At 60.2% G+C, this 57,671-nt stretch carries 49 protein-coding genes and 3 tRNA genes; 30 read left to right on the forward strand and 22 right to left on the reverse strand.

Going from position 1 to position 57,671, the window contains the following annotated elements:
• Positions 1-9 precede the first annotated feature (9 nt).
• From N688_RS21115 to N688_RS21150, 9 genes are all read left to right on the forward strand, one after another.
• Positions 10-693 carry an FHA domain-containing protein gene (locus tag N688_RS21115; RefSeq protein WP_081839103.1) on the forward strand — a complete coding sequence of 228 codons (684 nt, stop codon included), beginning with the start codon at positions 10-12 and terminating at the stop codon, positions 691-693.
• Between the two features lie 143 nt (positions 694-836).
• On the forward strand, positions 837-971 hold the full coding sequence (gene rpmH, locus N688_RS22550; protein WP_069805928.1) for a 50S ribosomal protein L34: 135 nt from the start codon (positions 837-839) through the stop codon (positions 969-971).
• A 134-nt stretch (positions 972-1,105) separates the two neighbouring features.
• Positions 1,106-1,492, forward strand: a complete 387-nt coding sequence (gene rnpA, locus N688_RS22555; RefSeq protein ID WP_162179606.1) for a ribonuclease P protein component — start codon at positions 1,106-1,108, stop codon at positions 1,490-1,492.
• Between the two features lie 13 nt (positions 1,493-1,505).
• Positions 1,506-1,733 carry a membrane protein insertion efficiency factor YidD gene (yidD, locus tag N688_RS21125; RefSeq protein WP_052891129.1) on the forward strand — a complete coding sequence of 76 codons (228 nt, stop codon included), beginning with the start codon at positions 1,506-1,508 and terminating at the stop codon, positions 1,731-1,733.
• A 29-nt stretch (positions 1,734-1,762) separates the two neighbouring features.
• Positions 1,763-2,773: a YidC/Oxa1 family membrane protein insertase gene (locus N688_RS21130; protein WP_052891130.1), complete on the forward strand. Its 1,011-nt coding sequence runs from the start codon at positions 1,763-1,765 to the stop codon at positions 2,771-2,773.
• A gap of 324 nt (positions 2,774-3,097) precedes the next feature.
• Positions 3,098-4,138: an RNA-binding cell elongation regulator Jag/EloR gene (jag, locus tag N688_RS21135; protein ID WP_052891131.1), complete on the forward strand. Its 1,041-nt coding sequence runs from the start codon at positions 3,098-3,100 to the stop codon at positions 4,136-4,138.
• Positions 4,139-4,354: 216 nt separating this feature from the next.
• Positions 4,355-5,275: a PfkB family carbohydrate kinase gene (locus tag N688_RS21140; RefSeq protein ID WP_052891132.1), complete on the forward strand. Its 921-nt coding sequence runs from the start codon at positions 4,355-4,357 to the stop codon at positions 5,273-5,275.
• Between the two features lie 92 nt (positions 5,276-5,367).
• Positions 5,368-6,843 (forward strand): replication-associated recombination protein A, encoded by a 1,476-nt coding sequence (locus N688_RS21145; RefSeq protein ID WP_081839105.1) that lies wholly within the window; start codon positions 5,368-5,370, stop codon positions 6,841-6,843.
• Positions 6,844-7,052: 209 nt separating this feature from the next.
• A complete protein-coding gene (locus N688_RS21150; RefSeq protein WP_156025597.1) occupies positions 7,053-7,922 on the forward strand; it encodes a hypothetical protein in 870 nt (289 codons plus the stop codon).
• A 262-nt stretch (positions 7,923-8,184) separates the two neighbouring features.
• Here the strand turns inward: N688_RS21150 and N688_RS21155 are convergent, their stop codons facing one another.
• From N688_RS21155 to N688_RS21185, 7 genes are all read right to left on the reverse strand, one after another.
• Positions 8,185-8,571, reverse strand: a complete 387-nt coding sequence (locus N688_RS21155) for a hypothetical protein (RefSeq protein WP_052891134.1) — start codon at positions 8,569-8,571, stop codon at positions 8,185-8,187.
• A 195-nt stretch (positions 8,572-8,766) separates the two neighbouring features.
• On the reverse strand, positions 8,767-9,756 hold the full coding sequence (locus N688_RS21160) for a hypothetical protein (protein WP_052891135.1): 990 nt from the start codon (positions 9,754-9,756) through the stop codon (positions 8,767-8,769).
• Between the two features lie 4 nt (positions 9,757-9,760).
• The gene (locus N688_RS21165) at positions 9,761-10,054 is read right to left on the reverse strand and encodes a 4Fe-4S dicluster domain-containing protein (protein ID WP_052891136.1); all 294 of its coding nucleotides are present in this window, start codon (positions 10,052-10,054) and stop codon (positions 9,761-9,763) included.
• Positions 10,055-11,878 carry an NAD(P)/FAD-dependent oxidoreductase gene (locus N688_RS21170; RefSeq protein ID WP_052891137.1) on the reverse strand — a complete coding sequence of 608 codons (1,824 nt, stop codon included), beginning with the start codon at positions 11,876-11,878 and terminating at the stop codon, positions 10,055-10,057.
• A 340-nt stretch (positions 11,879-12,218) separates the two neighbouring features.
• Positions 12,219-12,554 carry a hypothetical protein gene (locus N688_RS21175; protein WP_052891138.1) on the reverse strand — a complete coding sequence of 112 codons (336 nt, stop codon included), beginning with the start codon at positions 12,552-12,554 and terminating at the stop codon, positions 12,219-12,221.
• A gap of 232 nt (positions 12,555-12,786) precedes the next feature.
• The gene (locus N688_RS21180; RefSeq protein WP_052891139.1) at positions 12,787-13,050 is read right to left on the reverse strand and encodes a hypothetical protein; all 264 of its coding nucleotides are present in this window, start codon (positions 13,048-13,050) and stop codon (positions 12,787-12,789) included.
• Positions 13,051-13,090: 40 nt separating this feature from the next.
• Positions 13,091-13,354, reverse strand: a complete 264-nt coding sequence (locus N688_RS21185) for a hypothetical protein (protein WP_052891140.1) — start codon at positions 13,352-13,354, stop codon at positions 13,091-13,093.
• A 139-nt stretch (positions 13,355-13,493) separates the two neighbouring features.
• Here N688_RS21185 and N688_RS21190 point away from each other — a divergent pair, with 139 nt between their 5' ends.
• The 7 genes from N688_RS21190 to N688_RS21215 all read left to right on the forward strand — a co-directional run bounded on the left by N688_RS21190 (position 13,494) and on the right by N688_RS21215 (position 16,625).
• Positions 13,494-13,724, forward strand: coding sequence for a helix-turn-helix domain-containing protein (locus tag N688_RS21190; RefSeq protein WP_052891141.1), 231 nt, complete (start codon positions 13,494-13,496; stop codon positions 13,722-13,724).
• Between the two features lie 157 nt (positions 13,725-13,881).
• Positions 13,882-13,954: transfer RNA gene (locus N688_RS21195), tRNA-Phe, on the forward strand.
• 552 nt (positions 13,955-14,506) lie between these two features.
• On the forward strand, positions 14,507-15,610 hold the full coding sequence (locus N688_RS23685) for a DNA methyltransferase (RefSeq protein ID WP_156025601.1): 1,104 nt from the start codon (positions 14,507-14,509) through the stop codon (positions 15,608-15,610).
• Entirely contained in the window at positions 15,607-15,672 is a 66-nt protein-coding gene (locus tag N688_RS24085; RefSeq protein ID WP_420341025.1) for a hypothetical protein, read from the forward strand. Before N688_RS23685 ends, N688_RS24085 begins: the two co-directional genes overlap by 4 nt.
• Before the next feature lie 112 nt (positions 15,673-15,784).
• Positions 15,785-16,021 carry a carboxymuconolactone decarboxylase family protein gene (locus N688_RS21205; RefSeq protein WP_052891143.1) on the forward strand — a complete coding sequence of 79 codons (237 nt, stop codon included), beginning with the start codon at positions 15,785-15,787 and terminating at the stop codon, positions 16,019-16,021.
• Complete coding sequence (locus N688_RS21210; protein WP_052891144.1) at positions 16,022-16,408, forward strand: carboxymuconolactone decarboxylase family protein; 387 nt, start codon at positions 16,022-16,024, stop codon at positions 16,406-16,408.
• The gene (locus N688_RS21215; protein ID WP_052891145.1) at positions 16,371-16,625 is read left to right on the forward strand and encodes a hypothetical protein; all 255 of its coding nucleotides are present in this window, start codon (positions 16,371-16,373) and stop codon (positions 16,623-16,625) included. Before N688_RS21210 ends, N688_RS21215 begins: the two co-directional genes overlap by 38 nt.
• A gap of 186 nt (positions 16,626-16,811) precedes the next feature.
• Here N688_RS21215 and N688_RS21220 read toward each other — a convergent pair whose 3' ends face one another.
• Positions 16,812-17,069, reverse strand: a complete 258-nt coding sequence (locus N688_RS21220; RefSeq protein WP_052891146.1) for a YtxH domain-containing protein — start codon at positions 17,067-17,069, stop codon at positions 16,812-16,814.
• A gap of 342 nt (positions 17,070-17,411) precedes the next feature.
• Complete coding sequence (locus N688_RS21225) at positions 17,412-17,807, reverse strand: response regulator (RefSeq protein WP_156025605.1); 396 nt, start codon at positions 17,805-17,807, stop codon at positions 17,412-17,414.
• An 809-nt stretch (positions 17,808-18,616) separates the two neighbouring features.
• Between N688_RS21225 and N688_RS21230 the strand changes: the two genes are divergently transcribed.
• From N688_RS21230 to N688_RS21245, 3 genes are all read left to right on the forward strand, one after another.
• Positions 18,617-18,688 (forward strand) — tRNA-Lys (locus N688_RS21230).
• 352 nt (positions 18,689-19,040) lie between these two features.
• Positions 19,041-20,648, forward strand: a complete 1,608-nt coding sequence (fdrA, locus tag N688_RS21240; protein WP_052891149.1) for an acyl-CoA synthetase FdrA — start codon at positions 19,041-19,043, stop codon at positions 20,646-20,648.
• Positions 20,635-22,062, forward strand: a complete 1,428-nt coding sequence (locus N688_RS21245) for a YlbE family protein (protein ID WP_052891150.1) — start codon at positions 20,635-20,637, stop codon at positions 22,060-22,062. The genes fdrA and N688_RS21245 overlap by 14 nt, the downstream gene beginning before the upstream one ends.
• Positions 22,063-22,288: 226 nt before the next feature.
• Here N688_RS21245 and N688_RS21250 read toward each other — a convergent pair whose 3' ends face one another.
• From N688_RS21250 to N688_RS21280, 7 genes are all read right to left on the reverse strand, one after another.
• A complete protein-coding gene (locus tag N688_RS21250; protein WP_052891151.1) occupies positions 22,289-23,806 on the reverse strand; it encodes an alkaline phosphatase family protein in 1,518 nt (505 codons plus the stop codon).
• A gap of 572 nt (positions 23,807-24,378) precedes the next feature.
• Complete coding sequence (locus tag N688_RS21255; protein WP_052891152.1) at positions 24,379-25,716, reverse strand: ABC transporter permease; 1,338 nt, start codon at positions 25,714-25,716, stop codon at positions 24,379-24,381.
• The gene (locus tag N688_RS21260; RefSeq protein ID WP_052891153.1) at positions 25,713-26,510 is read right to left on the reverse strand and encodes an ABC transporter ATP-binding protein; all 798 of its coding nucleotides are present in this window, start codon (positions 26,508-26,510) and stop codon (positions 25,713-25,715) included. The genes N688_RS21255 and N688_RS21260 overlap by 4 nt, the downstream gene beginning before the upstream one ends.
• A complete protein-coding gene (locus N688_RS21265) occupies positions 26,511-27,935 on the reverse strand; it encodes an efflux RND transporter periplasmic adaptor subunit (RefSeq protein WP_052891154.1) in 1,425 nt (474 codons plus the stop codon).
• Between the two features lie 63 nt (positions 27,936-27,998).
• A complete protein-coding gene (locus N688_RS21270; RefSeq protein WP_052891155.1) occupies positions 27,999-28,787 on the reverse strand; it encodes a DUF5666 domain-containing protein in 789 nt (262 codons plus the stop codon).
• 182 nt (positions 28,788-28,969) lie between these two features.
• Complete coding sequence (locus tag N688_RS21275) at positions 28,970-30,343, reverse strand: sensor histidine kinase (RefSeq protein WP_052891156.1); 1,374 nt, start codon at positions 30,341-30,343, stop codon at positions 28,970-28,972.
• The gene (locus N688_RS21280; RefSeq protein WP_052891157.1) at positions 30,340-31,038 is read right to left on the reverse strand and encodes a response regulator transcription factor; all 699 of its coding nucleotides are present in this window, start codon (positions 31,036-31,038) and stop codon (positions 30,340-30,342) included. Before N688_RS21280 ends, N688_RS21275 begins: the two co-directional genes overlap by 4 nt.
• 602 nt (positions 31,039-31,640) lie before the next feature.
• Between N688_RS21280 and N688_RS21285 the strand changes: the two genes are divergently transcribed.
• The 4 genes from N688_RS21285 (at position 31,641) to N688_RS21305 (ending at position 39,324) form a co-directional block, all read left to right on the forward strand.
• Positions 31,641-31,713 (forward strand) — tRNA-Thr (locus N688_RS21285).
• 675 nt (positions 31,714-32,388) lie between these two features.
• Complete coding sequence (locus N688_RS21295; protein WP_052891159.1) at positions 32,389-33,534, forward strand: acyl-CoA dehydrogenase family protein; 1,146 nt, start codon at positions 32,389-32,391, stop codon at positions 33,532-33,534.
• Positions 33,535-34,032: 498 nt separating this feature from the next.
• Entirely contained in the window at positions 34,033-35,688 is a 1,656-nt protein-coding gene (locus N688_RS21300; RefSeq protein ID WP_052891160.1) for a ribonuclease J, read from the forward strand.
• 636 nt (positions 35,689-36,324) lie between these two features.
• Positions 36,325-39,324 (forward strand): DNA translocase FtsK, encoded by a 3,000-nt coding sequence (locus N688_RS21305; RefSeq protein ID WP_052891161.1) that lies wholly within the window; start codon positions 36,325-36,327, stop codon positions 39,322-39,324.
• A gap of 66 nt (positions 39,325-39,390) precedes the next feature.
• Here the strand turns inward: N688_RS21305 and trmD are convergent, their stop codons facing one another.
• Positions 39,391-40,119: a tRNA (guanosine(37)-N1)-methyltransferase TrmD gene (trmD, locus tag N688_RS21310; protein WP_052891162.1), complete on the reverse strand. Its 729-nt coding sequence runs from the start codon at positions 40,117-40,119 to the stop codon at positions 39,391-39,393.
• A 146-nt stretch (positions 40,120-40,265) separates the two neighbouring features.
• Between trmD and N688_RS21315 the strand changes: the two genes are divergently transcribed.
• The 7 genes from N688_RS21315 (at position 40,266) to N688_RS21345 (ending at position 47,937) form a co-directional block, all read left to right on the forward strand.
• The gene (locus tag N688_RS21315) at positions 40,266-41,918 is read left to right on the forward strand and encodes a sensor histidine kinase (protein ID WP_081839108.1); all 1,653 of its coding nucleotides are present in this window, start codon (positions 40,266-40,268) and stop codon (positions 41,916-41,918) included.
• Between the two features lie 2 nt (positions 41,919-41,920).
• Positions 41,921-42,640 (forward strand): response regulator transcription factor, encoded by a 720-nt coding sequence (locus N688_RS21320; protein ID WP_052891164.1) that lies wholly within the window; start codon positions 41,921-41,923, stop codon positions 42,638-42,640.
• Positions 42,641-42,646: 6 nt separating this feature from the next.
• Positions 42,647-44,656 (forward strand): M6 family metallopeptidase, encoded by a 2,010-nt coding sequence (locus N688_RS21325; RefSeq protein WP_052891165.1) that lies wholly within the window; start codon positions 42,647-42,649, stop codon positions 44,654-44,656.
• A 422-nt stretch (positions 44,657-45,078) separates the two neighbouring features.
• Complete coding sequence (locus N688_RS21330) at positions 45,079-46,068, forward strand: uroporphyrinogen decarboxylase family protein (protein WP_162179607.1); 990 nt, start codon at positions 45,079-45,081, stop codon at positions 46,066-46,068.
• A 220-nt stretch (positions 46,069-46,288) separates the two neighbouring features.
• Positions 46,289-46,918 (forward strand): NUDIX hydrolase, encoded by a 630-nt coding sequence (locus tag N688_RS21335; protein WP_052891167.1) that lies wholly within the window; start codon positions 46,289-46,291, stop codon positions 46,916-46,918.
• A 4-nt stretch (positions 46,919-46,922) separates the two neighbouring features.
• Complete coding sequence (locus N688_RS21340; protein WP_052891168.1) at positions 46,923-47,294, forward strand: hypothetical protein; 372 nt, start codon at positions 46,923-46,925, stop codon at positions 47,292-47,294.
• Positions 47,284-47,937: an MEDS domain-containing protein gene (locus N688_RS21345; RefSeq protein WP_052891169.1), complete on the forward strand. Its 654-nt coding sequence runs from the start codon at positions 47,284-47,286 to the stop codon at positions 47,935-47,937. Before N688_RS21340 ends, N688_RS21345 begins: the two co-directional genes overlap by 11 nt.
• Before the next feature lie 258 nt (positions 47,938-48,195).
• Here the strand turns inward: N688_RS21345 and N688_RS21350 are convergent, their stop codons facing one another.
• The 5 genes from N688_RS21350 to ilvA all read right to left on the reverse strand — a co-directional run bounded on the left by N688_RS21350 (position 48,196) and on the right by ilvA (position 57,362).
• Complete coding sequence (locus N688_RS21350) at positions 48,196-49,179, reverse strand: AIM24 family protein (protein WP_052891170.1); 984 nt, start codon at positions 49,177-49,179, stop codon at positions 48,196-48,198.
• A 1,106-nt stretch (positions 49,180-50,285) separates the two neighbouring features.
• Positions 50,286-50,666: a hypothetical protein gene (locus N688_RS21360; protein ID WP_052891172.1), complete on the reverse strand. Its 381-nt coding sequence runs from the start codon at positions 50,664-50,666 to the stop codon at positions 50,286-50,288.
• A gap of 79 nt (positions 50,667-50,745) precedes the next feature.
• Positions 50,746-52,134 (reverse strand): bifunctional phosphopantothenoylcysteine decarboxylase/phosphopantothenate--cysteine ligase CoaBC, encoded by a 1,389-nt coding sequence (gene coaBC, locus N688_RS21365; RefSeq protein WP_081839111.1) that lies wholly within the window; start codon positions 52,132-52,134, stop codon positions 50,746-50,748.
• Between the two features lie 287 nt (positions 52,135-52,421).
• The gene (locus N688_RS21370; RefSeq protein WP_052891174.1) at positions 52,422-55,586 is read right to left on the reverse strand and encodes an FHA domain-containing protein; all 3,165 of its coding nucleotides are present in this window, start codon (positions 55,584-55,586) and stop codon (positions 52,422-52,424) included.
• Between the two features lie 450 nt (positions 55,587-56,036).
• On the reverse strand, positions 56,037-57,362 hold the full coding sequence (gene ilvA / locus N688_RS21375) for a threonine ammonia-lyase (protein ID WP_202901986.1): 1,326 nt from the start codon (positions 57,360-57,362) through the stop codon (positions 56,037-56,039).
• Between the last annotated feature and the right edge of the window lie 309 nt (positions 57,363-57,671).

A 57,671-nucleotide genomic window follows, 5' to 3' on the forward strand; every position in this document is an offset into this window, starting at 1 on the left:
AGTAGAATTATGCCAGTATATTGTTCCTTGGGTCATGAGAACCCGGATGGTTCGGCGTTTTGCGACGAATGCGGGGAGCCGTTGAGTGCGGCAGCCCCAGCGGCGGCGCCGGCGGCTCCAGCCCCAGCAGCGCCCGCCGTTGCTCCGAGTGGAGCCGCCCAGCCAGGCATGCAAACCTGCCCCTCATGTGGCGCGCAGAATCCCCAGGGCGAGGCTTTCTGTTCCAATTGCGGTGTGAGCCTGCTGGGAGCGCCGGCGGCGGTGAGCGCACCGGGCGTGGCTCCAGCCGCTCCTGTGGCAACGCCAGCGCCAGCGCCAGCGACCCCCGCCCCCGCCCCCGCCCCTGCTCCCGCAGCGGCAGGCTCTACCCTGCACGCCCGACTGATCGTTGAGGCGGACAACCAGGAGTTCGATATTAGCGGGAAGGATAACATCCTGATTGGCCGCGAGGACGCGGTCAGCAACATCTTTCCCGACATCGACCTCACCCCTCATGGGGGCGAAGAGGGCGGGGTCTCGCGCATGCATGCACGCATCTTCATCCAGAACGGCCAGTACATGATCGAGGATGAGAATAGCACCAACTACACCTTCCTGAATCGGCAGCGCCTGGCCCCCAAGACGCCAACGCCGCTGCACGATAACGACGAGATCAAACTGGGCCGCGTGCTGCTGCGCTTTAAAACCTCATAAGCCAGGGGGAAAAGAGTACAAGCGGGGAGGCGGCAGCTGCCAGCAGAGCGCAGCTAGTCAGGCCTCCCCCTCTCATTGACAGCTAGGATCGCTACCCGCTATAATCTACAAGACATCCTTTAGTGGAGGAGAACGAGGGGTTTATGAAACGCACCTGGCAACCGAAGCGTATCCCCCGCAAGAGGGAACACGGCTTTTTAAAACGCATGGCGACGCGCGCCGGTCGGCGAGTGCTTAAGGCCCGCCGCCTGAAGGGCCGCTGGCGCTTGACAGTCTAGCGCCCCCGCAGGCGGGCCTCACCCCGCCCGACGGCGTCGGCTCGCCGCCTGCGGTAGCTCCTTTTCTGGGGTGTCTCTCAAGGCGCGCTCTCTCACCTGTTGGTGAAGACGATAGATCAAACGTTAGCAAGACGGTGGCATTAAGACGCGAACTGCGCCTGCGCAAAAGCCGCGATTTTCAGCGGATCAGGCAGCAGGGAAGGAGTGTTGCCTCCAGGTTGTTAGTCCTCGCCTGGACACCGACGGAGAGCGATCTGGTTCGCGTCGGCTTTGTGGTAAGTCGACGCCTCTTCAAGCTGGCCACGCAGCGCAATCGCCTCAAGCGCTTGCTCAGTGAGGCCATTCGACCTTGCCTGCCCCGGCTGCGCGGCGTGGACCTTGTCTTGATTCCCAGGCGCGAAGCGCTTGAGGCTGATCTTCAGACGTTGAAGGCCGAGCTGCAGGTTTTGTTACGCCGAGCGCGATTGCTGCTGGCCAATAAGGCGCCTGGGCGGCAGCGCCCGGCAAGGGAGTGTCCATAAAGGTCGATTAGCCGTGAAGTACGTCGCTCTGTTTTTGATTCGTGTCTACCAGCGCACCTTTTCCGTCATCCTGCCCCCCTCGTGCCGCTTCGTTCCTTCATGCTCACAGTACGGGTACGAGGCAATCCAGCGCTTCGGGCTGATTCGTGGGGGCTGGCTGACGATGAAACGCCTGGCACGCTGTCACCCGTTCTATCATGGAGATCTCTATGACCCAGTTCCTGAGCGCCTGGGCCAGTAGGCAAGATCGAGGAAGGCAGGAGAAATCCCGTGGGGATCAGTGATTTTATCAACGTTGTCTTTACGCAGCCCATCTTCAACGTTTTGATGCTGCTGTACCACCTCTTTGGCGATTTCGGCCTGTCGATCATCGTCCTAACGCTCATCATCCGTCTGATTCTCTTCCCTCTGACACTCCAGCAGCTGAAATCAGCCAAGGCGATGCAGGAGCTGCAGCCAGAGATCAGCCGCATCCGCGAGCGTTTCCGCGACGATCCACGCGCCCAGCTCGAGGCCACGCAGGAGCTATACAAACGCTACAATATCAATCCTTACTCGGGCTGCTTGCCATTGCTCCTACAGCTGCCAGTGCTCTACGGGCTTTACTTTGCCTTCCGGGCGGTCATCGACGATGCTTCGTTGAAGGGCAATCAGGGGTTGGAGCGGCTCAATGGCTTTATCTATCCCTTCTTACCGAAGTTTAGCCATTTCCCCAACATCAACCTCGACTGGTTCACCTTCCTCAATCCAGCCTGGCATCTGTCGCTGGCCCTACCTGATCCAACCCATATTCTGCCTATCCTGGCAGCTCTGGCAACCTTTGTCCAGCTCTATCTGACTCAGTCCCGCAACAACAATCGCTCTCTGGCTGCCACGACTTCCTCCGGCACCACTACCCCTGATGCTCTGGCCGCTCAGCAGCAGACGATGAAGATCATGACCTGGATCATGCCGCTTTTCACTCTCTTCATCGCCTGGAGCTTCCCCGCCGGCCTGGCTCTCTACTGGACTGTCGGCTCCATTATTATGGCGGTCCAGTACTACCTGGTCACAGGCCCAGTCAGTCCTTTCTCCCCCTCCCGTAAAGAGGAGGAGAAGCAGAATGAGCAACTGATGCAAACCCGTGTTCTTGAAGAGACAGTTGAGTCACAGGAGGGGCAAGCGGCATTCTCAGAGGAGCGCCCCTGGCGCAATGGTACGAGCGCTTCGCGCCGCCATCTGCGCAGCGCTTCAGCCCGTCGACGCGGCGTTGTACGAAGGAGGAATCCCACTCCCAGCTAGAAGGGGCCAGCGTCGGTCAGAGTGCCTTGAGCTGGGCCGAGCTGGGCCACGGCGAATGAGATGATGCCTTGGGTTCGCCGACCTACCCTAGCGATGATAGTAGCAGAGTAGACGAGCAGGCCTTGCCAGCCAGTCCTCCGCTGGCTGCAGCGATCGCCGCCAAGGTCCGGTTCGGTTCGGTTCGGTCCGGTTCGGTTCGGTTGGTCTGCCTTACCCAGGCCAAACCACTGCCCTCAGCTGGCAACCAACTGACCGATTCTCTCACGCTCTCGCTTCTCGTTCTGCCCTGCATTGTGTGATACCTTCAAGGGAGGCAAGTAAGCAGTGGAAAGCATTGAGGCCAGTGGTAAAAGCGTTGAAGAAGCTGTCCAGCAGGCTCTGCTCCGTTTGGGCAAGCGCCGAGATGAGGTCGAGGTGACGGTCCTTCAAGAGCCTTCACGCGGCACTTTTGGGCTGGGCAGTCGTGAGGCACGGGTCCGGGTGACGGTTCGCCCCAGCCGTGGTGCGGTGATTACCCCTGAGATGGCTGATGCCATTCTAAGCCAGGTCGAAGCAGAAGAAGAAGAGGAGGAGGAGGAGGAGGAGGACTTCTTCACCAACGCCTCTCATGGAGTCTATGATAGTCAGGAGGAGTTCGTCGATTTCTCTGAGGATGAGAACGAGGAAGAGGAAGAGGAAGAGGAGGAGGAGCAGTACAGTGAGGAGCCTCTGGCCTTTCCCCAAGAAGCACAGCCGACGGCTCGCCCGCAGCCGTTGCCTGGGGAGCAGTTTACCTCTGTGGCTCCCTCGTCTGTCAGCTCCGCTCCCGCTGGCCTCCCCTCTGCTTCGGTCCCCGTCGTTCCCTCCCCCGCCGAATCCCCCACTGGCTCACCTGCCACTCAGGAGCCAGTGCAGCCTACACGCGAGGATATCGAGCTGACTGTCGATGTGCTCCAGCATATCTTACGCTATATGAATATCCGCGCTTCGGTCCAGGTACGCTCGACTGACCCGCTCACCCTCAATATCCAGGGCATTCATGAAAATCTTGGCCTGCTGATCGGTCGCCGCGGCGAAACACTCTCTGCCCTCCAGCTTCTGGTGAACCTCATCGTCAGCCACCGCACGAAACGCCGCATGCGCATCATCGTCGACGCCGAGAACTACCGCCAACGCCGTGAGGAAAATCTACGCTCGCTGGCCCTGCGCGTGGCGCAGCAAGTTCGCAACTATCGCCGCTCGATCGCTCTGGAGGCGATGCCACCCCATGAGCGGCGCATCGTGCACCTGGCTCTGGCCGATAGTCAAGATATCAGTACAGAGAGCATCGGCGAGGGCGATGCTCGCCGCGTGGTGATCTCGCTGAAGCGCCCCGGGCGCTCCTAGGCCACGTCCATCCTCGGCTGGCCAGCCAGTCTGGCTGGCTCTGCCCCCCTCCTGCAGGAGGGGGCTAGCGGCTCACCGACAGGCCGCCTGCTCGTCTTCTGCATGAGGAGGCGCGGCGATCAGCAGTATAGCTTGTCCCAGGTGCAGGCGAGCAGATAGAGGAGATCAAACTGCGCTGGGCAGCGCTGCGCATGCCAGAGGGGAGGTGTTCTTTTTATGCCTGCGACCGTCCTTCAGCCCGCTCGCGCTGAGCCTCCTGCCTTCCTGAGTATTGGCCATATTACGCGTGACGTGCTTCCCGATGGCTCGTTGGCTCTCGGTGGTACTGTGACCTTCGCGACGTTGACTGTTGAGCGTCTCGGCCTGCCCGCTGCACTGGTGACCTGCGCCGCTGCGGATCTCTGCCAGCAGCTTCCTTCGCTGCTGCCCGGTATCGGCCTGGCTGCCCGCCTTGCGGCGACGACGACGACCTTTGAAAATCGCTATCAGGATGGTTTCCGTATCCAGTATTTGCGCGCACGCAGCGAGCCTTTGGAGCTTGAGGACGTTCCTCTCTCCTGGCGCGCAACACCAATCGTGTTGTTGGCTCCCCTGGCTCAGGAGCTGACACCTGAGATGGTGGCTCTTTTTCCACGCGGCGAGGGGCGCATCCTGGCGGCAACCCCCCAGGGCTGGCTGCGACGCTGGGATAGCGATGGCAGAGTCTGGCCCACTCCCTGGAAGGCCGCCGAGCAGGTCCTGCCCCATCTGGATGCTCTGATTCTGAGTCATGATGATTTGCTGCCCTTTGCCAACGGCAGCCGGACGGAGGCCGCGGCAATCCTGCGCCGCTGGAGTCAGCTGGTACCTCTGCTGGTGGCAACGGCGGGCCGCGAGGGGGCCACGCTCTTCCGCAATGGGCTGGCCCAGCATTTTCCAGCCTATCCTGCACGCGAGGTCGATCCAACGGGGGCCGGCGATGTCTTCGCGGCAGCTTTTCTAGTGCAGCTGGCTCGCTCCGGCGATCCTGCCGCCGCGGTCGATTTTGCCAATTGCGTGGCCTCGTTCTCGGTGGAGGCCGTGGGGACAAGCGGTATCCCTGGTCCGACTCAGATCGAGGAGCGTCTGGCCCAGCGCCGACGCTCAGATGCCGGCTGATTCTGCTGTACATTGGCACTTCGCGCGTGGTAGAATAAAGGGATCGTTTACCATTTGGGAGGATATCGCGAGCGCCGACAAGGCCAAGCGCTATGATGGAGCAAGCATCGCTCTTTCCAGATTCAGCACCTGCTCAGAAGGGCACGCCCTTGCCCGCCACTGCTGACACCGGCGAAAACGAGACGACTGAGCCGCTGGCCTCTCGCCTGCGCCCCCGAACGCTTGATGAGTTTGTGGGACAGGAACATCTGCTTGGAGAGGGGCGCCTGCTACGGCGCTGCCTGGAGGAGGACCGCGTCCCGTCGCTGATCCTGTGGGGACCACCCGGTAGCGGTAAGACGACGCTGGCCAGCCTGATCGCCCGACAGACCCGCGCACACTTTGTGACCCTCAGCGCCGTTGCTGCAGGAGTGGCCGATCTGCGCCGCGTCACCGAGGAGGCGCGCCGGCTACGCCGGCTGCGAGGACAGCGCACTATTCTCTTCATTGACGAGATTCATCGCTTGAATAAAGCCCAGCAGGACGCCGTTTTGCCCTCCGTCGAGCAAGGTCTGCTGACGTTGATCGGAGCAACAACCGAGAATCCTTCCTTCGAGGTCAATGCCGCCCTGCTCTCACGCTGCCGTGTCTTTACCTTGAAGCCGCTCAGCGACGAGGCCATCCTTCAGCTTTTGAGAAGAGCTTTACAGGACGAGGAACGGGGCCTGGGTCGATCTCATCTGGAGGTCGATGATGAGGCTCTGCAGCAGATCACGCGCTTCGCCAGTGGCGACGCACGCACGGCGCTCAATGTCTTGGAGCTGGCCGCCGCCGGAGCAACAGAAGGACGGATCAGCGTGGCCACGGTCTCCGAGGCTCAGCAACGACGGGCCTTGCTCTACGATAAAAGCGGCGATCAACACTACGATACCATCTCGGCCCTGCATAAGGCCATCCGTGGCTCTGACCCCGATGCCAGCCTCTACTGGCTGGCACGAATGCTGGAGGCAGGCGAGGACCCGCTCTTTATCGCTCGCCGCCTGATCCGCATCGCCACGGAAGATGTGGGCCTGGCCGATCCCTCGGCCCTCCCTCTGTGCGTGGCAGCTCAGCAGGCGGTCCAGTTCGTGGGCCTGCCCGAGGCCGATCTGGCCCTGGCAGAGGCCGTGGTCTACCTGGCAAGCGCCCCAAAAAGCAACGCCCTCTATCTGGCCTACGGACGCGCGCGCGATGATGTGCACCAGCAACGCCAGGAGGCCGTACCTCTCTCCCTACGCAATGCCCCTACGACGCTGATGAAACAGCTGGGCTACGGCCAAGAGTATAAATATGCTCACGACTATTACCGCCAGCTCGAGAAGGAGAGCGACGACCCTTCTCGCCCACCAGCCGTGCAGCTGCAGGAGTACCTGCCAGCTCATCTGCAGGGAAGATACTACTATGAGCCTGGCCTCCAGGGCAACGAGGCAGGCATCAGACGCTGGCTGGAGCAACGCCGCACTTCTGGCCAGACAGCGCCCGCCGCTCCTTCTGATACCAACAGCGAGGGTTCTTCGTCCATTACTGGAGAGAACCATTCTTCATGCTGATACAGATATCATCAAAAAGCAGGTAACTGCCGTTTTCTTTTCAAAACACGTCTGCATTGAATTGATATACATCTATCCTTGACAACCTGGCAGGAGATCTTACATAATTATTGAGGCTTGCAATTTGCGCGTCTGGTGCCTTCGTCGAGCAACGTGCATTGACATTGTGCGCAGCGCCCAGGAAAAACTGATCGAGAAAGGGAGAGCTAATGTCTGGAGAAGAGAGGCAGCAATATACAGCAGCAAGGCGATCCGCCCGGCTCAGAAGAGACGAAACGCCCCTCCCTACCACGCAGACACGCCGTGGCTATGTACCACAAGATTCGCTCGATTATCTTGCAGAAGACGATCCAGATGCATCACGACCGCCGCGGCCCGGTAGCAGTGCCATTCGGCTCAACGACCCTCGTCTGACGGGGACGCAGAGAGCCATGAGTCCGCAGCCGACTACGCGCCAGATGCCGGTGCCCTACACCTACCGACGCAGCGCTCAACAGCCAGTGACAACGACGGCCAGCCCGGCCATTACGGCGCGCATGCGAGCCACGCCGGCCTCGCCAGCGGCGCCGGCACCACAGAAAGCTCCGTACAAAAGTCCCCTCACGGAGCGGGAGAAAGAGGCGAGTCGGCGCATTCATTGGTTGCTCTTTATCGGTGTTGGTATGCTCGTCATGCTCGCCCTCTGGGTCCTCACTTCCTGGCTGATCTCCTGGGGAACCCAGCGTCTGGATGACATCCGCTATGGCAATCCACGCACCTACCAGACCGATGCCGTTGTTGGTCATGGGGGTGACAGTCCTCAGCATCCAAGCCACTTTATCGCCATCAATCTCCACGGCCACATCATTGTCGTTGAGCTGATGGCAGGCGATCCGGCCAAAGCCATCACTTACGGCGGCCCCTATCTCTACGGCACCAACTCGAATGTCGATCAAATTCCCCCGATCCTGGAGTTTAAGGATGTCAACGGCGACAGCAAGCCTGACATGATCATCCACCTGGGCGATCAGAACATAGTCTTCATTAACACAGGGACAAAGTTCAGGCCATCTGATGCCAATGACAAGATCCATCTCTGACCAGGGGAAAAGCTACCGCGCAACCGCCACTTTTCTCCGTCAGGAATGTCAGAGGAGAGAGCCAGGACTTCCTCCCCCTCCCTAAGCTGGGCAGGGTCGCAAGGTCGCGGTCGATTGCAGGCTACAAGCAGGGAAGCGGCAGAGACACGATCAGTGCAACCGCCAGAGGTATTGCTCTGAGCGAGCGTGAAGGCTACCGCTGGCCCAGTGTCCTTTTGCCTTTTTTGCTCCTCTTTTCAACCTTCTCCTCTCGCAGCTCCAGTTACACCCTCGGCTCCTTTGGTGAGATGAAGATGCGGCGATAGCCCTCTTCTACTATTTCGGCAGGGAAGACGCGCAACAGGGAGACCAGAACAAGCACCAGCGTCAGCCAGTCGAAGCCAGCGTCAAGAGGCACCCCCAGGACAGTTCCGACCACAGGGAGCAGTGTACTGCTTACCAGCTCGCCAAAGGCATCGGGGAAGAGGAGCAGCAAGAGCAGGGTGGCGCAACCGCCCGCAAAGAGGATCTTCCTCCCAATTCCAATCTGTTTATGACGCAGCAGGTAGGCAATCAGGCGAACGGTCTTGAAAACGTGAAAGAGTAGCTCAAGGCGCCTCGGCCACAGCCGCCGCGGGCGCGTGCCGGGCACAAGCAGTTCTCTCGACATAGCATTCCCTCCATTACTTAATACGCAGCAAGTGCTACCGGGGTTTTCTTGCCGAGAGGCCAGGAGATAAGAGAAAAGAGGGCCTGGCGCTGGGGAGAGTACCAACCAGGCCCCCAGGTCTCTACCGGCAGCCCACTGAGAGCTTTGCCCATTCTGCTGGCTGGGGCTGTAACGAGGCGAGTAGTCAGGCCATCCCTAATGGAACAGCGTGGGGATCACCAGCGAGGCAGCGTACTCTAAATGCCAGATGACCAGGCCGGCGGTGACCAGGGCGAGCAGGATATGGAAGATGCGCCAGTAGCGAATGACATAGCGATAGAATTGCTCACGCCTCATGGCATGTTCGACCGCCTGTAAGGCGGCCATCTGCTCCTGGGCCCCGGGCAGCAAGGCCCCGGGACGACTCAGGGGACTCTTGCGATCGGGTACCAGGCGGTAGCTCTGTTCATAGCGGCTCAGCTCCTGGGGCGTCTCCTCCAGCGTTAGATAGGCCAGGTCCCAGGGACCATGCAGGGTGCGCCCTCGCCCAGCGCTTCTTACGCGCTCCGGGGCAGCCGAGACAGCGGACGAGGCCGATGATGAGGTGAGGCCGCGCACACGCTGCGTGTTATGCTCGACAATGGCCTGCAGCTGCTGAGAGATGGCTTCGATGCGATCCTCTCCGTCCTGGGTCAGAGCCTTGCTGGCCTCTTTCGCAATCAGGCGCGGCATGATCCGATCAAGGCTGCGCCCGATGATGCCGCTGATGACTAAGGCTATCAGACCGTAGAGGGCGTAGGTGCCGGAGCGCGGGTTAAAATTGCCAAAGGAGTGGTAGAAGATCAGAGCCAGGCCAGTCAGCCCAAAGAACATATGCCAGCCCAAGGCCGAGCGCAGTCCGCCAATCACCTTTTTGCTCTTACGCGAGCGGCGATGCAAGCTGTAGAGGAGACCAGCCAACAGGAGGAAGGCTGTGCCCAGGACAGCGTAGATCAGGCCGACGAGGCTATCAGGGGTCGGATCGCTCCCGTTGCGGCTGTACCAGATACAGAAGACCAGCCCTGCCACAGCGATGAGCAGCCCAAGCCCTATACGCAGCAGATTGCGTGGCTTGAGATAGGCGAAAAAGAGTGGATAGCCTCGCGTGCCAGCCCACTCCCGATCGGCGGCATAATCATAGGGCGAGGAAGAACGCAATGCCGGCATAAGTTCAGTCCTCCTCTCCAGAACGGTACAGACGGATCTTCAGCCACATCATCATGGCATCACGGTGGAGGCCAACCGGACAGGGAGGCACACAAGCGCCACACTGATAGCATGAGCGAGCAAAACGCGCAACCGGAGCCGAGATCGGGCCACCAAAGGTCTCGCGATTGAGGACATCGATCGTCAGGGGTTCATCAAGAGCTGGGCAAGCAAGTAGACACTCGTTGCAGCCAATGCAGGCTTCAAGTTCTTGTTGAACTTGAGAGGCGGTTTTGTGTAAAAGGACAGGATTACGCACTTAACGTCCTCCCTCCCGTTGCTCATTGTAGGCTCGAACTTGCTGCCTCTGGGCCGGACTCTGGCGAGGAAAGGCAGGCAGCGCAGGATCGCTATAAGCCCACAGATTGCGTCGTCCTCCGCGCTCCTGCTCTGGACGCGATGGCAGACTGCCAGAGTTCAGGCGCGTCCCTGGCTGTCCTCTCCCCTGCCCCTGCTCCGGCAGGGCAGGCAAGGTACCAGTGAAGGGACTGATCTCTTCTTCTTCGTGGACGATAGGATAGCGGGGACCAGCATTCCCAGCAGGAGCGGCGACTGGAGCACGCTGAGGGGCAAGCACTGGTCCGGTAGAGAGTGGAGGTAGTTGCTCGGTTGTCGGCAGGCGAGGCTCAAGCTGAGCAGCTTCAGCAGCCGGAGCAAGACTGCGAGTGGCGGGGGCCGGTTCGGGTGTGGTCTGAGCAGCCGTCTGCACAGTTGGGGGCTTTACGCTGGCCAGACGTCCGCTGGTGACCAGATCCTGGGCGGTGTAGGTGCGCCGGCGCGTCAAATATTGGCGAGCGTCGAACTCGCCTTTCAAGAGGCCCTTCAAAATATCGCGTACGGGTAGCTCTTCATCGATAATGCGCTTGATCGCCAGGCTGTCGGGCTGCATAGGGCCGAGCGAGAGATAGCCAATGAGGCGCTCGCCCTGGAGTAGGAGGCGGCGATAGCCACCGCGGCTGGTATCGGTGAGCACATAGGCCCCCGAGGGCGACTGCAGCGGATTGCCCACGTAGAGCATCGACAGATCGCCCAGATGGGTCGCGTGCCAGGGAACGCCAAATGGGCGCACGGCTTCACGATGGCCGGTGATCATTGCTCCGGCCATGCGGCCCTGCTCTACAGCAGCATACCACTGAGCACGCGGTTCGTACTGGCCGGTGAGGGGGTTCTTCAGGGCTGCCACATCGCCAGCTACGTAAATATCGCGCACGCTACTGCGCAGGTGGTCATCGACCAGGATGCCGTTCTCATGCTTGAGGGGCAGATCGCAATGTTTGGCCAGTGTCGTCACCGGCTTTGTGCCAGTGCAGGCTACGACCAGCTGGCAGGGGATAAACTGCTGATGGTTGGTCACCACGCCGATTACGCTGCCCACGCGGCCTACAATGCCTATCACCTCGGTCGACGTATAGACGGTCACTCCAGCCTGCCTGATGCGCTCTAGCACCATTTCTGAGGCGGTCTCGTCCAGCATGCGCGGCAGCAGGACAGCGCTGCGGATCAACCAGTGAACATGGATGCCCCAGTGGAGTAGACCCATCACTGTTTCACAGGCATGGGCGCCACCACCGATCACGACGGCCTCCTCGACCTCGGACAGACGTCGCCGCAGGTCGAGGTAATCCTGCAAACGGTGCAGTGTCAGCACGCCATCGAAGTCGCGCCCCGGCAGCTGAGAGGGCAAAGCAGTCGGCGTGCTGCCGGTAGCCACGAGCAGCGCGCCGTAGCCAAAGGCACTGCCGTTGGCTAGGATCACAGACTTGCTCTGGGCATTGATCTTTTCAACCCGCGCGTGGATCAGGTGGATACGCTCTTGTCGCTCTGTCCCGGGGGGATAGGCCAGAAGCTGCTCACGGGTCAGTTTGCCGACGGCGAACTGCTTGAGCGCGGGCGTATTGATCGTAGGATGGTTCTGATCGCTGATAATGGCAATCCGGGCATCAGGTTCAAAGCTTCGGGCCTGGATGGCCGCGGTCAACCCGGCGATGCCATTGCCGACAATCACAATATCGGCCCGATCAATACTGGGCTGCTCAGCCCCTTTGAAAAGGGGGGCCCGATGACCTGCATGATCCTGTCTCATAGCTCCTCTATCTGTACTCACCCATCACCTGAGTTGATCACCTGAGTATGGCCAGCTTCCTGCCTTCCTGCAGCGCGCTGGCCAGCCTTTGCCCGGCCCCGGCCCCAGCGACGAGGCCCTGCGTCCTCCCTTCCTCCGTTCCCCTATTCACCTACTCACTCCACTCCATCGATGTATCAGCCTACCAGGCTGAAAGCCCACACTGTTGCTTGCCCCGTTGGCCTCTCCGCACCTGCCGCCACTTCAGATCAGGTTCATGACGCTGAGCGGTCAGGTATCGCGTAGATGACCCTGGCTTCGATCGAGACGGGTATGAGCGCCGGTGAGCTAACTACGACAGCTAGTCGACTTGAAAGGCAACTGGCGGCTTGCCCGTGGTTTGCGGATAGTAGTAGACATCGGTATGTGCTTTCTCCCGCAGGTGCCGCTCCATATGCTGCAAGGCCAGACGACAACGCTCAACACAGAGAAAACGCAGGCGTTGCCCACTGGCAGTCTGGAGCACGAAGCTCATATCGGCCTGCTGAATCGCCACAATTTTGCCATCGGCATGCTCCACACCTGGCCCTTGGGTGACGGTTGGGTTGAACAGGGTGAGCGGGCTGATGCAGGCCAGCGACAAGATAGCTACCAGAAGCAGGACAAATATGACAGCTGTGCTACGCGGAGAAATCATAATCGCTAGCCCGGAAATTCATATCCATACATAGGAGTATTTTATATCAAGGTATTCCGCAGGGTACGGTACCGCCGTGAAACTAGCCAGAATGTCTTAGCGTAGCACGACTCGCATCCCGAAGAGCAGCCACCTGGGACGAGAACAGGAGGGACAGGCGTCCCCGGGACGAATAGCCTTTTGGCGAGTTTGTAGGTACGGCGCTGCAAGGAGCTACTCCTTTTTTCTCTTCTCAGGCTGGGTCGAGGGAATCCAGGGGTGCCCTGGGGGAAGGCGGGGAGATAGCAAAGCGCACCCAGCGCCCCCGCTCTGAGCGCACCGCGATGATGTGGTCATAGGCTACCCATTCGACCTGTCCCTCATAGCCTTTGGTGGTGATGGTGACCCGGGCATAGCGGTAGCGGTCATTGGCCAGCTCTACCACCCCTGCCCAATAGGGCTTGCGTGTCCCGTCAACGCTATAGCGGATCTGCTTCCCCGTGAGCGCGCTTGACATGGTGACCTCCCCTTGCTGTGCTGTGTCGCGCTGCGTTGCCTTAGTTGGTGACGGCAATAGCCTGCTGCCAGCCCTGGCTAGCCAGCGTGACCACATAGGGGCGCTGCTTCCCCACGGTCATGGGAAACCATTTCCGCAGGATCTTGGGGTCACGGTGCAGGTGGCTGACCACATAGGGCGTTGGCAGCAGGTGAAATGACCGGCCCTGCAACACACTGACAGTAATGCGGATAGGAGCACCTGGCTCAGGCCGTGAGGCTGGCCCTGGCTGTGGGCGCATCTGAAGCAAGCGGGTTCGTTTCATCAGAGCCTTCCTCTGAACAATTATTCTCAGAATAGTAATTACCATAAAAAATTCCAAATTTCAATTCGGATAGCTTAGTTGGAATTCTTATGCTAAGCTAGGCCCGGCCTATACCCCCAATGGAAGCATCCTGACCCGCATGATCAGACTGAAGGTCAAAGAGATTCTTGAAGCACAGGGAAAAACACAGTCCTGGCTGGCGCGCAAGAGCCAGGTGCCTGACGCGCTTGTACGCCGGATGATACGAGAGCCGACCTCGTATCACCCGACGTTGCCAACGTTGGTGAGCATCGCGAAAGCGCTGCGTGTGCGCATTGAGGACCTCTACGAAGAGCTTCCTGACGAAGACGAGGACCATCGCCCAACCTAGCCAGCCAGCCGCTCGCTCTGCGATCCTACATGACCAACCTGTGCCACAACCCTCTTGACAATGCCGGGAAGTGTGCTATACAATGAGCACAGCATTCCGGGTGCAGAGCACAGCATCTAGTAGAGTGCTTAAACGGTCTCCTAAAGCGGGCCGAGACGCCAAGGTAGCTCAGTTGGTAGAGCACAGCACTGAAAATGCTGGTGTCGACGGTTCGATTCCGTCCCTTGGCACCTCCCTTTAACCACAAGACAGAGGCCAGCATGGTGAACATTCCCTTTCCCATGCTGGCCTCTATCTTTTCTCCTTTCAGTCCAGCGTAGTGGTTGGAACCCGGCCAGGCCCAGACCAGGGCGCTCTTGATTGACAGGCTGACCTGCCTGTGGCAGAATGGGGCTGCTCTCCTCGCCCGCGCCAATCGTAGGGCCGTCGTGCCGTCGTCGCACCATTCCACCGATGGCGCTCTGGCTCTTCTCGCTCCGCAAGGACAACACAGCGAGGAGGGAAGGAGAACTTCCGTCAGACGCGAGAAGACTCAAGATCGTTGAGCGGTATGATGCATCAGAAATCGTCTCAGAGCCTCCTGGACGCGGCTATAGAGCAGAGTCTACCCAAGGATATCCTTTCGTCAGGCGCCAGGCTCCTCGAGCAGGCAACGCTCTTGCTGCAAAAAGGCTGGCGCACATCTGCAGGGCGCCTCGACTTGCAGAGAAGGGAGCGCACCAGCCTCTTTCCGTGGCGCGGCCAGTTCTCTCCACAACTGGTCGAGCTGCTTTTGCAGCGTTATGCAGAGCAGGGGACCGTCGTCCTGGACCCCTTTGTGGGCAGCGGCCCGCCAGGGCCTGAGCTGCTACGCTGCCGACATCAATCCGGCAGCGGTGGCGTTGTCGCAGACAGTCCACTTTGTTCGCCTGACGCCCTCCGAACGCCAGGATCTGATCCAGGAGGCGGAGTCTCTTTTAAAGAAAGCGCTGCAGCCTGCCTTTATAGATCTTTTCTCCCTTAGTGATCTTGAGCCTGGGATTGATGACTATTCCCACCCCAAAGAAGAAATCATGCTTTCTCTGATAAAAGATACAGATAATCATCTTTTAAGAATTATACTAGTTAACACACTAATGAAATATTTTGAAAACAAAAACAAAAAGGGGAATAACTGGTATACATCTTTCCATGAGCTGGTTGCGATTATCAGAAATCTACCCTATAGTGTTGCCCAATATCATATCTTTCACCATGATGCCCGCTCCTTACCGCTGGCCAATACCAGCGTGCAGTTGATCGTGACCTCTCCACCCTACATCAATGTCTTCAACTACCACCAAAACAATAGACCTCTCATGGAGAGATTAGGCTGGAATCTTCTTACCGTTGCTCAGTCCGAGATTGGAGCCAACCGCAAACATCGTCAAAACAGATTTTTAACAGTGATTCAGTACGCTTTAGACATGCTAGCAGCCCTGCGAGAAATGCGTCGCCTGCTTGCCGAGGATGGGCATCTCATCATTGTCATTGGTCGCGAGTCAACCATCCGTGGTGTGCGGCTTGGCAACAGCCGGCTGATCACCGCGCTCGCGCTAGGAGGGGCCGGTCTAGAGCTGGCCTCGGTCGAAGAACGGAAGTTTCTCAATAAGTTCGGGGAGGTGATCTACGAGGATGTGCTTCATCTGACACCGACCTCTGTTCCCCCTGCCTTCAACGATGAACTTGCCCGCTCTTTAGCTCTTTGCCTCCTGAGAGATTCCTTCCAGCAAAACCATGCAGATGCACCCACAAACCAAGAGATCCTGGAAGCCATCAGCAAAGCCCGCAGCGTTGATCCATCGCCTCTCTTCTGCAAAGCCATCCCTACCGTGAAGAGGTCTTTCAGCTATTTATCAACTATATAGATCAATTTCTCTCTCAAGAGACACTGGATGAGGCCACGGTCCTTGATCAGGGTTACTTCTAAGGGCAAGCCAGCCAGGTCCACCCATGCTGTCGATCGCGCGGGGTGCTTGCAGCCAGGACCTGGCTTTCGCTAGAATGTTCACAAAGCCAAAGAGCAGGATGAAGCGAGTCCGATGTCACGCATCCCACCGGTTGAAGACAGCCAGTTCTGGCCCGAGGACAAGGAGAGCGACGCCAGCCAGGCCTTTGCTACCATGCGCGACCTCTTCCGCGTCATGGCCCACCGGCCCGAGATAGCGCGCCAGACCATGCAGCTGCTGCAAACAGTCATGCGCGGCGGCAGCGTCGAGCCGCGCTTGAAAGAGCTGCTGGCGATCCGCGTCTCTCAGGTCAACTACTGCCATTATTGAATGGCCGCCCATACTGCCCTGGCAGGGCAGCTAGGCGTCAGCGAGGAGCTACTCGATGCCCTCTATCACATCGATACTCACCGCCATCTCTTTACGGCGCGTGAGCTGGTTGCATTGCGCTTCGCCGAGATCATGACGACCGCGGCCCGCGACATCGATGAAGCGCTGTGGGACGAGCTCCAGGCCCACTTTGACGACGGGGAGATCGTTGAGCTGGCGATGGTGATCGGCCTCTTTAATGGCTTCAACCGCTTCGCGGATGCTCTTCAGATTGAGCCACCAGCCCGCTCTCAGGGCCAGGGAAAGGCTCAAGAGGGCAGCGGCGAGAGGAGGAAGGATACGGAAGCCTATGGCCACGAGCGAGGAGCAACTGAAGGCCCTGATTAAGGACCTGTACGACTTGTCACGTTACTTACACGGTCGCGGCGAGCGGTCTTTGAAACTCGCTCGCCAGTTCGAGGAGCACGCCCAGAGCGATCCCAGCAATCGCGAGTTTGATCTGACTCAGGCGCGGATGCTCGACTACCAGCATCACATCTGGCACGAGATCGGGAATCTGGTGGACCGCCTGCTGCGCCAGTATGATCGGCCAGGCTCTGCTTGAAGCACGCCCGAGTGAGAGAAGAAAGGAAGAAGGCAGGCCCGCACTACCTCTGTGGTCAGTTCAGCTTGCACGCGGTACCTGCCTTCCCATGACTCATCTAGGCCTGCACGTGCCCAGGTCCGCCGGCGGGCCGCCCACACTCTCACCAAGAGAGGAGAGGCAAGCGACCCGCATGCTACAGCAGCACTAGAGCTGGCCGCTCTTGGCCTTGCTATAGCGCTCGCTGAGCTCATCCTTCGTGCGCTCGTAGATCTCTCGTCCCTGGGACAGGGCCTCGTTCGCACGCTGGCGCAGCTCCTGACCCAGTCCCAATGAGCGATCACGCAGCAGCAGACCCTGCTCCGAGAGCTGCGCCCGCGTCGCTTCGCCCGACTGCGGCGCAAAGAGCAAACCAGCAGCAAAACCCAGCCCAAAACCGAGTAATAAGCCGGCAACAAACTTCATAGGTCTCGTCCATCCTCTCTTTCTGTAGAAAGCACTCTCACTTATTGCTCGCTACTCAGGTTACTTGTCTCAGTACACTACTAGCGGTCAAAGAAACGGCGCTGGAGAGGGAGAAGTGGCTTTAAAAAGACAATAGGCTGAAACCAGGCAGGAGACGACCCGCATCTTCCTCTCCTGACGCCAGCTTACCGCTGTAGCAGAGCGTTTCAACTCCTGAATATAGTACGCGCGGATGTGCCTGCCAGACTCTGGTGTGGACAACCAGTACCACGACAGGAGGAGGAGAAGAGGCATCGAGCGTCAGTCAGCAGATGCTCCTCCTGCAAAGGAGAGTGAGCACGCTCAATGCGCCGGCTCATTGAGGACCTGCTGGACGAGGGCCAGCAGATTGGTTAGCTCAAACGGCTTCTGCACCACATGCACCCCCTGGTAGTGGCTCGGTTGCTCTGCCACCAGCTTGCTCACCTGCTCCGCCTCTAACACGGCGGCAGTGTAGACGATGACCGGGACCTCCCGTGTGAGAGGATCAGCACGCAGCTGCTTGAGAACCTCCTGTCCAGAGATATCACCCAGTCGCAGGTCAAGAATGAGCAGATCGGGCAGATCACGCTTGACGCGCGCCAGCGTCTCACGCCCGTGCTGCAAAATAGAGACCTGGTACTCTTCGTCTTCCAGGACTCGCCGCATCAGATGCAGCAGCTCGTTTTTGTCATCAACAACGAGTATATGCTTGGTCACGTTCTTTCGGCGCAGCACCCCGCTCTATCGCCTGGCTCCGTGTTGCTCTTCGCCTGAAGACGGGCCGCGATCGCGAACAGGGATAGACGCCGCCTCCTGTTAATCGCCGCCTAGCTGTCCTTCCGGTACGCTTTCCTACTGTTCAACTGAGGAAAATGCAGGCCGCTGCTCACGGCTGCGTTTCCGCTTGCCACTGGCCTTCCGCTGGCTGCTTTTGCACCTTACCTGGCCCGAGAGGAGAATGGCACCAGCGCTGACCCGCTGGTCTACGCTGTAGGCCGCCTGCTTGTCATCAGATATCAGGTAATTGTGTGACTCGGATAGCTTCCCCGACCCACTGTTGAGCTGGCGCGGGGCAGCCAGAGACCTGTCCCAGCGGATGACAGCCCCTGGACCGACATGAGGATATACGCAAACAGGGTCCTTGTCAAGAGAGCGCCTTTGATCTCTGCGAGTGCCATCGGAGCCTTGCCTTCCCTCTTGGCACTTATCGGTAAGTGTACCATGCCCTCCCTTGACAAGACAAGGTCGCCCGCACATCAAGGCCCGTTGCAGCGGATGAGCGCGGCCTGGGCTGCCTATTGTCCTTCCTCCTTCCCTGTCCACCTCCCCTTCATTATACACGCTGCTCTTAAGCCATCGGCGTCACCCCTTCAACGAGCTGAGCCAGGTATCCGGGCCGCGCTCCCAGTCCCAACAGGGGACCTTTAGTGACGCTCCTCTTCTTGACAGACATGATATCATTAGCCATGAGTCAGGGAGGAATAACTCTTCCTTCTCCTTTCGGTGGAGACCTCCCTGCATACGCCGACCGCGTAGCTCAGCGGTAGAGCAGGCGCCTTTTAAGCGTAAGGTCGTGGGTTCGAGTCCCACCGCGGTCATTGTTTTCTTCTGGCGTCTCCCCTGCGGTATCCTGATGTGATGCAGTACCCATCCGGACCGGATGCGGCAGCACCGCGGTGCTGGTTTTTCTCTGGCCCGCATCCGGTCCGGCTTCGCTTTTCTGCGCCTCTTGTCGCCGCCGACTCCTGCTTGCGGCCAGGCTGCGGCGGCAGAGCGCAAGGTGGTCAGCATGAGCATCCATCACCGCCAGCCCAGTCAAGGCGTCACCCTACTGACCTTCAGTCAGCCAAGTCATGCGAGAGCTGTCTCGCTAGCGCAGAGCGCTCCAGCCTGGCAGCCTGCGCTCAGCCGGACAGCCTACCCAGCCAGCAAGAGAAAAGGATCGGACCTATGGTGATTCAAGCGCAGGTCAGGCGACGTACCTACGTTGATTCGATCGCCCTGATGCAGATCGCTACGGCCCTCAAAGGGCTGCCTGGCGTCGAGAACGCCGCCGCTGTGATGGCTACCGAAGCGAATCTCCAGTTGCTCGCAGAGGCCGGTCTTCATCCCGGCGAGGTGACAGCAGGTGCTGAAGACCTGCTGTTGGTGGTCCAGGCCGCGCTACCGGAGGTCGCCAGGCAGGCGCTACAGGCTGCTGAGGAGTTGCTGACCGCCCGCCAGCCCACGAGCCTAGCTTTCCAGGACAGCGGGTCCCCAGCCACTCCCTTCACGCAGCCCCCACACTCTCTGGAGGAGGCCGCCAGACGTCAACCCGAGGCTCGCCTGGCCATGATCTCGGTTCCTGGTCCCTATGCAGCTTTGGAGGCCGAGCAGGCCCTGCGCGCCGGTCTGCATGTCTTTCTATTCAGCGATAATGTGCCCCTGCAGGAAGAGATTGCCCTGAAGCAGCTAGCCCAGGAACGAGGTCTGCTGCTGATGGGACCAGACTGCGGCACAGCCCTGCTCAATGGTGTCGGGCTGGGCTTTGTTAATGTTGTGCCTCGCGGTCCTATCGGCATCATCGGCGCTTCGGGTACTGGCATTCAGCAGGTGATGTCGCTGATCGCTCAGCAGGGCAGTGGCGTCTCTCAGGTCATCGGCAGCGGCGGGCGCGATCTGAGCCGCGAGGTTGGAGCCATGACAACCCTGGCGGGCATTCGCCTCCTCTTGAAGGACGAGGAAACGCGGGTGATCGTCCTGGTCTCCAAGCCTCCCGCCCCAGAGGTAGCCGCTCGCGTGATCGAGGAGGCGGCTAGCGGCTCAAAGGCTGTGGTGACCTGCTTTCTGGGCGCCGATCACGAGGCTCTGGAGCAGCGCTATGGCAGCCGGGTGGCGGTGGCCCACACCCTGACTGAAGCCGCTATCCTGGCCGTTCAGCTCGCTGCCTCACCTTCCTCCTACCATACCGCTACGACGCCCGCCAGTACCATTGCCGCGCGCCTTGAACGGCTAAGGCAAACCTGCGCTGTCTCCTCAGCCAATGGGCACCTGGTCGGCCTTTTCGCCGGCGGTACCCTCTGCGACGAGGCGATGCAGCTCTGGAGCACCCTGCTGGGACCTATTTATTCCAATATCCCTTTAGAGCCGGCCTGGCGCCTGCATGAAAGCAGCCTGACAGCTCTCCCCGGCCACTGCGCCATCGACTTCGGGGCCGACGAATACACGCGCGGGCGCCCCCATCCTATGATCGATCCCTCGCTGCGTCTGCAGGCCCTTGAGACCGTGGCCGACAATCCGGGCGTCTCTGTGGTGCTGCTCGACCTGGTGCTCGGCTACTGTGCCCATCCCGATCCGGCTGCCATCTATGCCCCCGTCATCGCCGAGCTGCGTCGGCGCGGCCCTCGTCCAGCGCTGGTGGTTTCGCTCTGCGGCACCGAGGGTGATCCGCAGCGTCTCTCGGCTCAGGCTGCACGCCTGCAGGAAGCCGGGGCCACTGTCCTTACAAGCAACGCCGAAGCAGCCCTGCATTGTGTCCAGTTACTCTACGAGCAGGAGGAAAGCGGTGGTCTCGCCTAGCACGCCAGAGCAACTCAGCCCTTCACCGTTCACTGTCATCAATGTCGGTGCCGAGCTTTTCGCCGAGGCCCTGCGCGCCCAGGGCGTCACGGTGACCAGCGTAGCCTGGCGACCGCCCGCCGGTGATCCCGCAGCTTTAGCTCGCCTGCTGGCTGATCCGGCCATCGATCGCGCCAACGAGATCGCCGTGGGGCGCATGCTGGCCGCTGAGCCTGTCCTGGTCGACGTCCAGCCCGCCGGGGCCGTCATCCCTCTCTTCCGCGAGGCCCAAGGAGGCTATGCCCTGCTCCACGCCGGTCCGCCGATTAGCTGGGAACGTATGTGCGGACCGATGCGAGGCGCCATTATTGGTGCCTGCCTCTACGAAGGTTGGGCAGGCAGCGAGGAGGAAGCCACCCACCTGGCGGAGACAGGCAGCATTACCTTTGCTCCGTGTCACCACTATGATGCTGTTGGGCCAATGGCTGGCATTGTCTCGCCCTCTATGCCTCTGCTCATCGTAGAGGAGAGAGTGCATGGCAACCGTACTTTTGCTCCCTTGAATGAGGGACTGGGCAAGGTGCTCCGTTATGGTGCCTATGCTCCGGAGGTCATCGAGCGCCTGCGCTGGATGCAAGAGGTCCTCGGGCCGGCTCTGAGCCGGGCCTTGCGCCATATCGGCGGCCTTGACCTGCGCTCGCTGCTGGCTCAGGCTCTGCAGATGGGCGACGAGGGCCATAACCGCAACAAGGCAGCAACCTCGCTGTTCCTGCGCCAGCTAGCCCCAGCCTTAGTCGAAACGGGAACTTCTAGCACGGAAACCGCCAGCGTGCTGCGCTTTATCGCCTCCAACGACCACTTTCATCTGAATCCCTCAATGGCGGCGGCCAAGGCCATGACGCTGGCGGGGGCGAATGTGCCCAATAGCAGCGTGGTGGTCACGATGGCGCGCAATGGGGTCGATTTCGGTATCCGTGTGAGCGGACTGGGCGAGCGCTGGTTTGTGGGGCCGGCCCAGGCGATTCAGGGCCTCTATTTTGCTGGCTTCGGTCCCGAGGACGCCAACCCTGATATTGGGGATAGCGCTATTACGGAGACCGCCGGGCTGGGGGCCTTCGCAATGGCTGGGGCCCCGGCCATCGTCCAGTTTATCGGAGGCACGCCCGCCGACGCCCTGCGCTATACTCGTGAGATGTACTCGCTGACTGTGACCACCAACCCACAGTTCAGTCTGCCCACCCTCAATTTCCAGGGGACCCCGACCGGCATCGATATCCGCCAGGTCTGTCGTCTGAACCTGCCACCGGTCATCAATACGGGCATTGCCCACCGTCTGCCCGGCATCGGTCAGGTCGGGGCCGGTATTGTCCATCCACCAATGGAATGCTTCACCGCCGCCCTGCAGGCCCTGGCCGATAGCCGCCAGTCCGCTTGAGACGGACGAGAAAGCAGGTCAGCCTGCCCGTTTTCCACTCCCTCCCTCCCTCCCTCACTCACTCACCAGGACCTGACAAGGCAAGAGGAGCCTGCCGCCGTCGGTCGGTCAACGGCGCAGGCTCCTCGCCACCAGCATCCCAGCAAATGACGCGGGAAGGGAAGCGCGGACGGCCAGCCGCTCAGTCAGAAGGAGAGCGCGGCCAATGGTCACGCTCTCCTTCTCTTTAGCGCGGCGTGCCGCTCTGGGGATCGAGGAAGAGACGCGGTGCACGCGGGCCGGAGAAGTCGAACATCTGGGTCAGGGGACCGGCCAGCTCGTCAAAGGACTGATCGCCGATGCGACCTAGCTGCCAGTTATCTTCGATAAAGCGCAGGATCGAGGTCTGATCGGTCACCGTATGGTCGACGAAGTTGACGCGCGCAAAGGGCGAGATCACCAGCAAGGGGAGGCGAGGCCCATAGCCGCAGCGCCCAGAGTAGGCCCCTGGCTGTGGCGCTCCACACTGGCCCGCGCCAGTGAGCGCATCGTAGGTCGCATCCGCCGAATGCATCACAATCGGCCCCATCACGTGATCGTACCAGCCATCCGAATCGTCGTAGGCGATAACGATGGCCATGCTCTCCCAGTACGGCGAGCGCTCCAGGCGATTGATCGTATCGACCAGGAATTGCTGTTCGTCGAGGGGGTCAGAGTAGCCGGCGTGTCCATCCTGATAGGCAGCGGGTTTGAGAAAGCTAACTGCCGGTAGATGGCCAGCCTGCAGAGCGGCCCAGAAATCGCTGAGATCGTACTGATGGTTAGCCTGGTCGGTACGCCCAATCATCTGCACCGAAGACGGCGGCAGATGATGCGGATTGGCCGTCGACTGATAATACTGGAATGGCTCATGATGGGGGATATAGTCGGTGACAGTGGCCCCGCCAATGTTCTTGTGCGTCGCCCCACAGACTGCTTTCCCATTATTGACCGCTGTTGGACGGAAACCACCCTGGAACCAGCCCCAGGTGATGCCTTTGGCATTCAGGAGATCCCCTACGTTCTTGCCACTCAGCGAAGCGGTCGTCCCCACCGAGCAATCATCGAAAGCCGGACGAGCATCGCCAATTAAGGTGCCGTTGCTGATCAGGCCAGACACGTTGGCCGGCGTGGCACCATGCGTCTGACCAGAGACCAGATTGATGGCGCCCGGTGTCGAGGGACCAAAGGTCGTGCCAAAGGAGTTATCGCTCATGGCAAAGTGCTGGGCATAGTTCCAGAGAGCGGTGACAGTGTTGCCATCGTAGTAGTCCAGCACAATCGATTTATCAGTGCAGCTTGAGCCAGCCACCGACTGCACAAAGCGATCCATCAGGCCATGATCAAAAGCCTCTTGCTCATCATCATAGTCATGATCCTGATCGCACGTCAGAGCCTGGGAGCGATCAAGCCGCTTCGGATTGGCGCTATTCGGGTTGTGACTCAACAAACTTGGCGTCAACCCGTTCACAGTGGGCGTGCCCGGTCGAGCGTGGAAAGCAGGTTCTCCAGGAGGATTGAGCGCAACAGGATAGGTAGCGAAATAGTGGTCAAACGAGACGTTCTCGTCAAAGATAACCACGAGATGCTGAATGGGAGTGGTCGTCGAGCGTCGTACAGCCGCCGTTCCCATTTGAGACCGGGAAGGCGCAGCAGCCGCGGCCACCGTCCCCAACAGAATGACCATTAGCAACATGGCCAGGCCAACTTTGAAGAGGCGCTTCATTGTTTGCTCCAACCTTTCCGCAAGCTCACGAGACCAGAAACTGGTCCTGCCTGGAATCGCTAAGCTCCTGATCATCCCGTATCGCTTCCGACAGCCGCCAGGCTTCCTCTGCCTGACAATAGCTGTCTTCTCTGCAGCTCCGTGAGGGATTGTATCATGCCTTGATTAAACAGAGGCAAAGGTCAGGTTAAAGAATAGCGACTATCTTGAGTATAGCGGAACAAGAAAAATTCGCTTTCTCACACAAACAGACGCACTAAAGCAGCATATCGGTATCTTGTGAAGAGAGAAGGGCAAGGCAAGAGGCAAGGCCAGATAGCCTGATTGAAAAGGTCAGCCTGGGGTGAGCTGCAGGGAACAGGAGAGGAGAGCAAGGAGCGCTGGCGGCCCTGCTCCGGTGGACAGTGGACCGGAGCAGGGCCGCCAGCCAACCAGCGTCAGAGGGGAGAGCCGCCAGGAGGAGCCTATTCGCCTCCCCATTGTGCTCGTCCCTTTTCTCAGACGAGGTGCAGTTAAGGAGGGGTACCAACGAAAGGATCGCAGGCTCGTCTGCTCTCTTTGCCAAAGGCTGCTTACTCGGTGCGCAAAGCGACAATTGGATCAAGGCGAGCCGCGCGCTGCGCTGGATAGAAGCCAAAGACGACCCCGACCAGGGCTGAGACGCCGAAGGCCAGCAGGACCGAGAGCGGATCAAGCACAAAGGGCGTAGTAGTAAAATGCGTCAGCACCCAAGCCCCGACTGGGCCGAGCACGATACCAATCAGCCCGCCCAGGATGCTCAGCACCAGGGCCTCGATCAAAAACTGCGTCATCACATCGCGCGGACGTGCCCCGATAGCGATACGAATACCAATCTCGCGTGTACGCTCGGTCACCGAGACCAGCATGATATTCATGATGCCGATCCCGCCGACCACCAGCGAGACCGAAGCCACACTGACCAAAAGGATCGTCAGGGCCTGGTTGGTGCCCTGCACCGACTGGAGAACCTGGAGCTGATTGGAGATCTGGAAGTCATCGAGCTGCGGGTTAGCAATGTTGTGCCGCTGCTCTAGCAACTGCTCGACCTCATTTTGCACCAGGCCAACATTGGAAGTGCTATCGGCAGTCAGCACGATCTGGCCCAGGGAGCGCCCGCCGCTCAGACGCTGTCGGGCCGTCGTATAGGGCACATAGACGACGTCATCGGCATTGCGCCCGCCAGTGGTTCCCTTGGGGGCCAGCACCCCGATCACCGTAAAGGGAACGCCATTGATGCGCACACTCTGCCCTACTGGATCGGCGCCCGGGCCAAAGAGGTTGTCGACCACCGTCTGCCCGAGCACAGCCACAGTATGGCCGCTATCCTCATCGTCCTGCGAGATGAAGCTGCCATCTTGCAGCTGCCAGCCGCCGATCTGCTGATAAGGAGGGGCCACCCCAACGACCGAAGTTGACCAGTTCTGGTCGCCGGCCACCAGCTGCCCCTGAGCATTAATCAGAGGGCTGACAGCGGTTACATGGGAGAGCTGAGCAATGGCATTGGCATCGTCCAGCGTTAGCGACTGGGCAGACCCCAGGCCGCTGCTGACCCCGCCGGTGCCGCGGGCGCTACCAGGGAAGATCGTCAACTGAGTCGGATTAAGCGCTGAGAGCCGCTGATTAATAGCAGCGGCGTTCCCCTCACTGATCGAGATCATCATAATCACAGCGCCGACGCCGATAATGATCCCCAGCGAAGTCAGCAGGGACCGCAAGGCATTGGCCCGCAAGGCCCGCAGCGCGCTGCGCGTTCCCTGATAGACAGCAGAGAAGCCACGGGCCCGCCGATAGGCGTGAACGGGAGGCAGGAAAGCGCTGCGCTCCAGCGGCGCCGGCTGTGGCAGCGTGGCATGCTGTGATGCACCAGTCTCGGGCCTCAGAAAGCTCATGAGGTCACCTTCCTTCCCTCCTGTTCATGATCGTGATCATGAGTCAGCTGCAGGCGAGCCTCCAGCGGCTCAGAATTGAGCGTATCGCCCACAACGCGCCCATCGCGAAAACGCACCTGGCGACGGCAATAAGCAGCGATATCGGCCTCATGCGTCACCAGAATAATGGTCAGGCCGCGGCGATTCAGCTCCTGCAGAATGCCCATAATCTGAACACTGGTCTGACTATCCAGGTTTCCCGTTGGCTCGTCGGCCAGGAGCAGAGTCGGCGACGTTACCAGGGCGCGCGCAATGGCGACACGCTGCTGCTGACCGCCGGACAGCTCCGTCGGACGATGGTGAGCGCGCGTACGCAAGCCCACCAGCGTCAGCGCCATCTCGGCCCGCCTTCTACGCTCCTCGGCAGGCATCTGCATATAGGTCAGCGGCAGTTCGACGTTCTCCAGGGCCGTCATCCAGGGCAAGAGATTGAAATTCTGGAAGACGAAGCCGATCGAGCGATTGCGCACGTCGGCCAGCTCATTGGGGCTTAGCTCATCGACCGGCACCCCGCTGAGCAGATAACGGCCTGCCGTTGGCTGGTCCAGGCAGCCGAGCAGATTCATGAAAGTTGACTTGCCCGAGCCGGAGGGACCCATGAGGGCCACCAACTCGCCCGGCCAGACATCGAGATCAACCCCCCGTAGAGCCGGCACGATCGTATGACCCAGGTAATAGTTTTTGACCAGCTGACGGACTCGCACCAGGGGATAGGCGCGATGTCCATCAGCCTGCCACTGCTCACGCTGCTCCATTTAGCGGCCACCTCCTCCTCCGCCGAAGAAGCGCGCCCCACCACCGCCGAAGCCATTGCCACTCAAGCCACTGCTACCAGTGCTCGTGCTAGTCGTCGAGAGGTTAGAGAAGAGGCCGCCCGTCGCACTGACCACCACCTGATCGCCGTCCTGCAGACCCGAAGTCACCTCGGTATAGGTCCCATTGGTCAGGCCCGTCTGAATCACCACGGGGGTCAACTGGCCATTCCGCAGTGTGAGCACCACGCGCGTGCTGCTACTGCTACTGCTGCTGCTACCAGAGCTGCTCTGGCTAGAGGCGCTGGTCCCGCCAGTGCTGTTAGCATTGCCCTGACCGACGGAGATGCCCGCATTGCGGTAGACCTGTGCCAGCGTCTGCCGGCTGATGGCCCCAACCTGCACCGCCTCATTGGTAAAGGTCAGGGCCTGGTTGGGCACCAGCAAGGCCCCGATGCGCTGCTGGGTGGTGATATTGACGGTGGCTGTCATGCCCGGATAAATGTGCGACCCGTTAAGGCTGCTCTGATTAACCGTCAGATCCACGGTATAGCTCACCACATTAGAAGAGCTTTGGCCGAGAATATCGACCGAGGAGACGGTCGCGTGGAAGGTCCGGTTAGGATAGGCCGCCACCGTGAAGGAAGCTGGCTGACCCACCTGGACACTGGCAATGTCAGCTTCATTGACAGCCGCGGCGATGGTCAGCGAGCTGGTATCCACAAGGACCATAAAGGCATTGCTCCCGCTGCTGCCAGAGGAGCCGGAGCTAGAGCTGCTTGTACCAGGCGTCTGGCCAACCGTGCCATTAATGGCCACGATCGTTCCATCGGAGGGTGCCGTCAGCACAGTCTGGCTCAAATTGTGCTGAGCTGCTGCCAGCTGATCCTGCGCGCTCTGGAGCTGGCCCTGGAGCTGATCAAGCTGTGACTGCGACGCCCCGCTGTTGACGGCATCGTTGTAAGCCGTCTGGGCATTGTTCACCGCCTGCTGGGCCTGGGTCACAGCGTCTTGCAGCGAGGGGGAATCGACCTTCGCCAGCACCTGGCCTTTGGTCACATGCTGACCCACCTGCACATCGATCTCGCTGATCTGGCCACCCACCGAGCTGGGGAAGCTCAAATTGTACTGGGCCCGCGGCATGATTGGCCCAGTGCCCGAGACGGTCACAGCGAGATTGCCGGTGGTCACCGTCGCCAGCGTATACTGAGGCTGCTGCTGCGCCGTCAGACGCATATAGGCCAGCGCCCCACCTGCAGCCAGTAGCAGAACTACCGCTACCACAGTACCAATCAACCAGGCACGGCGGCGACCCCGGCGACGCGGCGGTAAAGTGAGTTTGGTATCCAGACGCACCGCTTCCTCTGTAGCGATCTCACTCCCCTCGTCCTCCAGTAACGGCTGGAGATTCGTCTCGACATCGGACATGCTTACATCTCCTTTCAGAAGAAGGCTCCTTGTTCGCTTCTGCTATCAACCTGCCTTCATTCCTTACCTTCCCTGTATCTGGGGGTTGATGGTGACACTGGAGGCGGTTAGCTGACCCTGGCTGCCGTTGGAACCGACGACCAGCACCGTCACCCCGCTCTTGAGATCGCTCGCACTGGCAGCTTCGGTCTCGACGACGCGCGTGGCACTGGTCAAGGTCAGCACAAAGTTGCTCCCGCTGCTATCGGTCACTGTCAGCTGATTGCCGACAATCTGGGTGATGCTACCGCGCACGGCGCGTGCGTTTTGACTGCTGCTCGTGCCGTTAGCGCCGAAGCCACCCTGACCCTGGCGCCGGAAACAGGCCGCATTGACGTTGCCGCGATTGCCGCCGAAGCCCTGTCGTGAGCCTTGGCCATTCTGACCAGTGCCGTTGCCGCTGCTCGCGAAGCTCGCTTGAGCGCCCCCAGCGGCAATAGAGACGGCGGAGTAGGTACCATCCGAGTTCTGGTTGACAACGACCGTGACCTGCTCCCCATTCTTGAGGTCGCTCACCTTCTCTTGCACCTGCTTGGTGAAGCGCGTACTGCTGGTGTAGACAACCTGCTTGCTCTGACCCTGCCGGTCTAGCACCCTGAAGGAGCCAGTACTCACGCTCTGCACCGTCCCGCTTACGCTCTGGAAGCGTGGGGTCGGGGGACAGGTGGGAGTCGCGGAAGCAGAGGCACCGACGCCCCCGGCGGTAGTGCTGTTATTGGTGCCACAGGCCACCAATAACAGGAGGGCCATCAGCGAGAGCAAGCCAGCGGCCCAGCGCAGCAGCAGAGGCGCTGCTTGCCTGACAGTAACCATAGTGCAGTGACTCCCTTCGCTTAAGCACTCTCTGGGTCTCGCCCGTCACATCAGGGAATCTAGCTGACCGAGGATAAAATCGCTGTTAAGATTGGCTGGGGGCGAGATTCTGGCTAACTACTCGCGAGAGGGGAGGGAGTCGGCTTTGTGGGTCAGCCGGCAGCGGCCACCGGCAGGGCAGGTTACCCTGCCCTGGCAACCACGGAAGTGAATTCCTGCTGATGAGGAGTTCCTGACATCTCGGCGCCTACGCATGCGGTAAGCGCTGGCAGGGCAGGAGTAGACGGCATGTCAGACAGCTCAGCTTGAGCCAGCGGCAGAGAAACAGTAAAGATGCTGCCACGGCCCGGCTCGCTCCACAGACTGAGTGCTCCGTGATGCTGCTGCACAATGGCCGCCACGATGGAGAGGCCCAGACCAGCCCCGCCACTGTGACGCGAGCGCGAGCTGTCGACGCGATAGAAGCGATCAAAAATGCGTCCCTGCTCCTCGGCAGCAATGCCAATGCCGGTATCAGCTACCGTGATGCAGGCCTGCCCCTCCGACTCCCAACCATTGACACGCACCTCACCGCCCGGGCGATTGTAGCAGATCGCATTTTCGATCAGATTGGAGAAGAGGCGCGCCAGCAGCAACTCGTCGCCGACCACGACCAGATCGGGTAGATTCTCCAGCACAAGGTTGACCCCATGCTCCTGAGCCAGCGGCTGCAGCTCCTGGAGAACCTCCTCCAGCAGCGGCCCCAGGCTGACCTCACTACGGGTACAGAGCGGCTGCTCGCTCTTGACAAGCAGCAACATATTCGAAACGAGCGACTCCAGGCGACTGAGGGCACGCTCTTGAGCAGCGGCCATCTCCTGATAATCTTCCAGCGTTGCCTGCGGATCACCAGTCACTACTTCCAGGCTGGCACGCATGGCCGCCAGGGGAGTGCGTAGCTCGTGGGCCACGTTGGCGACAAAGCGCCCCTGTTGAGCAAAGGTCTCGCCCAGCCGGGCAAGCATAGCGTCAAAAGCATCGGCCAGCTCCTTAATCTCATCACGGGGTCCTGTCAGCCCCAGACGAGTATCGAGCGTCTCGACACTGATGCGCCGCGCCGCATTACTCACCTGGCGCAGGGGACGCAGAGCGGTGCCCGCCAGCCAGTAGGCCCCAACTCCCCCCAGCACAGCAACCAGAGCCAGACCAATCAGAGAGATGCTCTGCAGCTCCAGCAAGAGGGCCCGCTCGATAGGGTTGAGATGACCACGAGCGAAGCTCTCGGCCAGGCGCTCCGCCAGCGGAGCCGGTAAGGGCGGAAGCGTATTTCTGAGACGAGCACCATTCGACAAGGCCGTTGAGCGCGGCCATTCTAGCCCACTACTGTGAATGATGCGTGAGAATCCATTAATGGCAGCGATATTGACAAAGAAGAGCAGTGAGAAGCTAAGGACAAAAACCAGCGCAGCGGAGCCGATAGCAATCCGCAAGCGCAGTGGCAAAAAGCGCCTCCGCGCTCGACGCAGGCGCAGGAGGCGCAGGCCCAGGCGCGATAACGAGAAAGAGCATCGGCTCATGCTTTCTCCTCCAATGGGGCAGAGAGCGGACCGAGACGGTAGCCCTGACCAACAACCGTTTCGATATAGCGCGGTGCCTCGGCGACGTCTCCCAGCTTGCGCCGCAGCGAATTGATATGGACGCGCACCGTGTTGGTGAATGGGTTGGCCTGCGAATCCCAAACGTGCTCAAGGAGCGTTTCTTGACTGACCACCTCGCCCTGGTGGCGCATCAAATATTCCAAAATACCGAACTCTTTGCCGGTCAGCAAGAGGCGCTGATTGCCGCGCCAGACCACGCGTGCCACCGGATCAAGCTTCAGATCGGCGTAGCAGAGAAGCGGCTCGCGCCCGCGGAGGTCACGACGCAGCAAGGCACCGATGCGGGCCACCAGTTCGGCGAAGTAGAAGGGCTTGACCAGATAATCATCAGCCCCCAGCTCCAGACCAGCCACCCGCTCGTCCGGCTTGCTGCGAGCGGTTAACATGAGGATGAGCAAAGCAGGGCGAAGCGCCCGGAGGCGGCGACAAACTTCCAGGCCATCGAGACCGGGCAAATTGAGATCGAGGATCACCAGGTCGTAGTCATTGACTTCGGCCAGCATGCAACCGCGCTCCCCATCGTAGGCAACGTCGACAGCATAGCCACGCTGACGCAATCCCTTCGCGAGCGCATGCGCAATATCAGGCTCGTCTTCAATGACCAGCAATCTCATATGCTCAGCTCTGGAATCTCTGCACAAGGCGCGGCGCTGGACAGATCAGATCGACCTTGCCGCTGTCCGCTCTGAGCGTTCCAACGTCTCAGCTACCCCGTCTTGTCTGTACGTGAGGTTGTGGCCCGGTCGATCTGCGAGATCAGCATAGCGAGATAGAGTCGGCAAAACAATGATTGACAGAGTAGCAGGCCCATCCCTCCAGGCCAGCCCAAGTGAGATGCTCCCGACCATTGCCTCTCGCGGCATGGGTAGGCGGATTGCCGCAGCAGGGAGGGATGGCCTACCGCCATGCAAGAACCACCGGTGGCAGGAGATTCGGCAGACCACCATCCCTGCTGGAGGATACCCGGTCACTGCTCAAGTATACAGAGAAGAGTTCAGAAAAGTATGACGGATCTGTAAAGAAACTTTAAAGTAGTACGTCATGCCTTCTACCAGCAGCTCGCCAGGTCAAGCCTGGTCGGGCTGCATTACGCCCCCTTCCTCCCCCTCTCTTGCAATCTCAGCCCCATTGTGCTATAGTAGAAGGCACAGAAGAAAATAACCAGAGAGTACCTCAGCGAGCACAGTAGACAGCGATCAAGCGAGTGAGAAGAGAAGCCGATGTAGCTCAGCTGGTAGAGCACTCGCCTTGTAAGCGAGTCGTCGTCGGTTCGAGTCCGACCATCGGCTCCGCTGCCCCGGCAGTTGTGGAACGCCGGGGCTTGCCGTATTGTGCAGGGCGTGACGCGACGCCCAGAGCGCAACAGTAAGGACACTGGTGTAGCCCGGCTGCCTTGCGTGTTGGTGCGGTCGGTTCGGCAGCAGAGGAGCCATGATGACCGGCCTGCTCAGATACCGGCTTGAGGGTCATGGCGCCCGGCTCGAACTCAGCAGCCAGCGCATCAGCCAGATGCCTGCGACCCTGCGGTTACTCACTTGTCCCGTCGCCCGCCGGCCTGTCAGTCTCTCTCTGCCTCTGGTACAGAGCTCGCTGCCTGCACAGAACGGATGGCCCGTTAGCGCCAAGTACAGCGTTCTGAACAGCGCAAGCCTGGCGCTTATCTCGCCCCGCTCCGTTCCTCACGCGGCAGCCGCTCATGGCACCTGGTGGCAGGACTGCTATAATGATGAAGAGACCGGCAGAGGTTACCCGTCTGTCCGTTGCAGGCCATGCAGCGGCGCTCAGCCTGCTCGGCGGATCACACCTCGCCCGCCGCTTCGCCTTGGTCCGCTCGTCTTTCTCTGCCCGGTCTGTGCCAGCCAGTGCCAGCTAGCAAAAGCAAGGGCGTTCGTTCGCTGGCTCCGGCTCCTCCCTGAAGATCCAGTGGTGGCGAGCCGAAACCAGTAGCAGAACAGGAGCTAGCAGTGCAGTTCGATCTCGATGAGGAGCAACGAGCGATTCGCGACACCGTCCGTCGCTTTACAGAACAGGAGATTGAGCCCCACGCCTCTACGTGGGACGAGCAGGAGTATTTCCCACGCGAAGTCTACCTGAAGATGGGGCCCTTGGGCCTGTTGGGCATGACGATCCCCGAAGCGTACGGGGGCAGCGCCCTGAGCCGGACCGTGGCCGCCCTGGTCTATGAAGAACTGGCCCGGGGAGATATGGCGACCGCGGTCGGCCTCTCGGTCCACAATATGGTAGCAGGCTCCATCGCTCGCTTCGGCAACGAGGAGCAGCGCGAGCGTTGGGTCCGACGCCTGGGAGAGGGCGAGCTGCTCGGAGCCTTCGCTCTCAGTGAGGCCAGCGCCGGCTCGGATGCAGCCAGCCTTCAGTGCCGCGCAGAGCGTCGCGGCGATACCTATGTGCTCAATGGCACCAAGATGTGGGTCACCAACGGAGGCGAGGCCGATCTCTATCTGGTGATGGCCCGCACGAGTCCAGTCCGTGGCTCACAGGGAATCAGCTGCTTTGTAGTCGAGAAGGAGACTCCCGGCCTCCGCTTCGGGAAAACCGAGCGCAAAATGGGCCTGCATTCCTCCCCCACCCGGGAGTTAATCTTTGAGCAGTGCACTATTCCGCTCGGCCAGCGCCTGGGCGAGGAAGGCCAGGGCTTCAAAATCGCGCTCTCGTCGCTGGACGGCGGACGCATCAATATCGGCGCTATCGCCGTGGGGGTGGCCCAGGCCGCTTTCGAGGTCGCTCGCTCCTACGCTTGCCAGCGAACACAGTTTGGCCAGCCGATCGGCGCTTTCCAGGCCGTGCAGTTTATGCTGGCCGATATGGCCATGAAGATTGAAGCCGCACGCCTGCTGGTCTACGAGGCAGCCTATAAGCTGGACCATGAGCAGAATGCCAGTATGTACGCCTCAATGGCCAAGTGCTTCGCCACCGATGTAGCAATGGAGGTCACCACAAACGCGGTCCAGGTCCTGGGCGGCGCCGGCTATGTGCGGGATTATCCGGTTGAGCGCTATATGCGCGATGTGAAGGTGGCCCAGATCTTCGAGGGCACCAACCAGATTCAACGCATGGTGATCGCCCGGGCCTTGCTGGGGAATATCCGTTGATAGACAAGTGTTCTAGTTTGCAGAAAAAGAAGAAAGTGGCCGATAGAAGATTGTAGGAACTGGTTGGTTCAGTGGCTGGCTACCTCCGCTGATCGGCAGACAGGCAGGCAGGCCAGAGCAGTGGCAGATATCTGCCAGGCTCACCACAACCAAGCTCCCCCCAGCCTGGCTGGCCTAACCCGACTTGACCCAACCTGACCTACTCCTATAACGGAGCCTGGCACAGGAAGCAGCGCCGGCGGCCAAGGCAAGGCATGGCTGTTGGCTCCGGTCGCCAGCGTATAGCTCTTCCTTGTCTTGACGTATCGAATATGCTAGACTTTTAATAGAATAAAAGATCCGAATAGTGTGTATTTCTGATAGTTCAACGTCGCCTGGACTTTTCTGTATTTGGCTATAACTCCTGTTGGCGGAGACAGGAGTCAACATATATCTCAAAAGCAAAGAGTGGGCATACTCATGCTTGAGTGTGGTTAGGAGGTTTTTGTTACCTTGACAATGGAAAAAATTCGACTTATTCCCCTGGGTGGACTTGGGGAAGTCGGAAAGAACATGATGGTGATCGAGTATGGTGAGGACATCATCATCGTTGACGCGGGGTTGATGTTTCCTGACGATGAGATGTTCGGTGTTGACCTGGTGATCCCGGACATCACCTATCTGCAGGACAAAAAGCAGCGTATTCGGGCGATCCTGATCACCCACGGCCACGAGGACCACATTGGTGGTCTCCCCTATGTCCTTCCCGCGCTCGACTTTCCCCCCGTCTATGCCACCCGTCTGACCCAGGGGCTGATCCAGGTGAAGCTCAAGGAGCACAAGTTGCAGGATCGCGCCGCCATCAAGATGGTCGCTCCTGGCGATAAGGTCAAACTGGGCAAGTGCACGGCGGAATTCTTCCACGTCAACCACAGCATTCCCGACGCGGTGGGGATCGTGATTCACACGCCGGTTGGGACCGTGGTGCACACCGGTGACTATAAATTCGACCATACGCCGGTCGATGGGCAGCCGGCGGATTTCGGCACACTGGCGCGCATTGGTACGGAGGGCGTTCTGGTGCTGCTGGGCGACAGCACGCGCGTGGAGTCGCCTGGTTATACCCCCTCGGAGCGTGTGGTCAGCGACTCGCTTGACAAGATCTTCGCCAATGCTCCCGGGCGTATCTTGATCGCCACCTTCGCCTCGCTGATCTCGCGAGTGCAGCAGGTGGTCGATACAGCGGTGCGCTACGGACGCCAGGTCGCTCTGGTCGGGCGCAGTATGGTGAGCAATGTCCAGATGGCCATCGATCTAGGCTATCTGAACATCCCCAAGCACACGCTGATCCGCGCTGAGGACATCAATAAGCTGCCGCCTGAGCGTATTGTGATCATCTGTACCGGCAGCCAGGGCGAGCCGACTTCGGCCTTAACGCGCATCGCCAACCAGGACCATCGTCTCGTGCGCATTCAGCCGGGTGATACCGTCATTCTCTCCGCGACGCCGGTACCGGGTAACGAGAAGATGGTCAATCGCACGATCAATAATCTCTTCCGCCAGGGGGCGGAGGTCTTCTATCAGGGCGTCTCGCCAGTACACGTCTCTGGCCACGCCGCTCAGGAAGAGCTGAAGCTGATGCTGAGCATGATCCGACCGAAGTTCTTTGTGCCGATCCACGGCGAGTATCGTCAGCTGATGCTCCATGCAAAGCTGGCCTCCTCGCTGGGCATCCCCGCAGATCACATTGTGATCGCCGAGGATGGCGACGTGATCGAGGTGACGAAGAATTCGATCCATGCTGCTGGCCATGTCTCCTGCGGCAATGTCTATGTCGACGGCCTGGGCGTGGGCGATGTCGGTCAGATCGTGCTGCGCGATCGCCAGGTGCTGGCGCAGGATGGTATCCTGATGGCCGTTCTGACGGTCGATAAGGAAACCGGGCGCCCGCTAGCTGGGCCGGACATCATTTCGCGCGGCTTCGTCTATATGCGCGATGCTGAGGAGCTGCTGGCGAGCGCGCGCGAGCGCGTGCTGGAGTCCTTCGTTGGCCTCAACGGCCATGCCTCCGACTGGTCCTTTGTAAAGGACAAGATTAAGCACACGCTCAGCGAGTTCCTTTACGAGAAGACTCATCGTCGGCCTATGGTCCTGCCAGTAGTGATGGAGGTCTAAGCCGGAGCTAGCCTGGCGCGGGGTGAGCGAGAGCCGCCGCACGATCCGCCGGTCGTCGGCCTTGCCTCTCGCTTCTCCCCGCCTCCAATTCTTCTCTCTCCACTCTCCGAACGTCCCTCTGGCGCCGCGGCTACCAGTCGCGCTTTCTCTCCTTCGTTGCGACCATTCTGCGACAGGTCACCGATGCGCCTGCGACAGGTTCTGCTTATGCTCTAGGTAGAGAGTGCAGCACGAGAAGTCTCGTCAGCATTGGCATAGAGAGAATAGAGTCGATCCCTTCTCTGCTCTGGCTTTTTCTCCTGCCCGTGCCTGCGCTCTCTCTTTTTTTACAGCCTTCCTGTCCGTCCGTCAGCTATCCTGGCTCTTGCCGGCGCCAGACCACAGCCCCAGAGAGAGGCCCGGGGACTGGCGTTCTTCTTGCCCGCCGAGCGCCAGTCAGATCACGCTGGTCACCATCTCCCCACTTGCGCCCTTGGAACATCTGCGCTATCATACTGGTGTTGCTTATAGAACTCTGGCACGCGCTATCCCGGCAGAAGCGCTGCTGGAGAGGAAGAAGAGCGCTCCTCTTTTTTGAGCGAACGCCACGAGAGAGGATCGCCTGCATAGCTCACGGGAGGAGCAGACGGAGCGGGAATGGCTGCCAGCGATCAGAAGAATCAGCGCAAGGAGCGTATCGTCCCGGGCGTAGAGGCGAAGCGGACGGCACGGGCGAGCGCTGCCGCAGGCGCCGTCGGGTCCAGCCGCGTGCGCGTCGAGCAGCGGACCCCCGGACCAGCTAATGCCCGGCAGGCTCCAAAGCGCGCCTCGGCGGGTTCCCGGTCATCTGGACGCAAAGCTTCTTCGGCCCCGTCTTCACCCCCAGCCAACCAGACGGGGGACGAGCGCTTTATTCACTGGCTCCGCGAGCAGTGGCAGCGTCTTGAACCTCATCAGCAGCAGCAGTTTTACAGCTCGATCCTGCTCTTGCTCTCCCTGGTTATACTCGGTGCCCTGACGATTTTCCGTCAGGCCTTCATTCTGAAAGAGTTCTATGCCTTCTTTACAGCCTTCTTTGGCTGGTCAGCCTACATGCTGGCTCTCGGTTTGCTGGCCTTGGCCGGGGCCTTGCTGATCGAGGGCCTGCTTCAGCGCAGTCTGTTGCGCAGGTCACTGGTAGGCGGGTTGGCCCTGCTCGGGCTGCTGGTCCTGGCCGAAAGCCAGCTCCTCTTCGGTGGTGAGACCGGTGGCTTCCTTGGCGCTCTCCTGATCTGGCCTCTCCACAACTGGCCAGCTGCTGTCGGTCACATTCTGATCCTGGGCCTGATGGTCCTGGTCAGTATTGTCACCTTCCGCATCACCTTCGGGCACATTCTGGCCGCCGCTCGCTTTGTACGCCAGCTCTTCGCCGACCACGTGGAGCGTCCCGCTCGCTCCGGCAGTGGCGAGGGGGCCCGTGGCCCTTCGCCTTTTCTGGGCCAGCGCCCCCGCTACAGCCGCTACGGCGGTCAGGCTCAGGCCGGCGTCGGCGCTGGAGAGAATGAAGGGACCGCTCAGGGAACACGTGCCGGGATGCTCCGCTCATCAGTCAGCCCCTCAGAGCCAACGATGAGCGAGGAAGATGAGGATATCATCGAGTTCGAGCCAGATTTCGAAAGCGACGATGATCGCCAGGATGACAGAGCGTCCCACCGGCTCCGGGCTGGCTCTCTTCTTCGCGGTCCGCATCCCCCGCCTAAGCCGCTGAATCGCCAGGAATACCAGGCCGCCACACGGGGAGCGCAGCAGCAGCCGCTGCCCTTCGACGGTGAGCACCCGCCCCAACAGCCGCTGCACATCTCCGCGCATAACGTTGTCCCCAACCTACCGGAGATGGAGCCGCTGACGCCCAATCCTCTGAAGCGTCAGTCCGCCGCGGAGGCCAGCAGGGGGGCGCAGCCCCGCGGTGCAGGCCAGCCCCCGTCTCTGTGGAAGTTACCGGATTTGGGCCTGCTCAACCGGCCCGAAGACATGAAGCTACAGATGCTGGGCGAAGATACGGTCGCCCTGGCCAAGCTCATTCAGGATACGCTGCGCAGCTTCCGCGTCGAGGCCGAGGTACGGCCTGAAGACATCAGCATCGGCCCCACGGTGATCCGGTTCGGCATCCGCCCGACAGGCAAGCCGGCCATGCAGCCAGACGAGAAAGGGCGCCTGGTTCCTGTGCGCGACGCCTCCGGCAATATTGTCTATGAGTCGCGCACGCGAGTGAGCCGCATCATGGCCTTGCAGAACGATCTGGCCCTGGTATTGGAGGCGCGTTCAATCCGCATGGAGGCCCCAGTACCAGGCCGACCCTACGTCGGCGTTGAGATCCCCAATAAAAATAGCCGCCTGGTGACGCTGCGGGAGATCCTGGAGAGCAAGGAGTATCAGAGCGCGCGGGCCAAGTCCAAGTTGGCGGTAGCCCTGGGCAAGGATGTCGCCGGCGCGGTCCGCGTTGGCGATCTGGCGCGCATGCCCCACCTGTTGATTGCCGGGGCGACGGGCGCCGGCAAAAGCGTCTGCATCAATGCGATGATCGCCACCTTCCTGATGCAGGCCACTCCCGACGACCTGCGCCTGCTGCTTGTCGATCCCAAGATGGTTGAGCTGACGCACTACAATGGCGTTCCTCACCTGCTGATGCCTGTAGTGACGGAGGTCGACACGGTAGTAGGACTGCTCAAAAATGCCATTCACGAGATGGAGCGCCGCTATCGCCTCTTCTCCCGCCTGGGTGTGCGCAACCTGGACAGCTATCGCAAGCTCCGCAACGAGCGACTGGCCCGCGGGGACAACTCGCTCCAGAACTTGCCCGCCATCGTCATTATTATCGATGAGCTGGCCGATCTGATGATGACGGCCCCCGAGGAGGTTGAGGGACTGATCTGCCGCCTGGCCCAGCTCGCCCGGGCTACAGGCATCCATCTCGTGGTAGCGACGCAGCGCCCATCGGTCGATGTGATCACCGGCCTGATTAAGGCCAACATCCCAACGCGCATCTCCTTCATGGTCAGCTCGGCCATTGACTCACGGACCATTATCGACATGGGTGGAGCGGAACGCTTGCTTGGACGCGGTGACATGCTCTACCTGCCTGCAGATGCCGGCAAGCCGGAGCGCATCCAGGGAGCCTTTGTCGCCGATGAAGAGATTGAGCGCCTGGTCACCTACTGGAAAGAGCAGGCATCTCAGCATCGTCCAGGAGGCAGCCCAGAGATCGAACCTGGCTGGGAAGTTCACGAGCAGGAGGCCGAAGAGTCTCCCCTGGACGACGAGCTGCTAGAGCAGGCCGAACAGGTCGTCCGCGAGTATGGTCGGGCTTCCATCTCTCTCTTGCAGCGGCGCTTGCGTGTGGGCTATGCCCGAGCAGCCCGCCTGATCGACCTCCTGGAGGCCCACGGCATCATCGGTCCCCAGGAGAGCGGTGGGCGCGCGCGCGAGGTGCTGGAGAGCCGTCCGAGCTTCGGCGGAGGCCGCTACGAGGGCGAGGGGCGCACTATGGCCGACGAGGTCGAAGAGATTATCGCCGAGGAGCGAGCCCGGCAAGAAGCCCTCCGACGCCAGCAGGAGCGTCAGCAACGCGAGCCGCGCGCAGCTGCCAACGACAACGACCAGCCCGCCGCCGAAGAGTGAGCAGCTGCGCAGTGTTCTACCAGACAGGATCAGCCAGGGCTGGCAGCGAGCCGGGCCAGGAGCAACTTACCAGCCTTCAGCCTCCAGCTCCTTGAGGAGCTTCTGGTCATCTTTGCTGCTGAGATCAAGCCTGGCAAAGAGATCGGGACGCCGGCGCTTCGTGCGGCGCAGGGCTTCCTTCCGCCGCCAGCGCGCAATCTGCGCATGATTGCCGGAAAGCAAGATCTCGGGCACGCGCCAGCCACGGAACTCCGGCGGACGGGTGTACTGAGGATACTCCAGCAGAGAGTCGCTGTGCGACTCCTCGTGCGTTGAGGTATCGTCGCCCAGGACCCCGGGAATGAGGCGGGCCACAGCATCTACAATCACCATCGCAGGCAGCTCACCGCCAGTGAGCACATAATCGCCGATCGAAAGCTCGTCGGTTGCCAGATGCTCAGCCACGCGCTCATCGACCCCCTCATAGTGGCCGCAGATCAGAGAAAGGCGCGGCTCACGGGCCAGCTCACGCGCGATCTGCTGATCAAAGAGGCGACCCTGGGGCGTCAGCAGGACGATAGGCCCGCCCTGATAGACAGCCTCAACCGCAGCGAAAATCGGCTCGGGTTTCATGACCATACCGACGCCACCGCCATAGGGATAATCGTCGACCACGTGATGCTTATCGGTTGTAAAATCCCGAATGTTGTGCAAGGCTATCGAGAGCAGACCTCGCTCGCGTGCACGCTTGAGGATGCTTTCAGAAAACGGTCCTTCAAACATGGCCGGGAAGAGCGTGAAGATGTCGATGTGCATCTCTGTCCTACCTGAAGGCTTTGTGTTAAAATAGCACTGGCACCGAACGTTGACAATCCCCGGCGGGGAGCTGCGCCAACCTGCCCCTGCCGGCCCCGCTCTGTACCCAGATACATGCCTTGTCTCTGTCTTTGTCGGAGCCTGCTATGTCCCGATCCCTGACGCAGCACTTTAAGGACTTGCATGGCCAACTCGTGATTCTCATCGGGAGCGCCATCCGCCTCCTGGGTGGAGAGGCTGGCCTCTTTGTGGTGGCCAACGAAGCCTTCGACCCCCAGAGCAGCGAAGAATACACGGCCTACCAGATCAACGAGAGAGCGGTCGCGAGCCTGCTGGCACACATCCAACGTGGATCGCTGCCCACACCAGCCCGGCCTTTTGTCGTTGAGCACCTGCCATCCTCGCTGTTGGATGAGCTGGATCTCTTTGCCGACTTCATCGGCCCTGATCCTGAAGCAGAGAGTGCCCCCCCCCAGGTCCACAGCGGCCAGAAACGCGACAGCTCCGACCCTGGCAGACACCGCCAGACCCAGGAGTATGAGCGCTGCTCGCTGCTTCTCCACGATCAGAGTGGCCTGGTGGGCATGCTGCACTACTTCCGCCCAGCCGACAGCAGCTCCTGCCTGGAGAACGACGCGATTCGCTTCGCGCTCTTTCGGGCCCAGCTGGCCGCTAGCATGCGCTTCGCCCTCAAGGCACAGTCGCTGGTACGCGAGCAGGAGCGCCTGGCAGCCATCTTCCAGTACAGCACCGATGGCATCCTCACCGTTGACCACGCCTTCCGCATCATCGATTTCAATCCAGCAATGGAGCGACTGACGGGCTGGCGCGAAAGCGAGGTGCTGGGCCGCTTTTATTACGATGTGCTGCGCCCCAAGGATCGGCTAGGGAACGACCTGGGCCTGGAGAATTCGCCTATCCTCCAGGCCTTTGCGGGCAAGCCCGTGGTCAATCGCGAGATTCAGATCACGGCACGCGACGGCCAGCGCTTCAGCGTCAGCGTCTCAGCCTCCTGCGTCCATTCGGCACGCGGCGAGCCGATGAACGGGATCTTGACCGTGCGCGATATCACCCGCGAGCGCGAACAAGAAGAGCAGCGCTCTATGTTCATCTCGGTCATCTCCCACGAACTGCAAACGCCGATCGCCATCATCAAAGGCTACGCCTCGACGCTGGCCCGCACCGACGCCACCTTTGACCGCGAGACGCTACGTGCGCGCCTCCTCGCCATCGAAGAGGAGGCCGATCGCCTCAATAAGTTGGTCGGGAACCTGCTCTACGCCTCGCGCATCGAAGCTGGCGGCCTGCATATGGAGATCGCCCCCTTGGATCTGGAGCCACTGATTGAGGGCGTCGTGCGACGCTTCCAGGCCAGAAGCCCCGAGGTCGAGATCAAGGTGCAGCTTCCGCCCAACCTGCCGCTGGTCATGGCCGATCGCGACCGCATCGAGGAGGTACTGGAGAACCTGCTGGACAACGCTATTAAATACTCGCCGCGGCAGCGCGCGGTCATCGTGAGCTGCTCCACCGTGGGCGACGAGGTAATCATCAGCGTCAGCGATCAGGGCATGGGCATCTCGCTGCGCGATCAGGAGCGGCTTTTCCAACGCTTCCAGCGGCTCAATCACCCATCAACGCCTGGACGCCCAGGGGCTGGCCTTGGTCTCTATATCTGCCGCGCGATCATTGAGGCCCACGGAGGAAGGATCTGGGTGGAAAGTGCGCTCCATCAAGGCTCAACGTTCTCGTTTAGCCTGCCCCGCAAGGAGAAAGCGCAATTGCCTATGGTGGTGTTTTAAAGATGGAGAAGGAAAATTTCGATCATCGTGATATCACCATTCTCATTGTTGACGATGAACCGCGTATTCGCGATCTTGTCCGCATGAATCTTGAGCTGGAGCATTATCATGTACTAGAAGCAAGTAGTGGAGAAGAGGCTCTGGAGCAACTGCGCGAAAATTTACCCGATCTCATTGTTCTTGATGTCATGATGCCGGAAATGGATGGCTTTGAGACCCTGCGCCAGATCCGTGAGGTTTCGACCGTTCCGGTGATCATGCTGACGGTGCGCCAGGACGAACACGACCGCATTCGTGGCCTGGACCTGGGAGCCGATGACTATATCGCCAAGCCCTTCAGTCCACGTGAGCTACTCTCGCGCATTCGAGCCTTGCTGCGCCGGGCTTTCATGCCGCCGCCGGCGCGCAAGACCGAGATTGTTGTCGACAAGGACCTCAAGATCGACTTCGCCAGGCGAGAGGTCATTGTCCGCGGCCAGAAGGTCACCTTGCGTCCTACCGAATACCGTCTGCTTTACCATCTCGTCAACAATGCCGGGCGTCTTCTCACCCACGAGACGCTACTCTCCAAGGTCTGGGGACGGGAATATCGAGACGAAGCCCATTATCTGCGGCTCTACATTACCTATCTGCGGCAGAAGATCGAGAAAGATCCTGCTCACCCCCAATACATCCTGACAGAGCGGGGCGTAGGCTATCGCTTCAAGGAACTGGAGGGCTAAGCGACTATGAGCAAACGGGTTCGGGGTAGGCCCTTGCTCCTTCGTGAATGGTTGGGCTTACTGACTCTGCTGCTTATGCTTGCGGTCACAGGGAGCGCCTGCTCCCCCTTTGGCAATGCCGCCTCTCTCAAGACGCCGGCGTCCGGCGACGTCACCGTTGGCCCGAAGCCATCGCCAACGCCCCAGAACCTGCCAGCGCTCCTGCAGGCCGAGCGCTGGCTCACAACTGCGGCCCATCCGCCACGCGATCTCTACAGCCTGGCGCAGCGTCTCAAGTTGCACAGCCCGGAGCCGCCGCCACAGCGGGGGCGCAGCACGCCGCTCAACGCACATCCTGGTCAGGAAGACCAGTTCTGGTTACTCAACCTCGACACCCACCGCTATGAGCGCATTCGTGCCAGGCTGGTCTACGTCACTCCCCACGTCTACATGTACGTCGAGGATGGCCAGAGTGCCAGTCTGACAGCCCTTAAAAGCTCTGCCGACCTCTTCGAAGAGCGCATCTATCCCAGCGAGCATGCCATCTTTGGCAGCGAGTGGCAGCCAGGCATCGACGATGATATCCACCTGACCATCCTGAACGCTGCGAGCCTGGGCAACGGCGTCGGCGGCTACTTCTCTTCTGCCGACGAGTACCCGACCGCCATCAATCCCCACAGCAACGAGCGCGAGATGATCTACATCGACCTCGACACCATGCTGCCGGGGACAGCCGATTACAACAGCACCCTGGCTCACGAATTTCAGCATATGATTCACTGGCATCTCCATCCCAGCGATCCAGAGTGGATCAATGAAGGGATGTCCCTGCTGGCTCAGCACCTCAACGGCTTCCCCGTGGGTGGGGCCGACCGCGCCTTCCTCTCTCATCCCAACACGCAACTCACCGACTGGAGCGACGACATGCCAGCAGCCTTAGATCACTACGGGGCCGCCTACCTCTTCCTGGTCTACTTTGCCGAGCACTACGGTGGCTACCCCATTCTCAAGGAGCTGCTGAGCGATCCTGCTGATCCTCCTCTGAGCTTCGACCATATCCTGGCCCATCATGGTTATAAGGACCGTTTTGATGACGTAGTAAATAAGTGGTACGTAGCCAATGTCGTCCAGGAAGATAGCATCGACAAAGGAGACTACGGCTACGCCACCATCCAGGTCGGGGTCCCCGTGCCGTCGCAGCAAGTTACAAGCTATCCTTTTACCATGCTCAACAGCATCCATCAATACGCAGCAGAGTACTACACCTTTGAGCCGGCAGGGCAGGCGAGCACCCTGGCCCTGACCTTCACTGGCACACCGACCACTCCCATCATCGCGAACACGCCCTACCATTCGCACAATGAATGGTGGAGCAATCGATATGATAATATGGATAGTACCCTGACTCGCTCTTTTGACCTGAGCAGGCTCAAAGGCCAGCATGTCACCTTGCAATTCGCCGCCTGGTTTGATCTGGAACGCGACTACGACTATGCGTTTGTCGAAGCCTCGACCGACGGGATCAACTGGACAACGCTGCCCGGACGCTACACAACGGCCAGCAATCCCAATGGGGGGAACTGGGGCTATGGCTACACCGGAACCAGTGGCGGGAGCAGTCCGCAATGGATCGAGGAGCAGATCGACCTGACCCCCTACGCCGGCCAGCGCATCCAGTTGCGCTTCGAGGAGGTCACCGATGATGCAGTTACTCACCAGGGCTTTGCCCTGGCCTGGATACGCATCCCAGAGCTGCATTTCGAGGATACCCTGGCCAGCGACAACGGCTGGGTCAGTCACGGCTTTATCCGCTCGGCGAACGTGCTGCCGGAACACTATAGTGTGCAGGCCCTGGTCTATGAGGGCCAGGCTTTCAGCGTTCGCCCCTTCCCTGTCGACCTGGCCAGTGGCCAAGCCAGCGTGACCATCCCGGACTTTGGCAGGAAGGTCAGCCGGGTCGTCCTCGTCATCTCCGCCTGGGCGGTTGCCACTTCGCTCCCGGTCCGCTACCAGCTGACGGCCCGGCTGGGGCAGTAAGCCAGCAGCGTGGCCGAGGGAGGCGCCACATCCACCGTTGCACCATGCCGGTGGAGACGACAGAGAGGAAGTCTGAAAGGCAGGATGCGCATGTACTACCCACTCACCCACCTGGCGCTCCACCAACCAAGACAGTACCTGGTCAGTCAGAGTCAGCAGGGAGCCAGGCGCGCTACAGAGCGAAGCGCCATTGAGCGGCTCCTCGCTGGCAGCACCCTGCCCAGCCAACGAGTGCCTTCTTTGCCTTCTTTCCTCACAGCAGACCCCGCCCGGCAGGGTCCGGGGTGTCCTCTGTCCGTGCACCGCGCCTCACGCTGCCGCGGAACGAAAGAGCGGCATACAAGCTGCTGTCTACCAGGGCCATCAGTCAGCATCGTTTGCTATCCAGTTAGTGATCTTATCTAGAGGGGATGGGAAAGACCTTGAATAAAAAGGAACGTATTGACGCCGCTTTGCGCGGTAAGCCGGTCGATCGTGTGCCAGTGAGCATGTGGGGGCACGACTACGAGCGCGAGTGGAACATGCAGACATTTGTCGAAGCCATGATCGAGAACTTCACGCGCTATGACTGGGACTTCCTGAAGGTCAATCCGCGTGCCTCCTATCATGTCGAGGGCTGGAAGGTGCGCGTGCGCCCTTCCGGCGACAAATACAAGCCACCGATCTTCGAGGATACTCCCATCAAGAGCACAGCGGACTGGAAGCGGCTGCGCCCGCTGGAGCCGACCCAGGGAGCCTTGGCCGAACAGCTACGGGCCTTGCAGCTCATCAAGTACCATCTCGGGAACGACGCCTACTTTGTTCAGACGATTTTCTGCCCGCTGGGTGTGGCCAAATACCTGGCCGGCAACAGCACCGAGGCGGTACTGCAGAGCATCCGCGAAGATCGTAAGGCCCTCCATACGGGCCTGCGTACTATCCTGGAAACCTTTATCACGTTCGCCATTGCCTGCATGGAAGAGGGAGCCAGCGGCATCTTCTACGCAACCAACGGCTGGGCCCGCGAGGGCCTGCTCACCCAGGATCAGTACCGCGAGTTTGGTGAACAGTATGACCTGGAGTTCCTGGATGCCATCAAGGGACGCAGCAAGCTCACTATTCTGCATAACTGTGGCCCCCGCATCTACTTCGACCTGCTGGCAAACTACCCCGTCCACGCTATTAGCTGGGCCGCCACTCTGGAGGGAAACCCCGACCTGCGCGAAGGGAAGCGCCGCTCAGGTAAAGCGGTGATGGGCGGCATCAGCGAAAAGACCGTGCTGCGCACCGGTACCCCGGATCAGGTGCAAGAGGAGGCGCAGCAGGCCCTGGAGCAGACCAACGGCGAGCACTTCATCCTGGCCCCAGGCTGCGCTGTCCCCCCCGATGTACCCCCCAGAAATTTGGAGGCGGTCCGACAGATGCTGTCTTGACACATGTCAAGGCATTCGCTATACTGCCACGATAAGGAGCGGCGCAACCTGTTCCCCCTTATTAGGAAGAGGTTTCGCGCTGCGTCAACGCTCTGGCAGGTATCAGTACGCGGCGCGACTCTCTCAGGTCGCGCCCAATTCTTTTGTTGTTGACTGACTGGCAAGAATGCGCATACAACGGTCAGCAGCAGTATTCGCAGTAAGGAGGAGTGGGGCGAAGTTGCGATGGCATAGAGAGGAAACAGCTCGGGGCTGGGATCGCTATCAGCACTATCGTACGCTGCGCGCGTACTCAGCCGGCGGCGTCGTCTTCCGCCTGGTTCCTGCCCCTGCCCCGCTAGCTCGAAGGCAGCAGCAGTCACAGTGGCAACAACAGCACTACGCCAGAGAGCGATCCGCTCAGGGGAAAGCGGTGCGCAATTTCAGGGGGCTGGTTGGGAGCGAAGGGATGAGCATCGAGGTGGCCCTGGTCGGTCGGAGCCACCCGGGAATCTGGGTGCTGCCGAAGGGGACGCCGCATGCCGGTGAGACGATCGAGCAAGTGGCCTTGCGCGAGGTGCAGGAAGAGACGGGCCTGCAAGTGCGCCTGATCGCCTACATTGGCACGATCTCATATCGCTTCGTGCGCGACCACATCCGCTATCACAAGCAGGTGCGTCATTTCCTGCTGGAGGCCATTGGTGGCGATATCACGCTACACGACCACGAATATGACCGCGTCGGCTGGTTCTCCCTGGGCGAAGCCTGCCGTCTCCTGACGTATCAGAACGAGGTCAATATTCTCTACCAGGCGGAGGCCATTTTGCAGCGCTGGCTACAACAGCGGCACCGGCAGGAAGGATCTTGTTAGCCCTATGCAACAGCGACAAGAGCGCGCGCGCTCTTCCCTGTTTCGGCGGATTTTCTTCCCCTACAGCGGCGGAGAGACGCTGACGATCAAACAGAGCCTGCGCATCATCATCGCCTGGGCACTGGTTATCCCTGTGTCCATGACGCTGCTGACGCTCGTCCTGTCCTTGCTCCTCGGTTTCTCTCCGCAGCGCATCGTTCTATTGGTACTCATTACGTTCTTATCAGGTGTGATGGTCTTCGGTCTCTTGAGCCTGGTCGTCATCGCCACCAACAACCGAGCCGCGAGGCTTCGCCAGGAGCGGCAGGGTCGTTTCAGCCAGAGACGCCAGACAGCAGCAGAAGGAGAAGACCGTGGAGGTAGGTATGGATCTTAGTGTCGAGGGCAAATCCGAGCGCATTCCTCCTGGCTCCCACATTTGTCAGCTCTATCGCCAAGTGTCAGAGATTCCAGGCGTGACGGCGCGTCTCCTCCGAGTCGGTCTAACAGCCTCGGAAAAGTGTCTCTTTGCCGCCGCCCCCGCCCAGGTTCAGGAGCTGCGAGAGGAATTAGCCAAGCTCAACGTCGACGTCAATGCCACGCTCGCCAGCGGGCAGCTAGTCCTGCATGAGGAGCGGGAGAGCTTCCTTGTGCATAGCGCCCGCTTCGATCCCTATTTTCTGCTCTCCTCTCATCAGACCTTCATCGCCCAGGCGCTGCGCGAAGGCTGGAAAGCCGTGCGCATCTCCATCGACATGAGCTGGCTCACCAGCGACGTGGCGACCCCGGAGCAGATCCTCAAGTATGAAGCGGCCTCTGACGCCGTCTTCACTTTCCAGAATGCGCCCATCATCGCCCTGATGCACTATGACCAGAGCAAGCTGATGCCCGGCCTGGTGGCCGAGCTGCTCAAGCTGCATCCTATCTCCGTGGTCGGAAAATATATCAAACGCAACCCCTACTATCTGAACTCGGAGCAGTACATGCTCAAGGTCCTGCGGATGAGTCGCGACAAAGACCAGGGGCGGGCAAGTTCTTAGTCCCGCTATCTCCCCCTCTCTACCAAGAGATAGGACCCCCACAGCCAGAAGGCAGAGGCAGAGATCGGCCCGCGGCGGCTCTGAGCCGCTGAGAAAAGGAGGGAGCCGGGCCAGAGAGCAGAGAGGGCCTCAGCGGCGATCGGGAGGGACCGCCCTCACCGCTATCGCTCCACTTATCCAGCCTCGCCTTCCTCCTCCGCTCGCTGCTGCACTGCTTGTATGCCCGGCTCCCGCCTCCTTCCCCCAGCCGAGATCAACTCAGCTGAAGAAGCTGCCCAGGCCGCCAAAGTTGCTGGTGCCTCCGGCCTGGGGAGCGCCTTCATTCTGTGGCGGATGGTACGTCATGGACTGGATGCCGATCCGGCCCGGCCCAATGAAGCGATTCAGCGTGATCGAGGCGCCCGCCACAAAACCACCAATGGCGCCCAGAATGCCGCCACCGCGCTGTGAGCCGGCCACGGTCGTCACGGTCATCTGGACCGAGGGATCTTTCCAAAGCCAGGCCCCCGGCTCAATGTCCAGCGCCTCGCCCGGCGCAAGCATCTTCTCAAAGACATTGCCGTAGCCATGCAGCAAGAGAACGCCTTCGCTGCCAATAGCGGTAAAGCGATCGATAAAGAAACCTGTGCGACTAAACAGAATATTGGCGACTCCCTGAACAAAGGTAAAGTCGTAGTCAATATTGCCGGTCGCTACCAGAAACTGATGCTCACGCACCTCAACGGTCTGACCAGGCTGAAGGCGAAGCGCCACAATCTGACCCACCGAGTCCCGCGAGAAAGCAATACTGCCCGGCCCGTAAGCCTCGGTCATGAAAATCTGCAGTCCAGCAAAGAAGCGACGGGCCGCCCCTTTGAGAGACTTGAAGCCGACTTGCACGCCAGGATGCTTCCAGAGCAGAATATGATGCTCGAAGTAGATAGGCATCTGGCTGCCGAGCATGATGTCGACAACCGGAACCAGCTCACCCTCAATAGAAATGGTCATGTCGGCTACCTGCAGAGGGCCGCGCGGGTTGTGCAGCTCGGCCCGAGGTACGGCATTTCCAAAGGGACTGCTGCCATACTCCTCATACTGGTTGGGGGGGACATACCCCCCTTGAGGAGCACTGTAGGGATCAGCCGGAGGTGGCGAAGACGTGGGCGGCGCGGGTGTTCTCCCCGCCGGCTGCAGCGGCAGCCCACAGGTACCACAGAAACGAACCCCATCGGCGACTTGACTTTGACAACGGGGACAGATCATCAGCAAAACCTCCCTGGTTGGTAGGTTCAAATAGGTCAGGCGAGATCTAACACCAGCCAACTTAGCTCAGCGTAAGGGGGCACATTGCTCATCCCTGCCCGGCCTCTCAGAACACATAAAGAGCATTGCAGCCAGCCACAGCCATCACTTCCTTGCTGCCCTGCTTTCTCTCTGATTCAGCGCCCTGCTCTGGCGATCCACCTCCCGCCATGCCGTTCCAGACACCGGCTTCAGCCAAAGCGCCAGGCCCAGGCAGCGGCAGACAGGCAAGCAGATTCCGGAGAGCGAGCCACTGATCATAGGGTTGGTCCGCTGCATTTCCTTGATGTCGCGCTGTCAGCGCACTGATCCACTGGACCCATCCATAGAGAAGCACCAAAGTAGACAAGCCCAAGACAAGAAAGCAGAGAGCGCCGCGAAGCCCCAAAGGGCATACTCTCCTCTGAGAATATAAACGTTGAGAAAGCCCTGGACTCAAGGGCGAGTCTCCGGGCCGTGCCAGGGGTGAGCAGGGGCAGTCAAGGAGGGGAAAGAAAGGAGGAGGTGGAGGAGGAGAGATCACGCCAACGGCACGGGACCTTGAGAGATCCCCCCCTTTCTCCAGCTTGTCTGCCATCAGAGCAGAGCTGAGTCAGAGCCACACACAATGCCAGAGTAGAGCCGAGCAGGAAGCAACGAGGCCAGGGCTGACTGTGTCGGGCCTGAGACCCGGCGTCGTCCGCGGGCTACAAGCAAGCCTGGAGCCTCAACCGAGGCAGTGCCGATCAGACGAAGGCAAAGAGACCCCCAACCGCGGGCCAGCGCAACGCGGGACAAGACAGACAACTGACCTACAGACAGAGCTGCGAGAAGCGCTGAGGGTCTCCTCCAGCACCCACCTCTTCAGCAGCGATCATCAGCACAGCACAAGAGAGCGCAGCGCAGAGCAGCAAGCCAGAGCGGGAAGCAGCCCATCGATCTGGCCTGCGGACAGGCAGCGCGCGGCGCACTCCTCTTCTGACCGTTAGCCACCAGCTCACGAGCGCAGCGCCAGGTTCTCAGCAGGTTTCCCCACTGACCAATCGGCCAGCTGAGCAGGGCAGCCAGGCTGGCTTGAACTGGGCGAGCTAGAGAACAAAGCTATCAGCAAGCGGGCTGCGGTTGTTGCCATTCTCCCGCTTCTCACTCAAATTGACCGACTGCTGGCTACCAGTTTGGCGCATAGGCTGAGAAGGGTAACTGGCATTCTGAGCTGTAGCCGGCGTTACTGGAGCGCTTTGGAGATTCTGCAAGCTCTGCAGGGCGGCCTGGGACTGAGCCATTGGCTGCTCGGTAGCCAGCTGAATCGTTTTTCCTTCGATCACCACAGCGATCCCGATACCGCGGCGCAGATCGGCGAGCTGGCGGCGCAGCTCGCGGTTCTCGGCCTCCAGGGCCTCCATCAACTTCTTCTGCTCCAGCAGCAGCTGAGCGATGCCTTCGAAACCAGCACTAGCACTGCGTTCCATAGCGGACTCCTCCTGCGTACTCCGTGTACCCAACAATTCTAAGAGAAAAGCACCCATCACAAAGCCACGTCCTCCCAACTTAGTTCGTCCCCAGCAAAGGGACGACCCGATCCCAGATGGCAGCCGCGACCTCCTCCTTCGGCATGACTGGCAGCTCTTCCAGGTCGCCACCGGCGTGGAAGATATAGACCTTATTGGTATCGGAGCCGAAGCCACTATCGGGGCGAGTCACATCGTTGGCGACCAGGAGATCCAGGCTCTTCTGCGCCAGCTTCTGCCGGGCGTAGGAGAGCACGTCATGGGTCTCGGCGGCGAAGCCAACGCGGATCAGGCGGCGTGGGCGAGCAGATCTATCCGACGAGTGCGAGAGCGAGGCCTCAGGCGCCTCTGCCGGTGACGCTAGCGCAGGCAGGGCCGCAGCAGCGGTATCTGACTGTGCGGCAGGCAGGTGTGCGAGTTCCTGCAAAATATCGGGATTGCGCACCAGGCGCAGCGTCAGTTCCTCCTCGGCCTCAGACCGGGCAGCGGCGCGCGCGTCCTCGCCGGCCCTAAGCTCCTCCTTTTTGATCTTGCGCGGCGCTGGGGCAGCGGGACGGAAATCGGCCACTGCCGCATTCATCACCAGGACATCAGCCGTCGCAACGGCCCGGCGGACAGCCTCCAGCATCTGAAAGGTGGTCTCCACCTCCTCAAACTCCGCTCCATAGGGAGGAGTCAGCGCCGTTGGGGCGGAGATCAGCCGCACCTGAGCGCCACGGGCCAGGGCTTCGGCGGCCAAAGCGAAGCCCATCTTGCCGGAAGAGCGATTCCCCAGGAAGCGGACCGGGTCGAGCGGCTCACGAGTGCCACCAGCAGTAACAACGACGCGCCGACCCGCCAGGTCGCCAGTGCGGCCCAGCAGCCAGCGCACAGCTCCCAGCAGGACCGACGTCTCTGGCAGGCGCCCAGGGCCGATCGCCCCAGAAGCCAGATGCCCGACCTCCGGTGGCACCACATGGACCCCACGCTCACGCAGCAGGGCCAGATTCGCCTGCGTCGCCGGATGCTCATACATCTCAGCATCCATCGCCGGGGCCAACAAGAGCGGGGCCCGGGTTGCCAGGGCTACCGCCGTTAGCAAATTATCGGTGATCCCGTGAGCCAGCTTGGCAATCGTATTGGCCGTCGCCGGCACTACCGCCAGCAGCCCGGCAGCGCGCGCCAGCTCAATGTGCAACTCGGCGGCATGTTCTGCCGCCTGCCACAGATCGCTATAGACGGGCCGATGACTGAGAGCAGCGAACGTCAACGGACGAACAAACTCTTCAGCGCGTTCCGTCATGATCACATCAACAAGCGCTCCCGCCTGCTGCAACTTACTCACCAGATCAGCAGCTTTGTAGCAGGCGATTCCCCCGCAAATGCCGACGATAATACGCCTGTTGATTAGCACTTTCCCTGTTGCCCGTCCGCTCGCTCGCTCACTCATTGTTCCCAGAACTGGCCCGGGTGTACCCGGATAAGAACATTGTTACAATAACATAAGGTGAAAAGTGCGATCAAGCAAGATGCCAAGAAGTACCATGCGCCCCTCTTCGCCTTTATGCCCGATATCCTATCGTCGTTGCTCGCTGTTCCTTGCTATTCCTTCACTCTTTTATCTGGTAGGCGGGGAGGGTGATGGGAAGAGACGTCCCTTGCTCCCGCCGGCCTGGTCTGTCTGTCTGGCTGTCTGGCTGTCTGGGTTCGTTCCTGATGCAGCCGCCGCCACTGCGGCTAGCGCCGTACATCTTTGCGCTTCAGGAAGTAGGCGATTAGCAGGGCAAGGATGACGCTCATCAGGGCCAGGGCAAACCAGGTCAAGAGCAGATGGAAAACGGCCTCCGCCTGGCTATGGCCGCTGTAGGTTGGGAAGAGCGTCCCATGAAAGGAGAAGTCGTCGGCCCCGAGCTTATCGCCATGCAGTCCGATCGAGGAGCCGAGCGCGGCCATCGCCCAGCGAGCCGCAAAGAAGGAGCCCAGGAATTGCATGAGCGGCCCATTGAGGGCAAAGATGATGCCCGAGAAAATGACCTGGGGGATGAGGACAATGGGGACAAAGCTCATGGCCCGGTCATTATTGGGAGCGATCGCCGAGATGGTCAACCCCAGCATGAGGCCCGCCAGCGAGGTGAGGGCCATAGTAATGTAGATCTCCAAGCCAACCGGCAGGAAGACCCCCTGATGGAAGGGAGCCTTCAGATCGACCATCACCACCAGCACCAGGCTCTGTAGCAGACAGAGCAGGCCCAGCACTGCGATCTTCGAGAACATGTACGGAATGATGCCCAGGTTCACCGCCCGTTCTCGTCGATAGATGGGCGCCTCTTTGACGATCTCACGCGCGCCATTGATACACCCGAACATGACAGCGGCGAAAGCCATGATGAAGAGGATCTTCTGAGCATCGCCGCCCGAGCCGGGCGTAATATAGTAGTTCAGTGCCTGATCCTCGGTCAGCCCTTTTTGGGCCAGCAGGGCCTGACCCTGGGGGGTATGTAGAGCGTTTACAACGTTCTGACAGTCGTATCTGTTGCCGTTGGGGACCGTGACCGGAATGGCAGGCAGGCCCGACGGCGGTGGATTCGTCTGACAACTGGCGATGCTGCTCGAATCAAAGGTGCCGTGCCCGGCCAGGAAGAAGAGGATCAGGCCAATCACCGGGGCCTGTAAGAGCAGAATGAGCAGGTTCCCGACGTCGTTCTTGAGCAACTCCAGATACCGGAAGGAGAGCAGCCAGAACTGCCGCCAGGGATTGCCGCGCTTCGGCGGCTTGACGGTGGCAGTCTGGGCCACCGGCTGATTGAGACGGCCCGCCGGTCCCGTGTTCAGCGGCATGGTCACGTACTTCTGGTAATCGGCTGATTGCCTGAAACGCTCCGCCGCCTGTTGGGGGATATTGGGATTGTCATCGCTCGGTTCCAGCAGGCTGTAGATCTCCGCGAAGTCGCTGCGCCCAAAAAACTGTTTGGCTTCCTCGGGAGGTCCAAAATAGGCCAGGTAGCCGCCCGGGGCCAGAAAACAGATATAGTCGCAGACATTGATATTGGTCGTTGCATGCGTCACCAGAATAATGGTGTGGCCCTTATCGGCCAGGCGACGCAGCAGCAGCATCATCTTGCGGTCCAGTCCAGGATCTAGCCCCGACGTCGGCTCATCCAGGAAGAAGACGCTCGGATTCGCCAACAGCTCCATAGCGATGGAGACGCGCTTGCGCTGACCGCCGGAGAGCTTGCTCACGAGCAGTTGGCGCCGATGGGTCATTTCGACGTCTTCCAGCACTTCTTCGATGCGCTTCTGAATCTGCTCGTGGGTGAAATCTTCGGGCAGGCGCAGCTTGGCAGCGTAGTAGAGCACGCGCTCCACCGTCAGGTCGCGATGGACAATGTCATCCTGGGGTACATAGCCCAACTGCGTACTGAAAGCAGCCAGGTTCTTGTAGTAGTCCTGGCCGTTGTAGAGGACCAGCCCTTCCTGAGCCGGTCGCAGCCCGTTGAGAGCATCCATTAGCGTCGATTTTCCAGCCCCCGAGCCGCCGACGACGGCCACAAATTTGCGCGGTGGGATCACTAGCGAGATGTCCTGCAGTAGCAGCATGTGATGCGTGCCATAGCGCTTTAGACGGAGGGCGTCGATGCGAATGCTGCGACTCTCGTCGTGCTGCGTCAGTTCCGTGCCAGTGTAGACCAGCTTGAAAGGGCCGATGCGAATCTCGTCGCCGGGCGTCAGCAGGCGCTGGCTCACGCGCTGCCCGTTGACGTAGACATGGTTGGTACTGCCGAGATCGACGATGCGATAACTGCCATCGGCCAGGCGCTCCAGGCGAGCATGATGGCCCGAGACCTGGGGATGGCTGAGGACGAGCACGTTATCGCGATGGCGCCCGATAGTGATGACCGGCGCTCCCAGGGGCACCGGGTGAATCTCGGGCAGCATCTCCTGTACCTGGCCGCTGCCATCGTTGTAGGCCAGGGTGATCAGGGTACCATGCTCGTCGCCGATGCGGAAAATATCGCCTCGCTCTAGCGGCTTGCGAAACTGCTCGTCACCACGAATCCGCTGGCCTCGATAGAGCAGGCCGTTGAGCGTTCGCCCACGCGCCGGATGCGGATGGACAATATAGGGCTGGTTGCCGTCAAAGACGATCTGGGCATGGAAGGCTGAGATGATAGGCTCTGGAATGACAATGTCGTTGGAGGGATCGCGTCCAATGCTGATGACCGGCTTATTCAGCGGGTAGACCAGCTTTTCCCGCCGCACGTTGCTGCTGATCTCCAGGGATGGGACGCCCTGGGAGCCCGGGGGCGCCTGGGGCGTCCCCACGCCCGCGGCCACCATCCCCGCCAGCTGGGCCTTGAAGAGTTCGGAATCAACTCGCTCAGTCCGTCCTTCACCTGCAACCGGCACCGCTCCAGCAGGCACCGGACCCGGCCCCGCGATCGGAGCACTCCCCGGCTGCGCGCCGGGAACGGGCGTCGGCGTCACCACTGCCTGCGGCTGCCCGGCATCGCTCTTGACTGCCCCCCCTCCGCTAGCAGGCAGCGAGACCCCTCCCCCGCTCCCACCACTGTTCCCAGCCTGCCCAGCCACTACCAGAAAGAGAAAGGTTGTTCCCGGGCCAAGCCCGATCGTGTCTCGATCATGAATGGTCTCCCGCTGTACCTGTCGCTGGTTGACGGTCAGCGTATTCTGGGAACTCAGCTTCTCGATGATCCAGGTCCCGTTTTCACAGAGCAGACGAGCATGCTGGCGCGAAACCGTCGGGTCAGAAATTACAATATCGTTGCTCGGCTCGCGCCCAAGGGTCGTGACTGTTTTGACGATTTGCACCATCGTCCCCGCCAACGGGCCGGTCAGAAAACGCAGGGTGGCCAGGCCCGACGAACTGTTGACAGCATCCATGATCTTCCCCGGCTCCTTCTCTTGACTACTTGATCTCGCTGCAGGCTCTTGTCCATTCTTGGGCTAACACTCGCTTGCCATTATAACGGAGCAAACAAAGCATAGCAATTGGCTTTTTCACCGAAGGGGCTTCACCCACGCCAGAGCCGGAGATCAGGAGGCCAAGAAGTCAAAGCAGCAGAGGCTCATTACATCACCTGTGCCTTCGCCAGGTTCCTCGCTGCCCCTTGCTCTGACGCTCCGCAGCCGCCTTCCAGCAAGAGCAGGCCGCACCTCTTCCTACTACCACCTCCCCACAGGATTTAACGCAGCAGTCAGGACATCCTGGAGGAGAAGCTGCGCAGTGATAGGGAGGGAGAGAAGACCCAGGCATGGCCAACTCGGAACAATGGCCAACACCGACCCCAGAACTCAGGGCCAACGATCGACCGCTAGCGCAACACACCTGACCTAATCCAGGGACTGCGCCTCTTCCACAACGTAGCCAGCAGCACGCAGACGCTCCAGCAGCTGCTCACACTGGGAGCGATCACGTGTCTCCAGCGTCAGAGTCTCCTCTCGCTGCATAATTGGAAGATGACTCGATATACGCTGGTGGCGCACATCGATCACATTGATGCGCATATCGGCGATGATGCCCAAGAAGCGCATCAACTCACCGGGGCGATCTTCCAGGCGGGTATGGATCACAAAATAGCGACCGGCGGCGGCCAGGCCGTGCTCGATGAAGCGGCCCACGAGGTTGATATCGATATTGCCTCCTGTAAGGGGAACCAGCACCTTTTTGCCTGGCAGCTTGACAGTACCGCTTAGCAAAGCGGCCACGCCGGCAGCGCCCGCTCCCTCGACCAGCATCTTGCAGCGTTCCATGAGAAAGAGGACCGCGCTGATAATCGCCTCATCGTCAACCAGGACCACCTCATCAACCAGGCGCTGGATGACAGAGAAGGTCAATTCGCCGGGGCGTTTGACCGCGATACCATCGGCGACCGTCGTAATGGCTGGCAGCTCCAGCAGCTTGCCGGCATCAAGCGAGCTACGGCAGCTAGGGGCGCCGGCAGCCTGCACACCGATAATGGTGATGTTGGGACGCAAAGCACGGGCGGCGATGGCAATACCTGCGATCAAGCCGCCACCCCCGATGGGGACCAGGATAGCATCGGCATCGGGAAGATCGCTGAGCATCTCCAGGCCGAGCGTCCCCTGACCGGCGATGATATCAGGATCATCAAAGGCATGGATAAAGGTGGCTCCTGTTTGCTCCCGCAACTCCAGGCAGCGCTGATAGGCATCATCGTAAGTAAAGCCATGCAGCACCACCTCGGCCCCATAGCCCTGGGTCGCCATCACCTTTGCCAGGGGGGCAGTCTCCGGCATCACAATCGTACAGGGAATCTTATGCTGGGCCGCGGCAATGGCCACGCCCTGGGCATGGTTGCCAGCGGAAGCCGCAATCACGCCACGCTGATAATCCTGCTCGCTCAGGCGTGAGAGTTTAAAGCTCGCCCCACGAACCTTAAACGAGCCAGAGCGCTGCATATTCTCGGCCTTCAAATAGACCTCCGCACCGGTTATCTCCCGGAGCGTGCGCGAGGGGGTCAATGGAGTGTGGTGCAGCAGCGGTTTCAGAAGCTTATACGCCTCCCAGATATCGGCAATCGTCACGGGGAAAGCTGCAGGGGACGACAGGATAGCAGCAGGAGTGACCGAAGGTGTTCCTCTCCTATCTGCGGGCTCGCCGGTACCGGTGGCATGATCATCGTTCATAACGCGCATAGGTGGCATAGTTCCTTTCGCAGAATGTTGGACCTGACCACGACATTGTGGTTGGCGCCTGCCTTCTCTCCCTGGCCTCTCCTCTTCTCTCCTGCTCATACCTCTGCCCTCAGCGCGGCGCTGCGCTGGGGCACGGGCGACGGATCTTCTTCTCTTCCTCCCTCAAAGCCATCCTGAGCCTTGCCAGATTGACCGGTCCGCCTGCTTCCTGTCAGCTATTGACGGGTCAGGCTCGCATGCCACTCATCCCCCTCCTCCGAATTGGGGCTATTATAGCGCAGCACTCGTCTGAAGCGCAAGAGGACAAGG

The organism is Thermogemmatispora carboxidivorans (assembly GCF_000702505.1).
Taxonomy (GTDB): Bacteria; Chloroflexota; Ktedonobacteria; order Ktedonobacterales; family Ktedonobacteraceae; genus Thermogemmatispora; species Thermogemmatispora carboxidivorans.

Bases quoted from the DNA above. Each gene is read 5' to 3' on its own strand.
- N688_RS21115 (WP_081839103.1), top strand. From the start codon at position 10: ATGCCAGTATATTGTTCCTTGGGTCATGAGAACCCGGATGGTTCGGCG.
- rpmH (WP_069805928.1), top strand. From the start codon at position 837: ATGAAACGCACCTGGCAACCGAAGCGTATCCCCCGCAAGAGGGAACAC.
- N688_RS21140 (WP_052891132.1), top strand. From the start codon at position 4,355: ATGCCTGCGACCGTCCTTCAGCCCGCTCGCGCTGAGCCTCCTGCCTTC.
- N688_RS21145 (WP_081839105.1), top strand. From the start codon at position 5,368: ATGATGGAGCAAGCATCGCTCTTTCCAGATTCAGCACCTGCTCAGAAG.
- N688_RS21150 (WP_156025597.1), top strand. From the start codon at position 7,053: ATGTCTGGAGAAGAGAGGCAGCAATATACAGCAGCAAGGCGATCCGCC.
- N688_RS21155 (WP_052891134.1), bottom strand. From the start codon at position 8,571: ATGTCGAGAGAACTGCTTGTGCCCGGCACGCGCCCGCGGCGGCTGTGG.
- N688_RS21160 (WP_052891135.1), bottom strand. From the start codon at position 9,756: ATGCCGGCATTGCGTTCTTCCTCGCCCTATGATTATGCCGCCGATCGG.
- N688_RS21170 (WP_052891137.1), bottom strand. From the start codon at position 11,878: ATGAGACAGGATCATGCAGGTCATCGGGCCCCCCTTTTCAAAGGGGCT.
- N688_RS21175 (WP_052891138.1), bottom strand. From the start codon at position 12,554: ATGATTTCTCCGCGTAGCACAGCTGTCATATTTGTCCTGCTTCTGGTA.
- N688_RS21180 (WP_052891139.1), bottom strand. From the start codon at position 13,050: ATGTCAAGCGCGCTCACGGGGAAGCAGATCCGCTATAGCGTTGACGGG.
- N688_RS21185 (WP_052891140.1), bottom strand. From the start codon at position 13,354: ATGAAACGAACCCGCTTGCTTCAGATGCGCCCACAGCCAGGGCCAGCC.
- N688_RS21190 (WP_052891141.1), top strand. From the start codon at position 13,494: ATGATCAGACTGAAGGTCAAAGAGATTCTTGAAGCACAGGGAAAAACA.
- N688_RS23685 (WP_156025601.1), top strand. From the start codon at position 14,507: ATGCAGAGCAGGGGACCGTCGTCCTGGACCCCTTTGTGGGCAGCGGCC.
- N688_RS21205 (WP_052891143.1), top strand. From the start codon at position 15,785: ATGTCACGCATCCCACCGGTTGAAGACAGCCAGTTCTGGCCCGAGGAC.
- N688_RS21210 (WP_052891144.1), top strand. From the start codon at position 16,022: ATGGCCGCCCATACTGCCCTGGCAGGGCAGCTAGGCGTCAGCGAGGAG.
- N688_RS21215 (WP_052891145.1), top strand. From the start codon at position 16,371: ATGGCCACGAGCGAGGAGCAACTGAAGGCCCTGATTAAGGACCTGTAC.
- N688_RS21220 (WP_052891146.1), bottom strand. From the start codon at position 17,069: ATGAAGTTTGTTGCCGGCTTATTACTCGGTTTTGGGCTGGGTTTTGCT.
- fdrA (WP_052891149.1), top strand. From the start codon at position 19,041: ATGGTGATTCAAGCGCAGGTCAGGCGACGTACCTACGTTGATTCGATC.
- N688_RS21250 (WP_052891151.1), bottom strand. From the start codon at position 23,806: ATGAAGCGCCTCTTCAAAGTTGGCCTGGCCATGTTGCTAATGGTCATT.
- N688_RS21255 (WP_052891152.1), bottom strand. From the start codon at position 25,716: ATGAGCTTTCTGAGGCCCGAGACTGGTGCATCACAGCATGCCACGCTG.
- N688_RS21260 (WP_052891153.1), bottom strand. From the start codon at position 26,510: ATGGAGCAGCGTGAGCAGTGGCAGGCTGATGGACATCGCGCCTATCCC.
- N688_RS21265 (WP_052891154.1), bottom strand. From the start codon at position 27,935: ATGTCCGATGTCGAGACGAATCTCCAGCCGTTACTGGAGGACGAGGGG.
- N688_RS21270 (WP_052891155.1), bottom strand. From the start codon at position 28,787: ATGGTTACTGTCAGGCAAGCAGCGCCTCTGCTGCTGCGCTGGGCCGCT.
- N688_RS21275 (WP_052891156.1), bottom strand. From the start codon at position 30,343: ATGAGCCGATGCTCTTTCTCGTTATCGCGCCTGGGCCTGCGCCTCCTG.
- N688_RS21280 (WP_052891157.1), bottom strand. From the start codon at position 31,038: ATGAGATTGCTGGTCATTGAAGACGAGCCTGATATTGCGCATGCGCTC.
- N688_RS21300 (WP_052891160.1), top strand. From the start codon at position 34,033: ATGGAAAAAATTCGACTTATTCCCCTGGGTGGACTTGGGGAAGTCGGA.
- N688_RS21305 (WP_052891161.1), top strand. From the start codon at position 36,325: ATGGCTGCCAGCGATCAGAAGAATCAGCGCAAGGAGCGTATCGTCCCG.
- trmD (WP_052891162.1), bottom strand. From the start codon at position 40,119: ATGCACATCGACATCTTCACGCTCTTCCCGGCCATGTTTGAAGGACCG.
- N688_RS21315 (WP_081839108.1), top strand. From the start codon at position 40,266: ATGTCCCGATCCCTGACGCAGCACTTTAAGGACTTGCATGGCCAACTC.
- N688_RS21320 (WP_052891164.1), top strand. From the start codon at position 41,921: ATGGAGAAGGAAAATTTCGATCATCGTGATATCACCATTCTCATTGTT.
- N688_RS21325 (WP_052891165.1), top strand. From the start codon at position 42,647: ATGAGCAAACGGGTTCGGGGTAGGCCCTTGCTCCTTCGTGAATGGTTG.
- N688_RS21340 (WP_052891168.1), top strand. From the start codon at position 46,923: ATGCAACAGCGACAAGAGCGCGCGCGCTCTTCCCTGTTTCGGCGGATT.
- N688_RS21345 (WP_052891169.1), top strand. From the start codon at position 47,284: ATGGATCTTAGTGTCGAGGGCAAATCCGAGCGCATTCCTCCTGGCTCC.
- N688_RS21350 (WP_052891170.1), bottom strand. From the start codon at position 49,179: ATGATCTGTCCCCGTTGTCAAAGTCAAGTCGCCGATGGGGTTCGTTTC.
- N688_RS21360 (WP_052891172.1), bottom strand. From the start codon at position 50,666: ATGGAACGCAGTGCTAGTGCTGGTTTCGAAGGCATCGCTCAGCTGCTG.
- coaBC (WP_081839111.1), bottom strand. From the start codon at position 52,134: ATGAGTGAGCGAGCGAGCGGACGGGCAACAGGGAAAGTGCTAATCAAC.
- N688_RS21370 (WP_052891174.1), bottom strand. From the start codon at position 55,586: ATGGATGCTGTCAACAGTTCGTCGGGCCTGGCCACCCTGCGTTTTCTG.
- ilvA (WP_202901986.1), bottom strand. From the start codon at position 57,362: ATGCGCGTTATGAACGATGATCATGCCACCGGTACCGGCGAGCCCGCA.